Origin of the sequence: Brevundimonas sp. P7753 (assembly GCF_013386595.1) — a bacterium.
Classification (GTDB): domain Bacteria; phylum Pseudomonadota; class Alphaproteobacteria; order Caulobacterales; family Caulobacteraceae; genus Brevundimonas; species Brevundimonas bullata.
Window position 1 is genome coordinate 1 of record NZ_JACARP010000091.1, and the last position, 49,589, is coordinate 49,589.

Sequence of the window (49,589 nt, forward strand, 5' to 3'; positions counted from 1 at the left end):
AAGCGCAGCGCGCGCTGCGCGGCCGGGTCACCGTCGATGCCTATGTCGCTCGCCTCCCACCTGACCCTCCAGGCCTCCCGGTGGGCGGTGATCAGGGCCGACAAGCCTGTGTTGATCGCGCGGCCGGCCCGGCTGCGTGCGGCGACCTCCGGCTTATCCTGTTCCCTTGAGGTGCAGACGGCGACCACCCTGTCGAGTCGGTAGGTCTTCCCGAGTGCGAGCTCCAACACCATCGGCGGCCTGGGCGGGCGCCCAGACGCGGCGCTGCGGTCGCCGATCTCGCCGATCGCGCTTGCGGCGGCCAGCGCAATGACGCCGCCGTCGCCAAGTCGGCGCGTCGCCATCTCATCGAGAGGAACGTCCAGGCTTGCGGTCGCGCTGTAGTTCTCGGGCGCCACCGCAACCGACTGGATCAGGAGGCGCCGGTCGGCCTGGGAGGCAAGACGCAGCCCCCGCAGTCGGGTGATCCGACCGGCGGCGTCCTCGTGTCGCCACTCGCGCCAGAGAATCCCCTGCCGCATGTCGAGCATCCGGCGGTGCCTGAGGGTCCTGCCCGTATCCAGTCGGAGAGGCCGGCCCTCGATGGTCATGGAGAGCTTCGCCCAATCCGGCAGGATGGCAAGGCCGGGCGTCGCTCCCGGCTGCGCATCGAAGGCTCCGGCTACGAAAGTGGCGGGCGAGGACATCCCGCTTCCTTCCGCCAGCGACCCCCTGGAACCGAGATGGCCGCTTCCGATCGCGAAGATGGATTCCAGTTCGTGCTCCCGCGTGAGCGTGAAGCCTTCCTCCACGAGCAACCACTCGGGCGCGGCGCTGGGGGCCGCCGGCAGGCCCATGGGTGCGGCCGGCGCCGCCGGGACGATCCGCAGCTCCCCCAGATCCCGCACGACGAGCGAGGCGCCGTGCTGGCGCAGGACGGCGGCCTGCCCGGCTCGATCGACGCCGACGACGAGGCCGTAGCCCGCGGCCCGGATCGCCTCCACGCCGGCGATCGCATCCTCCACCCCGATGGCGCGCTTGGCGTCGACGCCGAGGAGCCGGGCGGCGTACACGAAGGTGTCCGGCGCGGGCTTGCCGTTCAGCCCCTGGCGCTCCGCTTCGACACCGTCGACACATGCGTCGAACAGGTCCGCGAGCCCCGCCGCCTCGATCACGGCCGCGGCGTTCTTGCTGGATGTGACCGCCGCGGTCTTCAGGCCTGCCTCGCGCAGCCTGCGGATGAGTTCGAGGGAGCTTTCGAACACCTCGACGCCGGATCGGCCCAGGGCCTGGCGGAAGAGCTGGTTCTTGCGTGCGCCGAGACCGAAGACCGTTTCACGGTCGGCGCGATCATCCGGCTTGCCCTCCGGCAAGGTTACCCCGCGCGACGCCAGAAAGCTGCGGATCCCTTCATGGCGCGGCTTGCCGTCGACATAGGTGCGGTAGTCGCGCTCCACGTCGAAGGGCCGGAACGCCTCTCCCTTCGTTTCGGCCCGGCGCCGGAGAAAGGCGTCGAACAGCTTGCGCCAGGTGGCCGCGTGAAGTGTGGCGGTCCGGGTGACGACGCCGTCCAGATCGAACATGGCGGCGTCGAACGCGCGCGTGTCGAGGACAAGGCCCTGGTCGACTGTGATACCGTCCGGCTCACTCATGTCGCTGAGTTATCAACCGCAGGACCCGCCCGCGCCGATGGATCAACGTTACGCCGGTCGTGTCGGTTCCCGGTTTCCCTATGCGGGGACCGGCGCCGTTTTCCAGCGGCCTCGCCACTGGCGTCGCAAGAAAAACCAGTCGGCGGTGAACAGGGGTGCGCCATTGACGCCCCCTTGATGGAAGCCTGAAGCTCGCCCCTCGGACCAGTCCAGAAGGTCGATGACGGCCTCGCCGTCGCGGCGCTAAGGCGCTGGCGCGAGCCGCGATGCGCCCCTCCGCGTCCCATGCCTCGACCCCGGGAATCGACAGATCCCTGGCTCAGTCTCGCGCGAAGGACGAGCCGAGGATCAGCCGGCGCGAACGTGCTGGGCTATGGACGTACCCGCCCGCCGTCTCAGCCGGTCGTCAAGGTATGCGGCGGGGAGTCCTGTGTGCGGTCTCCTCAGCCGCCGCTACGGCCGCTTTCACGGCCACGAAGCTGTCTGGATTGACCGAGATCGAGTCAATGCCCCGCTGGACGAGGAACTGGGCGAACTCGGGGTGGTTGCTGGGCGCTTCTCCACAGAGCCCGACCTTCACGCCCGCATCATGCGCCGAGACGATGACCTGATCGATCATCCATTCGACGGCCGGATCCTGCTCGTTGAAGAGCTCCGCGAGCTCACCCGAGTCACGGTCGACGCCCAGCGTCAGCTGGGTGAGATCGTTGCTGCCGATCGAGAAGCCGTCGAACAGTTCGGCGAACTGACGGGCCAGGATGACGTTCGAAGGGATCTCGCACATCACATAGACCTGGAGCCCTTCCTCTCCCCGGACCAAACCGTTCTCGGCCAGCACCTCCAGAACCCGACGCGCCTCATCGACCGTCCGGCAAAATGGGATCATCACGATGACGTTGCGCAGGCCCAGGTCCTCGCGCAGGCGGCGGATCGCCCGGCATTCCAGGGCGAAGCCTTCGCGGTAGCGCGGCGAGTAATAACGAGAGGCGCCGCGGAACCCGAGCATGGGGTTCTCCTCCTTCGGCTCGAAGCGGGCGCCGCCGATCAGATTGGCGTATTCGTTGGTCTTGAAGTCGCTCATGCGGATGATGACCGGCTTCGGGTGGAAGGCCGCGGCGATGCGGGAAAGGCCCCGTGAGAGCCGTTCCACGAAATATTCCGTCCTATCGACATAGCCGGCCGTCAGCGCCTCGATAGCGGCCCGCGCCTCCGGATCCTCGACCGCCTCGAAGCGGACGAGCGCCATCGGGTGGATTTTCACATGGTTGCTCACCACGAACTCCATGCGCGCGAGACCTACCCCATCAGCCGGCAAGCGCCACCAGCGGAAGGCCGCAGCAGGGTTGGCGAGGTTGAGCATGATCTGGGTCGTGGTCTCGGGCGCCGCGCTTGCGTCGAGTGCCCGCGTCTCGAATTGCGCGCGGCCCTCGTAGACGAAGCCCTCGTCGCCCTCAGCACAGGAGACGGTGACCTCCTGCCCCGCCTGGAGGTCCTGAGTGGCCGTCTCCGTCCCGACGATGGCGGGCAGTCCGAGTTCTCGGCTGACGATGGCGGCGTGGGACGTGCGGCCGCCGTGGTCCGTCACGATGGCCGCCGCCCGCTTCATGATCGGCACCCAGTCGGGGTCGGTGGCGGTGGTCACCAGGATCGCCCCGTCAACGAACCGGTCGATGTCGCGGGGGCTGTCGATCCGGCAGACCTGGCCGGCCACCACGGCGTCTCCGATGGCGAGGCCGGTCACCAGCAGGGCGCCCCTGGAGTTGATCCTGAAGCTGCGCAGCGCGCCAGAGCCGAGGCGGGACTGCACGGTTTCGGGCCGCGCCTGGACGATGAAGATCTCGCCGCTCTCGCCGTCCTTCGCCCACTCCATGTCCATCGGGCAGCCGTAGTGGGCCTCGATGGCGACAGCCCAGCGCGACAGCGCGAGCACTTCCGTGTCCGCGAGGACGAAGGCGGACCGCTCGGCAGGCGTGGTGGGGATATTGCGCGTGGGATGCTCCCCGTCTTGCGCATAGATCATCTTCAGCGCCTTGCCGCCGAGGCGCTTCTCCAGGATCGGAACCGTCCCGGGCTGGTCGAGCAACGGCTTGAAGACCTGGTGTTCGTCGGGGTCGACGGCGCCCTGGACGACGTTCTCGCCCAAGCCCCAGGCGCCGTTGATCAGCACGACCTTGTCGAAGCCAGTCTCCGTGTCGATCGAAAACATCACCCCCGCCCCCGCCAGGTCCGAGCGGACCATCTGCTGAACGCCGATTGAAAGGGCGACCCTCAGATGGTCGAAGCCCTTGGTCTGTCGATAGCTGATGGCGCGATCCGTGAAGAGCGAGGCGTAGCACCGTCGGCACGCCTCCAGCAGCGCGGCCTCGCCGCGGATGTTGAGGAAGCTCTCCTGCTGGCCGGCGAAGCTGGCGTCGGGAAGGTCCTCGGCGGTGGCGCTGGAGCGGACCGCGACATCCGCATCAGGCCTGCCGATGCGAGCGCAAAGATCGCGGTAGGCGGCGCGAATGGCCTCGGCGCTCTCTTCCGGCCACGGCGCCGCCAGGAGGGCCGCGCGGAGCCGCGCGCCAGTGTCGGGAAGCGACGTCTTTCCCATGGTCCAATCGCTGATGGCGGCCGCGATCACGGGGCGCAGGCTGCTCGCGTCGAGGAAGCGCCAATAGGCCTCGGCTGTGGTCGCAAAGCCGGGCGGCACGCGCACGCCCCGGCCACCCAGATTGCGGACCATCTCCCCCAGGGAGGCGTTCTTGCCGCCCACCTGGGCGACCGAGGTTCGATCGACGCTCTCGAACCCCAGGATCAGGGGGGCGGGCTTGCTCATGGTGTCAATCTCGACAAGCGGGGCGGCCGCCGAGCGACGACGACGCCGCCGCCGCCGCGGGCGGGCAAGATGATTCGATTGACGCGGAAGCCTCTCGCTCCTTACGCCAACGCGACGATGGCTGCGGTAATGACGCCGAAGACGACGCGTCTTCGAAGTCAATCGGAGAGATCGGTGCGAACCTCCTGGTCCCGAGGCGTCGTTCGTAGCGGGCTTCCGACGGCGCGACGTTTTACTTTTCTGTCGCACAATTGCTGGACCGCGACTGATCGAGATCTGGCGATGCAGATGTCTATACGCATCGCGGCGCTCCATCCCTCAACAAAAGCGGGGTGGAGGGGAATCTTTTTAAATACTTGATTCAGCGCAAATCTTGGCGTTGCCTACCGAATGATCCTCGCTGACTTCACGCAGGGGAACGATCATGAGCTCACAGCGCCTCCTCGCCGCATCGTGTCCGGGGACACCGGCCTCAGCCCTCCGGCTGGTCGCCGCCGCGCCGCCGGCGGCTGAAACTCGCCGGCTCGTCGAGCGCCGTCTGCGCGACGATCGCCCTGCGCATTTGCGCTACCTCGTCAAACGACTGCGCTCGCCCGACGACGCCGAGGACGTCCTGCAGGAATTCGCACTCAAGGTGACGCTGGCGGCTGGCCGGCTCACCGACCCGGGCAAGGTGGACGCCTGGCTCGGGATCGCGCTTCGCAACGCCCTGTTCGATCGTTACCGCCGCAACGCTGCCCGGGCCCGGTTGACTGACGCCCTGGACGCCGAGCCCCGATACGATGAGGCGGACGGACCGGACGATGACATCCAACGCCCGCTGCACTGTCTCGAGCGGGCCCTCGCCGATCTCCCGCCGCAGACCGCTAGCCTGCTGCGCAAGGCGGAACTGGAAGAGACCCCGTTGGCGATGATCGCCGCCGAGATGCGACTGACCACCAACAACGTCGGCGTGCGCGTGCACCGGGGCCGCGCCGCGCTGCGGCGGCGGATGCTGGCGAACTGTCAGAGCTGCCCGGAGCCCTGCGCCCTGTCAGCAGCGGCCACCGCCCGCTCGGCTCTGGCGGGGCCTCTGGAGCTTCAGGCTTCAATCTCGATCAGGTCGGCGTGCGACGCCGCATAGTCGAGGGCGTAATCCAGTTCACCCGGGGTTTCCGCGTGGACGGTGGCCAGAGCGTCGCCGGCCGCCACCTCCGCGCCGAGCCGGACGTGCATCTCCAGGCCGGCGGCCTTCTGCTGAGGCGCGCCAGCCAGCTTGGCCAGGGTCGAAATCTGGCGGTTGTTGACCAGGATCACACGTCCTGATCGCGTCGCCCGGATCACGGCGCGCCGCTCGGAAGTCGGAGGAATCCGCATCCCGCCCTGGGCTTCGCATATCCGCTGAAACTTCGCCCAGGCGCGACCATCGGCGATCACCGCCTCGGCGGCGCGCGCCCCCTGACCCGCAGCGGCCTGGCCGGCCAGTTCGAGCGCCGCGCCTGCCAGGAGGCACGCACGGACCCGCAGGTCTCCGGGGGCCCCGGGCCGATTTTGCAGCACGGCCAGGATGTCATGCGCCTCCAGCGCCGGCCCGATGCCGACGCCCACGGGCTGCGCGCCGTCCGTCTGCAGGCATCGGGCGCTGAGCCCGAAATGGCTCGCAACGGTCGTCAGTCGCGTCGCCAGCTTGTCGGCCGCCTCTTGCGATCGCACCTTGGCGGTCGGCCCGACAGGAATATCCAGCACCACATGTGTCGCTCCTGCCGCGATCTTCTTGGACAACACCGATGCGATGAGCTGCCCCTCCGTATCAACGTCGAGAACCCGTTCGACGCGGATGAAGATGTCATCCACCGGACTCAGCCTGACCGCCCCGCCCCAGGCGACACAGCCGCCTTCCGCCTCGACCACCCGCCGCATGGCCGGCACATCGAGGTCGACCGGGGCCAGGGTCTCCATGGTGTCGGCGGTTCCGGCCGGCGAGGTGATGGCGCGCGACGAGGTCTTTGGCATGACCAGGCCGCTGGCGGCGAGGATGGCCACCACGATCGGCGTGGTCCGGTTGCCCGGCAGGCCGCCGATGCAGTGTTTGTCCATGACGACGTCCGACGGCCAGCGCAGGCGGTCGCCGACGTCCACCATGGCGCGGGTGAGCGCCACGACCTCGGCGTCGTCGAGCGGAAGCACCGAGGTGGCGGTCAGAAAGGCCGCGAGATGGATGGGCGTGTAACGTCCAGCCGCCACATCTTGGATGATCCCCTGGATCGCGCCCTTGTCCAGCCGCGCTCCATAGATCCGGCGGCGAACGCTGGACATGGACTCGATGGCCGGAGCGTGGCGCACCGCGACGGGATCGCCCGGCGCCACCTCCAGAAGTCGCCAGGCCTCTTCAGAGAGCGCCGCCTCGTCGAGGCCGAGGACGTCACCGTCCATCTGGTACAGGGTGGCGTAGACTTCCCGGCCTCCGGCCGAGAGCAGCACCTGGGAGCGGGACGACAGGCCCTCCGAGCGGCAGACGGGGCAGTCACGCCGCATCAGAACGATCAATTCGTGCTGTGCGTGAAGGCCGAAGCGGCGCGCCTTCAGGGATGGAACAGCGGCGTGGGAAGCGTCGGACACGGTCACAGTTCGTGGCGCTCCATCATTTGAGGAATGACGCAGTCCCATCCGAAGCGATCCCGGATGCGAACCCGCAGCGCGTCTGAAGCATGCGGTTCGCCGTGAACGATGAAGGTCTTGCGCGGCGGACGCTTCAGTCCCGACAGCCAGCGCAGAATTTCCTCGGCGTCGGCGTGGGCGGAGAGCATCGGCAGGTTCGCGACCTCGGCATTTATAGGCACCCACTGGCCGTGAATCTTCACCTCCTGGACCCCCTCGACCATCGAACGCCCGCGGGTTCCCGCCGCCTGGAAACCCGAAAACAGGATGGTGTTGCGCCGGTCCGGGCCGAACGCCTTGATGTGGTGGAGCACCCGCCCCCCGGTGGCCATCCCGCTCGCCGACAGGATCACCTTGGACATGGGGCTGGCGGTGATCTCCTTGGACGCCTCCACATCGCGCACATAGGTGGCGACGGCGCAGATGGCGTCGCACACCTCCGCCGGCATGCGGTGGTCTTCCAGGTGCGCGTGCAGAAGGTCGGTGGCGTTGATCGCCATCGGACTGTCCAGGTAGATGGGCGTCAGGCCGATCCGCCCGGCCTGCTTCAGTCGCCAGATGTGGTAAAGGAGCGACTGGGCCCGGCCGACGGCGAAGGCGGGGATGACCACGGTCCCGCCGCGCGCGGTGGTTCGTTCTATGACCTCGCCCAGGGCTTCCGTGGGGTCCCGGGAATCATGGCGCCGATCACCATAGGTCGATTCCACGACCACATAGTCGGCCTCCTCCCCCGGCTCGGGATCGACCATGGTGGCGTCGCCATAACGGCCGAGATCACCGGAGAAGAGTATCTTCGTTCCGTTCCAGGTCACCTCGGCGGTCGCCGCCCCGAGGATGTGCCCCGCGCGGCGAAGGGTCAGTCTGGCTCCGCCCGGCAGCTCTACGGACGTATGGAACGGGGTCGAGACGAAGCGCTCCATCGCGCGTCCGGCGTCCTGCACGCCATAGAGCGGCAAGGCCGGCTTGTGCTTGCCGTAGCCGTAGCGGTTCGTCTGCTCGGCGTCCTTCTCCTGGATATGGCCGCTGTCGCGCAGGATGATCTCCGCCACATCCCGGGTGGCGGCGCTGGCCAGGATGGGCCCGCGGAATCCATCCTTGACCAGTTTCGGCAGGTAGCCGGAGTGGTCCAGGTGGGCGTGGGTCAGGATCACCGCGTCAATGCTGGAGGGCTTGACCGGGAGCGGGGCCCAGTTCTGCTCGCGCAGGGTCTTGAGGCCCTGGAACAGGCCGCAGTCGATCAGGATGCGGCGACCGTCGGCCTCGAGCAGGTGTTTTGATCCGGTGACGGCGCCGGCGCCGCCGAGACTGGTGAGACTGATCACAATGGAGATCCTTCCGGGGGTGAGACTTGCAGGATGCGGGGGTGGGCCTCGCCGCGGACGGCGGCCATCTCCCCTGGCGTCAGCACGCCGGCGGCGTCGCCGAGCAGATCCGCGCAGGCGACCGCGGCGTGGGCCCAGGTGCACCGGTTGGCGAACAGCATGCCGGGCGTGTCCAGGGTTCCCCCGCGACTGAGATAGCCCAGCGCCCGGGTCCGGCGGGGGCCGCCGTCGAGGCGCCGCAACAGGCCGAGCATCGGCTCGGGCCGCGTATGGGTGAGGATGAGGCGCGGCAGGCGCTCGGGGAAGATCTCCTCGAGTTCGGCGGTCGACGCCGTATGCCGCGCCTCGATTTCATCGCGCGGCGCCCGGAACCGTCCGGGCTCCAGCAGGGCCGTGACGCAGGTTCTGCGCCCGGTTCGCTCCAGTCGCGCGGCGGCGGCGATGGCCTCACGGGCCTGATAGGCGCCGATAGCCACGATCTGAATATCGGCCGCAGCGAGATCGCCGTGGATGACCGCGGCGCCACGCGCCCACAGGGCTTCGGCGGCGACGGGGTCGACAAGGCCAGGCACGATCCGCTTCGGAACGACAAGACAGGCGACCTCCCCTCGGCCGCCGTAGACGCCCCTGAGCGCCGCCACGGCGGTGTTGGCGTCGATCGGAAACAGAACCCGGGCGGTGTCGGACATCTCCCCTAGCAGGGCTTCGGCCAGGGTGGGGTCCTGGTGGGACTGTTCATTCTTGCCATTCTCCCAGGTATGGGAAGTGGCCAGGAGCGGCACGCTGAGCCATTGCGGCGGCGCGTCGATCTCCCGCTGTCGCCGCGCGAAGATGATCTCCTGGCGCAGGAGACCCAGCATCTTCACGGCGAAGGCCTCATAGCTGACGATCAGACTGAGGCCGCCCTTGTTGCCCAGGGCCGCGCCTGCCACCGCCTCCTCGTTCAGGGCCGTGATGACCGCGCCGTCCACCGCCTCCGGCAGTCCCGGCTCGGGGCGGTTCACCCGGTGACGCAGCCGTTCGAGGGTCCGTCCCATTCCGTTGCTGCGCAGTTCGTCCGGATTGCCGAGCCGGACCCGCAGCCCCGGATTGGCGTCGATGAACGGCACGAACCATTCGTCGATCGCCTGCATCGGCGACTGCGGTCCAGCCGACCAGGACGGGACCGGACGGGTCGGATCCGCCGGAGCTCGCCGGGCGGCCGGATGGCCGCTCTCGAGGGGACGGCGCTGCAGGTCGTGGGTCGCCAGAGCGCCGAGCGCGGCCTCGAGTTCCCCCGGGGGCACGAAGAGGGCGGCCGCCGCCGCATTGAAGGTGGCGCGCGCCGCCTCGTCCGTGCGCGGATTCCCCTCCAGCGGCAGATTGTGCGCCCGGTTGGTCCCGGCCCCGGGAAACCCGAAACCCTTCACGGTGCGGGCGATCACATATGGCAGGCGTGCGGGATAGAGGCGCTCCCGATCGGCGGTGAAACGCTTCAGTCGCTCCTCCGATTCCAGAATGGCCCAGGCCACGGCGGCCGGGTCGCGGCCGTCGATCGGGATCGGATCGAATCCGTTCAGACGCAGATGGCCATCAAGCCAGCACTCGCCGCCGTCCTGGGCGATCTCGGTGCGTTCCTCGATGCGGCGGCCATTGAGGATCATGATGGGGGTGACGAGGCCGCTGTCCTCCGCTCGCCACCAGCGCGGCGACCAATCAGAGCCCCGCTGTTCCTCGAAGGCGCCGTCGCTCAGAAAGGCGACGAGGCCCTCCCCGCGCAGCGGCATGTGGACATATTCGAGTTCGGCGAAGCCGAGGTAGCCGCCTTCGGAGACCGCACCCGCCGTTTCCGGGCCGGAGTGACTGCCGAGGGGAACCCCCGGGCGGCCATCCGGGCCGATAGCGTAGCTGTAGAAGTCGGACGCCAGCTGGGACAAGCTGGCCTCGGACCGATCGTATCGACCCTTCTGCCCCGGCGAAACGTCCCCGGTCAGGGCGTTGACCGCCTCCACGGCCGCGACGCAGTGGCCCTGGCCCATGATCCAGGAACGCGTTCCCCCGGACAGCGCATTGGCGAGCAGATAGCCGACGAAGGCGGGCGCCATGTTCAGCGAGCCGCCGGTGTGCCCCTCCGGAGACGCCTTGAAGGCCTCGGCCGGCAAGGCGGCGCCCGACAGGTCGACCCTACGGGCGTAGGTCATGTGGGCCACCATCCACATGGCGGCGCTGGCCAGCCGATCGGCCGCGGCCACCAGGCGATACACCGCCTCCTCGTCGGGCCAAGCGCCGCGCCGCACGAGGCGCTCGGCCGCCGCGGCCAGTCGCTCGACGGTCTCCGGGCTTCGCACAAACGCTCCGTAGCCGCCCCGCCATGTTTCCGCCCAGCGCATCGAATCCTCGCCTTCCGCAAGCGTTCCGGTCCTGATCCGGTCGCGCGTATGACGCCACTCGCCCGGAAAGCTTACGGCCCGGCCGATGATCGCGTCGGCTTGCCTGCGATCTGCCGGAGCGACATAGTGATTACCCCGCCCAACAAAAACGGATGATGAGATGTGCCTGTAGGCGCGAGCGTCACCTTACCTGATCCGGGCGATCTACCGGAAGTCGGCCGCGATGCGGGCGTCCTGCTGAGGCAGAAGCGAGGGCGTTTCATGCGATCCGCAGCTCCGCTCGGCCGCACCATCCGCGATGGTCGTCTTCCAGGGGGCGAATTCCACAAACGAGCAACAACCTTCGAACGACAGGGAAACACGGCATGCGACTGATAATTCCGCTACCCGGCAACGAAGTATTCGCGCGCCAGCTAGCCGAAGCCGGCGGGTGGGAGATGGGCGAGATCGAGACCCGGCGCTTTCCCGACGGCGAGAGCTATGTCCGCATCCTTTCCGACGTCGCGGACAAGATGGTCTGCCTCGTCTGCACGCTCGCGCGGCCCGATGACGGTTTCCTCCGCCTCGTCTTCGCCGCGGACGCCGCCCGCGCGCTCGGCGCGCGCGAAGTGACGCTGATCGCGCCCTACCTTTCCTATATGCGCCAGGACCGACGCTTCCAGGCTGGCGAGGCCATATCCTCCAAGACATTCGCGCGGCTTGTTTCCTCGACCTTCGATCGCCTCGTGACAGTCGATCCGCACCTGCACAGGTATCCAGCGCTGTCCGCGCTCTACACGATCGCCGCTCAGACGCTGCACGCCGCGCCTCTCCTTGCAGACTGGATCGCCGCAGAGGTCGGTGAGCCCTTGATCATCGGGCCAGACGAGGAGAGCGAGCAGTGGGTGTCTGAGATCGCCAGGCGCATCGGTGCCCCTTATGCGGTGCTGCGCAAGGTTCGGCACGGCGACCGCAACGTCGATGTCGAGGTTCCTGACCTCTCGCAATGGAGGGCCCGATATCCGGTCCTCGTCGACGATATCGCCTCGTCAGGGCACACCCTGATTGAAGCCGCTCGAAAACTGCCGCTTCAGGGCTTCCCGCGACCGGTCTGCGCGGTTGTCCACGGCGTGTTCGCTGAGGATTCCCATGAGCAACTGAAGGGGCTCACCGACCGGATCGTCTCAAGCGATTCCATTCCACACGACAGCAACGCCATAGGGCTTGCGCCGCTGATCGCTGCGGCGATCGCCGCTGAAGGCGCTCAGGAGGGCATCATTCGGCGCCGTCGCCCACCCGAACCCCTTGATGAAGTGGAGCGGGCGGGCGTCGACTCATTTCCGGCCAGCGACCCGCCGCCCTGGACGGGCGGCGTCGACTGACGGTCGTTCATCGGAGGCGGCGTCGCGCCGACGACGATCCTGGAGCCGCCGTCGGCTTTTCGGTGCGATCAGAACCAGGCCTTGATCCCGACGACCAGGCGGAAATCTTCGGGATCCTCGCCGCGCGCCTTGGCGTAATCGGCGGTGTCGCCCAGCGACCGGCTCCACTCGACCCCGACGTAGGGCGCGAACTCCTTGCGGATTTCGTAGCGCAGGCGAAGACCCGCCGTGACGGACGTCAGGCCCGAACCGATCTCCAGCTCGGGGATGTCGCTGGCCGAAAGGGCCACTTCGACCGCCGGCTGCAGGATCCACTTCTGGGTGATGCGCTGGTCGTATTCGGCCTCCACGCGGGCGGTCAGATCGCCCTCGGTCGACAGGAAGGCGGCGGCCCCCATCTCGAACCAGTAGGGGGCCACGCCCTGGACGCCGACGGTAAGGTGGGTGGTGTCCTCGCCGTCGGGGCGGAAGTCCTGACGCACGCCCGCCTGAACGTCCCAGAAGGGGGCGACGGCGCGGCTGTAGAGGGCCTGGACCTCGGCCTCGTGCAACCGGCCGCCGAACTCGCCCTCGCCCTCGGTCTTCCACCAGAAGCGGTTGATGTCGCCGCCGGTCCAGCCCTGGGCGTTCCAGCTGTAGGTTTCCTCGCCGTCGCCGAAGCTGGCCTCGATGGAGTCGATCAACACGGCGGTCGAGCGGATGTCGCCGTTCTCGACCAGCAGTTGCTTGCGCGACGCCGCCATGACGACCGGGTCGAACAACAGGTCCGCCGCATGGGCGGGCGCGGCGCGAGCCGCAGCCGGCGGCGGCGTCTCGACCATCCGCCCCCCGACAGCGTCCACGCTGGTCGGGATGTTGGGCGCGCCGCCCGCCATGGCCGACATGTCGTGCCCGGCGTGGGGGTCTGCTGCCGGCGGAACCGCGCTCATGTCGTGGCCCGCATGAGGATCGGAGACGCCGGGCTGAGCCGGAGATGTCTGCATGGCGCTCATGTCGTGACCCGCATGAGGATCGGCAGCGGGCGCCGTGGCCGGAGCCGTCTGCATCCCGCTCATATCATGGCCAGCGTGCGGGTCGGCTGCAGCCGCCGGGGCGGAGCTCATGTCGTGACCCGCATGAGGGTCGGCGGCGGGCGCCTGAGCCGAGGCCGGCGGCGTGGCGCGTCTGGGGGCGGCGGCACGCGGCTTGGGCTTGGACGCAGGAGTCGGGCGAGCTTGCGGCGGACGGGCGGGTGCAGCTTGGGCGCCGTGGCCCGCATGTCCCCCATGGCTCTGGGCGACGGCGGCGCCGGCGGCCAGCATCAGGGGCAGGACCGCGACAGCGGCGAACAGGGCGCGGCTCATCGGGCGGCTCCTTCCAGCGGACGAACCGTGACGACGTTGAACATCCCTGCATGCATGTGCATCAGCAGGTGACAGTGGAAGGCCCAGTCGCCCGGCGCATTGGCGGTCAGGTCGAAGGTGACCTTGCCCCCCGGCGCCACATTGACCGTGTGCTTCAGCGGCTGATAGCCGTCGTGACCGTTGACCAGCTCGAAGAAGTGGCCGTGCAGGTGGATCGGGTGGGCCATCATGGTGTCGTTGACCAGGGTGACGCGGACCCGCTCGTTCAGCTCGAAGCGGATCGGCTCGACCAGCTCCGAGAACTTGCGCCCGTCAAAGCCCCACATGAACCGTTCCATATTGCCGGTCAGATGGATTTCCATCGAACGCGACGGCGCGCGGGTGTCCGTATTCGGCGTCAGCGAGCGCAGGTCGGTATAGACCAGCACCCGGTGATCGACGTCCTGAAGGCCTTGCGGCCGCTCGCCCAGACGGTTGGCGGGCGCGGGCGCGATGGCGTCCACCCCGACGCCGACCGCCATGTCGGCGGGAGCGTTGTTGGGGTCGCGCATGCTCATGGCGCCGTGGTCCATCGGCGCGGCGGCTGCGGCCCCGGCGGCAGCGCCCCCCGCGGCTCCGTGCGCCGAATGATCCATCCCGGCCATCGAGCCGTGATCCATGCCCCCCATGCCCATATCGGCCATGGTCAGGTTCGGCACCTTGCGCAGCGGCGGCACCTCGGCCGTCATGCCCAGACGCGGGGCCAGGGTCGCACGGCCCATGCCCGAACGGTCGATGGCTTCGGACACGATGGTGTAGGCCCGGTCCTCGGTCGGGCGAACGATGACGTCATAGGTCTCGGCGACCGAGATCTGGAATTCGTCCACCTCGACCGGGCGGACGTGCTCGCCGTCGGCCTGCACCACGGTCATGGCCAGACCCGGAATGCGGACGTTGAAGATCGACATGGCCGAGGCGTTGATGACGCGCAGGCGCACCCGCTCGCCGGGCCGGAACAGGCCGGTCCAGTTCTCTTCGGGTCCGTGGCCGTTGACCAGATAGGTATAGGTCGTGCCGTTGACGTCGAGGATGTCGCGCGGGTCCATGCGCATCCCGCCCCACATCCGGCGCTCGGCCAGACTCATGCCGTCCGATCCGTCCAGCAGGCCCGCCAGGGTGGTCTTCTGCATGTTGAAGTAGCCGGGGCTCTTCTTCAGCTTGGCCAGGATTTCGTGCGGATGCATGAAGCTCCAGTCCGACAGGACCAGAACATGCTCGCGGTCATAGCCGACCGGATCGACGCCCGCCGGGTCGATGACGATGGGGCCGTAGTGGCCCATGGCCTCCTGCAGGCCCGAATGGCTGTGATACCAGTATGTGCCCGACTGCTTCAGCGGGAACTCATAGACAAAGGTCTCGCGCGGCTTGATGCCGGGGAAGCTGACGCCCGGCACGCCGTCCATCTGGAAGGGCAGCAACAGGCCGTGCCAGTGGATCGAGGTGTCCTCGTCCAGGGTATTGGTCACCGACAGGCGCACGTTCTGGCCCTCACGCATCCGCAGCAGGGGCGCAGGCAGCAGGCCGTTGATCATGAAGGCGTGGCCCGTGCGCCCGCCGACGGTGAAGCTGGCGTCTCCAACGGTCAGGTCGATGTTGGGTCCCGTCAGCGTCGGCAGATCGGCGCGCAGTCCCGGGGAACCCGTCTGGGCCCAGGCCGGCATCAGGCCGGAGAGGCCCAGTAGTCCGCCGCTAACGGCTGCGCCCCGCAACAGGGACCTGCGATCGAGAGCCATGCTCGACATATGATGGATCATCCTTCCTTGAACGCACTTCACGACCGACGACTTCGGCGTGAGCTTCACAGGGTATTACGCACCCGCACGCTCCATCCCTTGCGACAGGTCGCCACACAAGCGCTTGCGAAGTTCGCTTCAGAAGAATTCAAGGGGGTCATATGACGCCGGAGCACCCAGGCCCCAAACCCTTGCGGCGGCCCGCGTCAGGAGCGTCGCTGTCCCTTCTCGACGACGAACGCAGCCGCCTAGAGGCGCTTCAGGATCGCCTGCATCTGAGCGATCTCATCGTCCTGGGCCCGGATGATCCGATCGCACAGGGCGATAATCTCCGGATCGCGGATCGAGGCCTGCTCGCACATCAGAATCGCGCCGGAATGATGCGGGATCATGGACCGGAGGAACTCCTTGTCGCCCACCCCCGCCTGGGTCCGCATGCCGACAAAGGCGAGGACGAACACCGCCGCGGCGCCGCCGACGATCGCCAGATTCAGCTTTCGCGAGGGGTACATGGACCGCATGAACCAGAGCATGAGGATCGCCATGGGGGTGACCATCATGAGCGTCATGTAGACGTTGTTGAGGTTGAGGTAGAAATGATCCAGCGTGGCGATCATTGTATACATGACTAGATACATGACGATGAAATCGAGAACCAGCTCGATCCCGAACGACCGGTATTGACCCTTGTTCACGTCGCGTCTCCTACGTCCAGATTCGATTTCCCTGCACACGCAGCGCGTCAGGTCCCCCAGCTAACCCATACTAAAAATCATGGTTCCAGCCGTTGACCTTCCCATAAGGGTAAGGATTAGAACCGGCAGGCGTTCATTTTTGAAAGGTTCGCCCATGTCCGCCCATGTTCCCGGGACTTCCGATCTACAGGTGCTCCACATTCCCAAGATACGCTGCGGCGGCTGCGCCGCCGGCGTCGAGAAGGCCATCCACGCCGTGGACGCCTCCGCCGCCGTCAAGGCCGACATCGAGGCCCGCCGCGTCGAGGTGACGACTGCCGCCGACCGTCAAACCCTGCTGACCGCGCTGGACGCCGCCGGCTATCCGGCCGAGGCCGCCTGACCATGAACAAGCTCAAGCTTTCCGCCCTCGCCGCCGGCGTCGCCATCCTCGGCGGCGCGGGCTTCCTGCTGAACGGCCTGCCGACCGTGGCCCATGCCTCGGACATGACCGTCTACAAGAGCGATTCCTGCGGCTGCTGCGGCGGCTGGGTCGAGCATATGCGCAAGGCCGGCTATACGATCCGCGTCGTCCCCACTGACGACCTGGCGCCGGTGAAAGCCCGCCTGGGCGTGCCGGAAGCCCTCTGGAGCTGCCATACGGCCGTCGTCGACGGCAAGGTGATCGAGGGCCACGTCCCCGCCGCCGCCGTCAACGCCTTCCTGAAATCGCCCGGTGCCTCGCGCGGCATCGGCGTCGGCGGCATGCCGACCGGCTCGCCCGGCATGGAAGCCCCCGGCTACGCCCCCGAACGCTATGACGTCATGCGCTTCGACGCGGGCCAGCCCGCCCGCTTCATGACCTTCGAAGGCGCGACGCCCGTCCGCTAGCCCCCCTGCTCCGCTATGACAGATGGCCCCGCCGGCTAGCCGGCGGGGCCTTTTCGTATCTCCCATCGCGGACCAGACCATCGCCTGCGGCGCCCTCTCCAGGGGGAGCCTTTAGGGTTAGATGCAATTGAGCCATCGACCTCGACCAGGTGAAAGACGCGCTTGATCGCCCGCTCAACCGGAATGTCCGGCCTACTCAGGCCGGATCGCAGTCACTTCGGGTTCGCGACCGCGCACAGTCCCATCAAACTGGATGCCCTCGCCGACCTCGCGGATTTCGCCTTCGCCCGGCATCGTTTCGGTTGGTCGCGTGGAGCCAGAACGCGCCATAGGTAGATCTTCGTGGTCGGCGACGACCAGTAGGACGAAGCCCGAGCAGTAACAGCCGTCCAGGTCGTGGCCCCAGTCGCTTCGCGCATATGACCCGTAAAGAAGGACCTTGAGGATTCTACCCTTCTCCAGGGCTCTGCGCGGCATGTTGAAATCGCATCGTCGAACGTCTCCCGGATCACCTCGACCAGCACCTCCAGCAAGCATTCGGGCCGGAAACCGTCACGCGAAAGGGCGCGGCCACTTGCGTTCCAGCACTCGAGGGAACCACGGCTTTCGCACGGGCAGATCTCGCGCGGCCTGTAAAAAAATCGTGTCGGCGCCGAGGGGGGAGCTCGCCGCGCTGCGTAAGTCGAAATAGGGGGCCGCATTTCGGCCAAAAAATTAGCGGGAAAAAGCCTTTGGCCAACATCTCTTTCAGAAGCCAGCTCGTCACGTCTTCAGTCCTTTCGGGCCTGGTGATCGCCGCCGCCACATTGCCGGCCTTGCCTGCCGCCGCCCAGATCCAAACTCCGGCCGCTCCTCAATCGTCAGACGCTGCCGTTGAAATAGACACAATCGTCGTCACCGGCTCTCGTATCGCGCGCCAAGACTACAGCGCCAACAGCCCGATCGTGACCATGACCCAGGAAGACTTTAAGGCGACGGGGTCGGTCAATATCGAAAGTCTGATCAACGATCTTCCGCAGTTCACCGCTCTGGGCAACGCCGCGTCGAACAGTCCGAACCTGGCCGGCCAGGCGAACGTCCAGCTCCGCGGACTGGGCTCGACCCGCACCTTGGTGCTGCTGAATGGCCGCCGCATAGTTCCGTCCAACGCTTCGTCCGTCGTCGATCTCAATCTGCTGCCGACGCCGCTCATCTCCAGTATCGAGACGATTACTGGCGGCGCCTCTTCGACCTATGGATCGGACGCCGTCGGCGGCGTGCTCAACTTCCTGCTCGATGGAAACTTCGAAGGCCTGCAGTTCGACGCCCAGTATGGATCCTCGGACCGGGGCGACGCCTCGACCGAAGCGGTCAGCCTGACCCTGGGCGGCGACATCGCCGATGGCCGCGGACATGCGGTGTTGTCGGCCAGCTATTCAAACCGCGCCTCCGTCCTCAACGCCAGTCGCGCCTTTTCGCTGATCGGGGGCTTTGCCGGCACGTCGCCCTTAGGCTCGACCGTGTTCGACGCCACCAACCTGCCGACGGCCGCCGCTGTCAACGCCGCCGTCCCCGGCGCCGCCCGGGGCGACACTTTCGGCTTCAACAACAATGGGACCCTGTTCACCTATCGGGGCGCGCGCGACTACGTCAGCCCAGGCGGCGTCGATTACGAAGGCTTCCGCACGCCCGGTCCGCTCCAGCAGACGGACTTCGCCTACAGCACCGTCGACCGCAATTACATGATCATCCCGCAGAAGCGGTACAATGTGTATGCGGCGGCGGACTACGAGATCAACTCTGCGGTGGAGCTATACGCCGACTTCCTGTTCTCCCAGTACGAAGCCGGCAATCAGTTGGCCTCCAACCCGGCCACCGGACCGACCACCGGGTTCCGCATTCCATCGACCAACCCGTTCATTCCCGCCGAGCTGCGCAGCGTCCTGGACTCCCGCCCGAACCCGGCCGGAAGCTTCCGCCTCGACAAGCGCTTCAACGAACTCGGCCCGCGACGCCAGTCCGAGGACTACAACGTCTATCAGATCAACACGGGCATACGCGGTGACCTCGTCGGCCTCCGCGACTGGACCTACGACGCCTATGTTTCCTATGGCCGAGTGAACAACGGCACCGTCTACACCGGCTACCTCGCTCGCTCGGCGCTGCAGCGGCTCCTGGACGCCCCCGACGGCGGGGCGTCGATCTGCGCCGGCGGTTTCAATCCCTTCGGCGTCAACCCAATGAGCGCGGCCTGCATCGCCTATGTCGGCCGGGTGGCCAAAAATGTGACCACGAACGACCAGAGCGTCGCTGAACTGAACCTGCAAGGCGGCCTGTTCACCCTGCCCGCCGGCGAGGTCCGCGCGGCCGTCGGCGCAGCCTACCGCGAGCAGAACTACAACTTTTCGCCCGATAACCTGCTGCTCAGCACATTCACCCTCAACGGCGTCACCGGGCCTGAGCTGGCCGGCAACTCCGGCCAGCCGCTATCGGGGTCGGATCAAGTGTCGGAGCTCTACGGCGAGGTCCTGATCCCGTTGCTTAGCAATCTGCCGTTTGTGCGCAGTCTGGAGACAAATCTCGGCTACCGCGTCTCGGACTACGAAACGATCGGAAGGGTCGGATCCTACAAGGCCGATCTCAGCTGGGAAGCGCTCAACGGGCTACGCTTCCGCGGCGGCGTTCAGCGCGCGGTCCGCGCGCCCTCTATCGGCGAGCTGTTCGCAGCGCAGAATCTGAGCTTCCCGTCGATCGGGGTGCCGGTTTCCTCGACCGGCGCGCGCCAGTTCTCCGGGGATCCCTGCGATATTCGCGGCGCGTATCGCACGCCGGGCGCGGCAAACGCCAATGCGGTGCGAACCCTGTGCCTGGCGCAGAATGTCCCGACTCAGGTGATCGATTCCTACACCTTCTCCAACTCTCAGGTCTCTGGGGTCACCGGGGGCAACCCGATGCTGGAGGAGGAGACCGCAGATTCCTTCACCGTGGGCGCCACCTGGCAGTCGCCGTTTGCGGCCCCGTGGCTCAGCCGGGTGTCCGGATCTATCGACTACTACGATATCACGATCGAGAAGGTGGTCGGCACGGTATCGACGACTGAACAACTGCGTCGCTGCTACAATCAGGACGGCGCGTCCAATCCGACCTACGATCCGAACAACATCTTCTGCCGCATGTTCAGCCGAGATCCGAACTCGGGACAGATCACCAATACCTTCGAGACCAACGCCAACCTCGGCACGCTGGAGACCAAGGGCATCGACTTCCAAGTCGATTGGCGAATCGACCTGGTCGATCTCGGCGCGCCGGATTGGGGAAGCCTGGCCCTGAACGTCACCGGCACGAAGCTCCTGAAATGGGAGCGGCAGGACATTCCGGGCGGCGCCTTCACGGATCGCAAAGGCACGATCTCAAACAGCTTCGGCCTGACCCTACCCGAGTGGAAGGTCCTTTCCACGCTGAACTGGAGTCAGGACCCGTGGAACGTCGGCCTGCGGTGGCGCTACCAAGGATCAGTCGAGAATTTCAACAACCGAAGCCAGGTTGTCGACGCCATCCACTACATCGACCTCAATGCCGGTTTCAAAGTGAACGAGGTCGTCTCGCTGCGGGCTGGCGTCAACAATCTGACAGACGAACAACCACCGGTCTATGCACCCGCGATCGCCGCCAACACCGATCCCTCGAGCTACGACCTGATCGGTCGCCGATATTACCTCGGACTGACCGCGCGCTTCTAGGTCCGCTGAAGGCGCCCCCTCGCCGCTGCAAGGCTAAGGGGGCGCCAGGACACTCAAACGATATCGGCCGGCGCAGACACCGGCGAAACAACAGATCAAGAGAAGAATACACGACATGAGAACGAATCTGATGGTGGCTATGGTCTCGGGCCTGAGCCTGTTCGCCGGGGCGGCCGCCGCCCACGACTTCTTCCTGGCGCCGGAGCGTTTCGTCGGGCCGATGGGACACCCGCTCATTGTCCACGCAACCTCGTCGTCGGACTTCCCTGCCCTCAACGTGGGTTCGCCCCGCAGCCGCGTCGCCGAGGTCCGGGCGGTGGTCGATGGTCGTCCGGCGGCCGTAACCGTCGGGGCCCAAGCCAAGTCCCTGCGCCTGGCGGTGTCCAGTGACGCCCAGGGGATGGCGACCGTGACGCTTCTGACGATCTGGGGCGAATCCACCTGGCGGCCTGACCAGGTCGACACCTATCTGGAGGAGCACCCCTTCAAGGCCGAGGATGTAGCGACAGTGCGCCGACTGCTGCCTGAAGGCGCGCCGCTTGAAGTGAGATCGCGCCGGCTGGCCAAGACGCTCGTCTGCTTCCAGACCTGCACCCCGACGGCGGGGGGAGCGACGGGGCTAGAGGTCGAGTTTCTCCCCGAGTTCGTGGCTGGCCAGAATAGTCCTGCGACCTTCCAACTGGTCAGAAATGGGCATCCAATACCGGCGCAACCCGTCACGATCAGGTTTGGACAGGACGAAAGGCGCGCGGTTCAAACCGACGCAGAGGGCCGGCTACGGATTCCGGACGGCGTAACCGGTCCTGTCATGTTGGTCGCCGCGACGCTGGATGCACCGACGGAGAGGGGTGGACGCTTCGTCACCAACAACGCGTCTTTGACCTTCGAGGCTGCAGTGGGTCGTGACGAAAGCGGCCGTTGACCCTGCGCCTTCAAAAGGGCCGAGCGCGAGTCAAAGATGGCGAAAACTGAAACCGTCCCGCGCCAAATATCTCGGCGCGAGCGACCTGCGTGTTTCGAAGCCGAGTGTCCGATACAGTAGGGGAAGGTGAAAACGACGTGCGATCGTGTCGTCACGAGTAGGTCCAGCATCATTGCTCCCTGCCTATGGGCTCGTTTCGTGACGCCGAAACTCAAGCTCCTTTCGCAACTATGTGGTTCCGCGAAAAGGCCGCGCGCCCCCAGAGGGCGCGCGGCGAGTTTTCAGCCTTTTCGGCGCCTGTTCGGCGCCTCGCGCGGCATGGAGGCGCCCGGCTACGCCCCCGAACCTACGGCGTCATGCGCTTCGGCAGCGGCGCCCCCGCCCCTTTCATGACCTTCGAAGGCGCGAACCCGGTTCGTCGCTAACAAGGCAAAGGCCCCGCCGATTGTGCGGCGGAGCCTCTCTTTATGCCTGGTCGGGACGCAGAACGGCCTCGACATCGGCCTGCGCCGATCCCCGCCTCGTCGGGATGATCGGCCTATTCGGGCCGGATCGCGGTCACTTCGGATTCGCGACCGCGCACGGTCACGTCGAACTGGACGCGCTCGCCGACCTTGGCCTTCTCCATCACGGCCGGGGCCGCCTTGAAGCTCATGGTCATGGCGGGCCAGTCGACGCCCGGGATCGGACCGTGATCGATCGTGACCGAGCCCGTCGTCGCATCGACCTTGGTGATCACGCCCGTTCCGACGCCCGACTTGACGGTTTCGGCCGGCGCCATGGGCGTGGCGGCCATGTCGCCGGCGGTCGCCGGAGCGGCGGCCGGCGCCTCGACCGGCGCGGGTTCCGTTTTCTGGTTGCAGGCTGCGAGGCTGACGGCCAGGCCGGCCGAGAGAATGAGGGCGTGTTTCATTTGGGTTCTCCAGGGTTGAACGTGGGGGATGGAAGCTTTCGACGGCGAAGCAGGAGGTATCCGGCCGGGATCACCAGCATGGACAGCAGGGGCGCGGTCAGCATGCCGCCGATGACCGGCGCGGCGATGCGGCTCATGATTTCCGATCCGGCGCCGTGACCGATCAGGATCGGCAACAGGCCGGCGATGATGACGGCGACCGTCATGGCCTTGGGTCTCACCCGAAGCAAGGCTCCCTCCCGGACCGCCGCCTCCACCTGATTGCGATCGGGGCTCGGCCCCCGATCCCTCAGCGCCTGCTTGAGGTAGATCAGCATGACCACGCCGAACTCGGCAGAAAGGCCGGCCAGGGCGATGAAGCCGACGCCGGTCGCCACCGACTGGTGATAGCCCAGCAGGTAGAGCATCCAGATTCCGCCGGTCAGGGCGAAGGGCAAGGAGGCCATGATCAGCAGCGCCTCGTCGAAACGACCGAAGGTCAGATACAGCAGGATGAAGATGATCACGAGCGTGGCAGGGGCCACGATCTTGAGGCGGTTCGCCGCCCGCTCCAGATATTCGTACTGTCCCGAATAGGCGATTGTGACACCCGGGTTCAGACGCACGTCCCGGGCCACAGCTCTTTTCAGATCGGCGACGACGGAGGCCAGGTCGCGCCCCCGCACATCGACATAGACCCAGGTCGAGGGGCGGCCGTTCTCGGACTTCAGCATGGGCGGTCCGTCGGCGATCTCGAGTTTCGCCACTGTGCCCAGGGTGATCTGCTGGCCTGACGGCGTCAGGATCGGCAGCGCTCTCAGTTGCTCGAGATCGTCGCGCAGTTCGCGCGGGTAGCGCACATTGATCGGATAGCGGGCCAGGCCTTCGACCGTCTGGCCGATCGTCTCGCCGCCGATGGCGCCGGACACGATCGACTGAACGTCGGCGATGTTCAGCCCGTATCGGCCCGCCGCCTGCCGATCGATGTCGACATCGACATAGCGCCCGCCGGTCAGACGCTCGGCCAGGGCCGAAGTCACCCCCGGCACGGTCTGGGCGACCTTCGCCACCTCGCCGCCGATATGGTCGATCTCGGCAAGGTCGGCCCCGGAGACCTTGACCCCGATCGGGCTCTTGATCCCGGTCGCCAGCATGTCGATGCGGTTGCGGATCGGAGACACCCAGAGATTGGCCAGGCCCGGCGCCCGCACGACGCGGTCCAGCTCCTCGACCAGTTTCTCCGGCGTCATGCCCGGCCGCCACTGATCGCGCGGCTTGAACTGGATCGTGGTCTCGAACATCTCCAGCGGCGCAGCATCAGTCGCCGTCTCGGCCCGCCCCGCCTTGCCGAACACGGTCGCGACCTCGGGCACGGAACGGATCATCCGGTCCGTCTGCTGCAAAAGTTCGGCGGCCTTGGCGGTCGACAGGCCCGGCAGGGCCGAGGGCATATACAGCAGGTCGCCCTCGTCCATGGGGGGCATGAACTCCCCGCCCAGCTGGCTCAGGGGCCAGGCGGTGGTGGCGAAGGCCAGGGCCGCGATGGCCAGGGTGGTCCTCGGCCGCTTCAGAACCCAGTCCAGCGGATGACGATAGGCGCGCGTCAGTCCGCGATTGATCGGATTGCTCTGCTCGGCGGGTATTCGCCCCCGGATCAGATAGCCCATCAGCACGGGAACCAGGGTGATCGACAGAATGGCGGCCGCCGCCATGGCGTAGCTCTTGGTGAAGGCCAGCGGCGCGAACAGCCGCCCCTCCTGCGCCTGCAGCGTAAAGACCGGCACGAAGGACAGGGTGATGATCACGAGGCTGAGGAACAGCGCCGGGCCGACCTCGGCCGCCGCCTCGGTGATGACGGTCCAGCGCGTCTCTCCGGCCAGCTTCTCGCCAGGATGATCCTGCTCCCATCGTTCGATATGTTTGTGGGCGTTCTCGATCATGACGATCGCCCCATCGACCATGGCCCCGATGGCGATGGCGATCCCGCCCAGCGACATGATGTTGGCGTTCACCCCCTGGGCATGCATCAGCAGAAAGGCCGCCAGCACCCCCAGCGGCAGGGTCAGGATGGCGACGAGCGCTGAACGCGCGTGCCACAGGAACAGGCCGCAGACGAGCGCGACGATGATGAACTCCTCGATCAGCTTGTGGCTGAGGTTGGAAACGGCGCGGTCGATCAGTTGCGACCGGTCGTAGGTCGTGACGACCTCCACGCCCGGAGGCAGGCCGGCCTTCAGGGTGTGGAGCTTGTCGCGCACGGCCTTGATGGTCGCCCGCGCGTTCTCGCCCGAGCGCAGCACCACCACCCCGCCGGCCACCTCGCCCTCGCCGTTCAGTTCGGCGATGCTACGCCGCATCTCCGGGCCGATCTGGATGGTCGCCACGTCGCCCAAGGTCACGGGCGCGCCGCCGGCCGCGGTGCGGATCGGTATGGCGCGGAAGTCGTCCAGATTGGTCAGATAGCCGTTGGCCCGGACCATATATTCGGCCTCGGCCAACTCCAGCACCGAGCCGCCCGTCTCTCCATTGGCGCGCTGGACGGCCTCGACCGCCTGCTGGTGCATGACGCCGTAAGCGGCCAGTTTGATCGGGTCCAGGACGACCTGATACTGCCGCACCATGCCGCCGATGGCCGCGACCTCGGCCACCCCCGGCACGGTCTTGAGCTCATAGCGCAGGAACCAGTCCTGCAGGCTGCGAAGCTGCGCCAGGTCGTGACGCCCGCTCCGGTCGACCAGGGCGTATTCATAGATCCAGCCCACGCCCGTGGCGTCGGGGCCGAGCGCGGGGCGGGCGCTGTCGGGAAGTCTGGACTGGACCTGGCTGAGGTATTCCAGCACCCGCGACCGGGCCCAGTAAAGGTCGGTTCCGTCCTCGAACAAGACATAGACATAGCTGTCGCCGAAGAAGGAATAGCCGCGCACGGTCCTGGCGCCCGGCACCGACAGCATGGTGGTCGCCAGGGGATAGGTGACCTGGTTCTCGACGATCTGCGGAGCCTGGCCGGGGTAGCTGGTGCGGATGATGACCTGGACGTCCGACAGGTCCGGCAAGGCGTCGACCGAGGTGTTCCTGACCGCCCAGAGCCCCGCGACCAGCAGGGCCAGCGCCGCCATCAGGACGAAGACCCGCCCCTTGACCGAGGCTCTGATGACGCCCGCGATCATCGGCCCGGCTCCATCTTCGCCGTCCCATTTGCCGGGAGCGCGGCGCCGTCGATGGGCCGCGCCTCCACGCCCGACAGGCTGGCCTCGGAATCGATCAGGAACTGGCCGGAGGCGATGACCCGCTCTCCGACGCTCAGACCCGCCAGGATTTCCGTCTGGCCGCCGCCCTCTCGCCCGACCCGGACCTGGGCCGGCTGATAGCGCCCCTCGGGCAAGGCCAGCATGACAATGTCGCGCTGACCGGTGCGAATGACCGCCTCGGTCGGCACCAGAAGCGCAGGCGTGGTCGCCCCGCCGAAAACCACCCGGCCGAACATGCCCGGCCGCAGACGCCCGCCCCGGTTCGCCAATTCGATACGGCCCGTAAGGGTGCGGCTGTCGCCCGACACCTCCGGCAGCAGGGCGGTCAGGCGACCGGTGAAGCGTTCGGACGGGAAGGCCGACAGGGTCGCCTCCACGGACTGTCCGACCCGCAGCTGTCCGGCGAGGGCTTCGGGGATGGCGGCGTTGAGCCAGACGGTCGACAGGCCGCTGACCTCGGCCAGGGAGGCGCCTTGCGTCACGCTCATGCCGGGCCGGACCGCCAGGGTGCGGATCGCCCCTGCGACGGGGCTGGCGATGGTGATCGTGTCGCGCGGCCGCCCGCTGCGTTCGACCGAGGCGATCAGGCCGTCGGACATCCCCATCAGGACCAGCCGGCGCCGCGCGGCCTGGATCAGGGCGGCGTCGCCGGTGCGCCGCACCGCCAGATATTCCGTCTGCGCCCCGCCCCAACTGGGGACCAGCAGATCGACCAGGGGCGCGCCCGCAGCGACCACATCGCCGGGCGCGCGATCATAGACCCGCTGTACGAAGCCGTCGGCTCGCGACTGCACGATCGCCACATCCCGCTGATTGTAGTCGATCACGGCCGTGGCGTTCAGGTCGCCGCCCAGGGTTCCCATCCGCGCCGTCGCGAACCGAACCCCCAGGTTCTGGGTCAAGGCCGGATCGATACGCACGCCGCTGGACGCTGCGCCAGCCCCGCCCTCGTCGGCGTACTTGGCGACCAGGGGCATGTCCATGAAGGGCGACGGGCCCGGCTTGTCGAACTTTCGATCCGGATACATCGGGTCATAGTAGTAGAGGACCTTGCGGCCTCCTGCCTCGTCTGCGGCAGGAGCCCCCTCGCCGCCGGGGCCGCTGGATCGCTGACCGATCACCACGCCGGTCCCGACGCCGATCCCCACCAGCACCAGAGCGCCCAGGGCGACGCCGAGACGATTATAGCTGAACCCGCTCATCGGCCGCTCCCATAGGTCAGGGTGATTTCGGCGGCGTGGCGCATCACCGCCGCCTCCTTGTCCAGCGCGTCCAGCCGGGCGTTGGCCACGGCGGTGAAGGCCTGGACGATTTCGGAGATCCCGATCCGACCCGCGGCATAGGCGGCGGTCTCCAGGTCGGACTGTTGCATGACGGCCGGCAGGACGATGTCGCGCGCCCGGGTCCACTGATCGTGGTCCATGGCGTGTTGGGCCAGATCGCGCTGCAGGTCCGCCTCCAGTTGGCGGCGCGTCCCCTCACGTTCGGCGCTGACCCGCCGCGCGTCGGCGGACCGCGCTGCGATCAAAGGCTCCTGACGTTGTCGCTGAAACAGCGGCAGGCGCACGCTGGCGCCCACCGAGACCATGTCGCCGAACGCGGGGTCGCGGCGCTGATAGCTGGCCTCGACCGACCAGTCCGGACGCCGTCCGGCCCGGGCCAGGTCGAGTTCGGCCTTAGCCCGCCGGTCTTCGGCCTCGTAAGCCTTCAGCATGGGCAGGTCCTCGAGGCCCATGCGCAAGGCCGACGGGTCCGGCGCATCTGACGGCGGCGCGCCGTCCGTTGTGGGGGCCGGATCGCCGGTCCAGCGGGTCAATGCGGCGCGCGCGGCCTCCCTCTCGGCGACCAGCCGGCTGCGCCGATCGTCCAACGCCGCCTTCAACTGGATCGGCGCCAGGGCCATGGCCGGACGATCCGCCCCCGACGCCACCCCGGACGGCGCGGCGTCCCAAAGCGGTTGAAGCGTCGCCAGGACCTCGTCCACGGCGGCCAGCTTGCGACCCGAATAATAGAGATCGATCCAGGCCAGGCCCGCCGCGATCCGCACCTCGCGCAGCGCCGTGGCGTTGTCGGCCACCGCCACGCCGATGGCGGCCTCGGCCAGGCCGCGCTCGGCGCGACGGCGCGCCCGGCTGGGCAGCTCCTGCTCGACGCCGACCCGCAGGGCGGTGAAGTCGTCTTCACCGAACCGCCCGGCCATGGGCCCGGTCACGGGAAAGCCGTCCAGTCCGAATTTGAGGCTTGGATCGGGCAGCCGCCCGGCCGCGACCACGGCCGCACGGGCTGCATCGACGCCAAGGGCGCTGGCGCGCAGATCAGGCGCGTCCGACGCCGCGCGGGCCATGGCGGCCTCGAACGTCAGGGGCTCGGCCCGGGCCGCCGCAGCCCCTGACAGGCTGGCGGCGGCGAGCGCAAGCACGGTCGCCCTGGCCGCCGGTTTGAAACGGGGGAGCATGAAATCTTCCTTCGGAACAGCAGGCGTCGGCCGTGAACGGCGCGACGCAGGGGGCATGGCTTTCCATGGGCGTGACAGGACCCGCCGTGGGGCGCGGCCGATCAAACCAAGGGGCGGTTCAGCCCTGCTGTTGCGGAGGAGAAAATAGCGGCGCCGGCCCGGCCCCTTCCCGCGTGATGTTCAAATTCACGAAGGCGATCAATAGCGGCGCGACGGGGGGCGGGATCAGGACCAGTGGCGGCAAGGGCGCGGCTACGGCGGCGCAGCCCATCTTGGCGACGCACTCCGGCGTCATGTCCTTGCAGCAGTCGCCGGGATTTCCGGTCGTGTCGCCGGCCATGTCCATGGTCTCGGCGCAGTCCATCGCCTCCGCCCCGACCCCGGCGTTGTGAAACAGCTGGATCGGCATGGCATGAGCCGTCGACTGGCCGAAAAATCCGGCCAGGGCAAAGACGAGCAGAACTGTGCGGAGAAGGTTCCACATCACACGGTCAGGTTACACGCTTAGAGCATCAACAAGTCAAGATCGCTCTGGAAGCTCCAGTCGGCCGGGCCATGACGGGCCCGAACCGACCGGAGCGAGGGAAGTTTCTAGTGGACCATGAAGCGGGCGACCCCGCTCATAGCGTGGCCGTCGGCGCCCTCGGCCGACCAGGCCAGAACGTGATTGCCCTTTCCAAGCGCAGGCAGGGAGACTGTCGCCTTCGTGCCTGCCGCGGCCTGGACCGGAACGGCCGCCGGACGACCGCCGTCCGTCGCCAGCGTCAGGGACTTCAAGGTCATCGCATGGGGAAAGGTGATGCTGAAGGCCGTGGGCGCGCTCGAGGACATGGAGCCGTCGGCCGGCGAGGTCACCACGCCGGCTGAAGCAGGCGCAGCCATAACCATCGCGCCATGACCCGCGTGGGGATCGGCGGCCTGGGCGGAAGCGGCGCCGGCGGAAACCAGCATGGCGGCGGCGATCGCGAAGGGAATGAAGTTACGCATCTTGGTTGTCTTCCTTAGTTCGGGCTTAATTCGGAGAGTGGTCCATGCCGGACATGTCCGGCATGGACGACATATCGTGGCCCGGCATGTCATGGCCCGGCATGGGCGCAGATTGGGGCTTGGTTTGCGATGGGCTCACGTTCGGGGTCTGGGACGGACGTCCGCGCTCACGCGCAGGCGTAGCCTTGACGGGTTCGGCCGCCTTCTGAACGGCGGGCGTGGCCTGCCCCGTCGGTGCGGTCGCGGAGGCGACCTCCGTGGGGGCGACGGCCGGGACCGTTGGGGTCGCGGCCGGCCCGGCGACCGAAATCGCTTCCTTGGGTTGGGGCTGTTCGGCCGCTGGCTGACAGGCCGCCAATAGGCCTGTAGCCGCCAGCGCCGCGGCGATTTGAATCTTCATCATCTTCTCCAAAAAACTAGAACCAGGCCCTGATGCCGACCACCACTCGGGTGTCTTCGGCGCTTCGCCCTCGCGCTTCGGCGAAATCGCGCGTGTCGCCAAAGCTCCTGGTCCATTCGACCCCGACATAGGGCGCGAATTCGCGATGGATCTCATATCGCAGACGGGCGCCGACCTGCAGGGTGGACAGGCCTGACCCGATCCCCAGCTCCGGGATGTCCTCCGCAGAGAGGCTCACCTCGGCGCGAGGCTGAAGGATCAGCTTCTGGGTGATCCTCTGATCATATTCGGCCTCGGCGCGCGCCGTCAGTTCGCCCTTGTTGGACAGGAAGGCTGCGGCGTCGACCTCAAACCAGTAGGGCGCCAGGCCCTGGACCCCGACGACAAGGTCAGTCCGGTCGCCCTCGGGCCGATAGGTCTGCCGCAGACCGGTCTGGAAGTCGAAATAGGGGGTGAAGGCGCGGCTGTAGAGCGCCTGGAGCTCAGCCTCTTCGAGCTCTCCGCCGAACTCGCCCTCGCCTTCCGACTTCCACCAGAAGCGATGAATGTCCCCGCCGTACCAGCCCTGGGCGTCCCAGGCATAGCCCTCCTCGCCGTCGACGGACGTCGCCTCCAACTGGTCGATCATCACCGCGCCCACGCGAATGTCGCCGTTTTCAGCCAGCAGCACCCTGCGCGCCGCCGCCATGTCCCCGGCGCTGAAGATCTGGTCCGCCACATGGGGAGGGCCGTCCAGCGCGCCGGCTGGAGGCGGCGTCTGAGGCGGGCGTCCCGGATTGTCCGCGCCTGTCGGAACGTCCGGCGGCATGGCCATTCCGGCCATGCCGGCCATGTCATGTCCCGCATGAGGATCCGTCTGCCCCGCTGGAGCCGACGCCATGGGCATGGTCGACATGTCATGTCCCGCGTGAGGGTCCGTCTGCCCCGCTGGAGCAGGCGCCATCGGCATCATGGACATGTCATGTCCCGCCGTCGGCGGCGCAGGGTGGGCCTGCCCCATGGTCGACATGTCATGACCGGCGTGAGGCTCCGCCTGCCCCGCTGGAGCGGGCGCCATGGGCATGGTCGACATGTCATGTCCCGCCGTCGGCGGCGCGGGCTGGGCCTGTCCCATGGTCGACATGTCGTGACTGGCGTGGGGATCCGTCTGCCCCGCTGGAGCGGGCGCCATCGGCATCATGGACATGTCATGTCCCGCCGTCGCCGGCGCGGGCTGGGCCCGCCCCATAGTCGACATGTCGTGACCGGCGTGAGGATCCGCCTGCCCCGCTGGAGCGGGCGCCATTGGCATGGTCGACATGTCGTGGCCGGCGCCTGCGGCGCGGGCGGGTACGGTTCCCGGAGGGCAGGCCGAGACAGGAGACTGGCTCATCCCCGCGCGCCCCGTCGTCGTCGCTGCTGAACCCGTTGCGACGCATCCCTGCGTCGGAGGGGAAGCTTGGCGCGTCGGCGAGGTTGCGCCGTGTCCGGCATGGGTCTGCGCCAGGGCGGGCGTGGCCGCCAGGATCAGAGGAACCAGAGCAACGGAGACCCGGATCATGACGCCGCTCCTTCCATCGGACGAATGGTGACGACGTTGAACATGCCGGCGTGCATGTGCATCAGCAGATGGCAATGGAAGGCCCAGTCTCCCGGGTTGTCGGCCGTGAGGTCGAAACTGAGCTTGCCGCCGGGCGCCACATTGACGGTGTGCTTCAGGGGCTGGTGCCCGTCCGGCCCGCCCGTGACGAGCTCGAAGAAGTGCCCGTGCAGATGGATGGGGTGGGCCATCATGGTGTCGTTCACCAGGGTCACCCGTACACGTTCATTCCGTTCAAAACGGATCGGTTCGACGAGTTCGCTGAATTTTCGGCCGTCGAAGCCCCACATGAACCGCTCCATATTGCCGGTCAGGTGGATCTCCATGGAGCGGCTGGGCGCGCGTCGGTCCTTGTTGGGCGTCAGCGACACGAGGTCGGTATAGACCAGCACCCGGTGGTCGACCTTCTCCAGACCCTGCGGCCTTTCGCCGAGCCGGTTCGCCGGCATCGGCGATATGGTCTGGACTCCCACGCCCACCGCCATGTTGGGCGGCGCATTGGCGGGATCGCGCATGTTCATGGCGCCCATGGATCCGTGATCCATCGCGGCCATGGCCTCGCCAGCCGGGGCGGCGGCGCCGTGGTCCATCCCGGGCATGGCGCCGTGATCCATTCCGGTCATCGGCGCGGCGCCCATCCCCTCCATTCCGCCCATGCCGCCCATATCCATGCCGCCCATGTCCATACCCATGTCCTTCATGGTCAGGGTCGGCACCTCGCGCAGCGGCGGAACCTCGGCCGTCATGCCCAGGCGCGGCGCCAGGGTCGCGCGCCCCATGCCCGAACGGTCAATGGCCTCGGAGACGATGGTGTAGGCGCGGTCCTCAAGCGGGCGGACGATGACGTCATAGGTCTCGGCCACCGAGATCTGGAACTCGTCGGTCTCGACCGGGCGGACATTCTCGCCGTCGGCCTGGACCACGGTCATGGCCAGACCCGGGATACGGACGTTGAAGATCGACATGGCCGAGGCGTTGATGACGCGCAGGCGCACCCGCTCGCCGGGCCGGAACAGGCCGGTCCAATTCTCCTGCGGGCCGTGGCCGTTGATCAGATAGGTATAGGTCGTGCCGTTGACGTCGAGGACGTCGCGGGGGTCCATCCGCATGGCTCCCCACATCCGGCGCTCGGAGAGGCTCATGCCGTCCGATCCGTCCAGCAGACCCGCCAGGGTCGTCCGGTGGCGATTGAAATAGCCCGGGCTCTTCTTCAGCTTGGCCAGGATTTCATGCGGATGCATGAAGCTCCAGTCCGACAGGACCAGGACGTGTTCACGGTCATAGCCGACCGGATCGACGCCCGCCGGATCGATGACGATGGGACCGTAGTGGCCCAAGGCCTCCTGCAAACCCGAATGGCTGTGATACCAGAAGGTCCCTGACTGACGGACCGGAAACTCATAGACGAAGGTTTCGCGCGGCTTGATGCCGGGGAAGCTGACGCCCGGCACGCCATCCATCTGGAACGGCAAGAGGATGCCGTGCCAATGTATCGACGTCTCCTCGTCCAACTGGTTCGACACCGCAAGGCGAACATTCTGTCCCTCGCGCAGGCGAAGCAGCGGCGCCGGGAGCTGACCGTTTATCGTTGTCGCGGCGGCCGTCCGGCCGTTCACGGTGAACGGCGACTGTCCGACCGTAAGATCAATGCTGGCCCCCGTGAGCGTCGGGTAATCCGCGCGCAAGCCGGGAGAGCCCGTCTGGGCCCAGGCCGGTAAAAGGCCCTGCAAGCTCAATACGCCGCCGCCGACAACAGCGCCGCGCAGCAGGCTTCGACGATCCAGCGTCATGGCATAGTCCTCACGGCCGGTCCGTTCGGGAAGCGAACCGGGCTCTCTAAAAGGGATACGCACGCGGGACCTCCCTTCCCTCGGAAGCCTGATGCAGCAAAATCCGTGACGCCTCTTGGGTTCCGAAGGGATAGGCCTATCAGGTTTCGAGGCGCAGCAGCTGCGACAGCTTCTGGCGCGCCCGCGCCACCCGCATCTCGACCGCCTTGACCGACAGCCCGAGGATTTCGGCGGCTTCGCCATGGGACCGCTCCTCAATGGCCGTCAGCAACAGCGGCTCTTTCAGCTTCGGCGGCAATGTGGCGATTGCGGCATGCAGACGCTGCGCCTGCTCGGCGGCTTCATAGCGGTCCTCCGTGCCGGCCACCTCGTCCGCCACGGCCAGGGCCTCCGAGGACTGGAGATCGGCGCCGCCCATGAACAACCGGCGGATGTTGCGGCGACGGCTCCAGTCCCGGCATTTGTTGATGGCGATGGTCCGCAGCCAGGCCTCGAAGGATCGTTCCGGATCATAGCGGCGGATGGCCAGCCAGGCCGCGGCATAGGCTTCCTGCACCAGATCATAGGTTTCATCGGCGTCGCCGACGTAGCGGCGGACGAACCGATAGAGACCCGTCTTGGTTTCTCCCACGAGGGTTTCGAACGCCACGACGTCGCCGTGGGCCGCTTTCGTCTGCAGGGCTTGGCGGTCCGGCACGGATGCTATTGCGTGTCGGCGGTGAGCGCCTTGACAACGCTCCGGTCGAAGCGTTGAGCCTGAGCCTCGTTCATCACCGTCCGCATCTCGAAGATATGGGCGATGGTCGCCTGCTGCAGGGCCCCCATGGCGTCGTGGAAATGATCCACGGCCGGCTGGACCGTCCTGCTGTCGCCGTTGCTGACCCTGATGGCTTCGGCCAACTCGCGATTGGCCGCCTGGACGCGACCTTCCATCTGCACGCGCTGCCCGGCGAACCGGGTTTCGATCCCCTCGATCTTGGCCAGCTGCTGCGGCGACAGATCAAGATCCTCGTGGACGATCGCGTGCAGGGAGGGCGGGGCCTGCTTGTTGAGCACCCAGCTGGCGCCGGCCCATGCGCCCACGCCGCTCGCCGCCGCAGCCAGCGCGACCGTCACGGCGATGGATTTCCAGGCGATCGCCATCAACCCGCTTCCAGCCGCACCAGGGGCGATGTCGCCGCCACCGAGAAGATCGCCATCTCCGAGACGCTCGGCCGCGCGAATGTCGCCCCGAGACCGCCGTTGGCGACCCCGATCACCAGAGCCAGGGCCACTGCGGCCAGGCGAATCCGTTCGGTCGCCCGCTGGGCCTGGATCGCCTTCACGCGGCTCCAGACGTCCTCCTCGAGCCGATCGAGCGACACGCCGTCGCCGGGCGCGGAGCGCGCGAGCCAAATTCCGAGATCATCCATGATCGGTGCCTTTCGACGTTCTTACTGGGGATACGCATGACCCTGCGCTCATCCCTCACCTCGGGATCGAGCCGCTGCCTCACTGTGGCGCATTTTGAGGGGCGCAAGCCAGACCGTGCGTAGGAGAATTATAGCGGGTCTTCGCCGGGAGGGGCGAAAGCATGGTCATTGAAAGACTGGATACGGCCGTCATCGGCGGGTTCATGGCCGCCTCTCTATTCATCTCGTCACGCGCGCTCTGACCGATGGCGGCGCTCATTCCCTCATCTGGAAAGCATCCGTTTCCGGACGCCATCGCCCCGCTGACCAGCGTCCGGTTCTTCCTGGCGCTCGGCGTGGTCCTGTTCCACTACCAGTTGACCTGGACCCTCCCGCCCGAGGCCTCGGGCCTGTTGAATCGCGCGCGCCTGGGCGTCGACGTCTTCTTCATCCTCTCGGGCTTCATCCTGACCCACGTCTATCTGCAGGGCGACGCCGCACCCGATTTCCGGCGTTTCATCGTCGCGCGGTTCGCGCGCATCTACCCGGCCCACCTGTTCATCCTTCTGGCGATGCTGATCCTGGTGGCGGGAGCGGGCCTCGTCGGGGTCGCCCTGGAGGCGGGACGCTTCAACCTCCCCCACTTCCTGATGACGCTCTTTCTTGTCCAGGCCTGGTTTCCCTATCAGGACGCTGAGTGGAACGGCCCCTCCTGGTCCCTCTCGGCCGAATGGTTCGCCTATCTGATCTTTCCAGCCTACGCCTGGATCGCGCTGAGGCTGAGACGCCGTCCCTGGCTCATCATCGGCCTGGCCGTCCTCCTGTTTGTCGTTCTGGACGCGGTCTACCGGGCCGTCTTCGGCCCCGTCCTGCCCCGCGCCGAGGGCAGCATGGGCATCCTGCGCATCCTGCCGGAATTCCTCTACGGGATCGGCCTCTACTATCTCGGCCAGGGGTTTCGGGTTTCGCCGAGAGCCTCCCTCGCCCTGGCGGCGGGCTCCACAGGCCTGCTCCTGTTCGCCATGCAATATCCGCTCGACGATCGCCTCATCGTCCTGCTTGCGGGTCCCTTTCTCCTGGCGCTCGCCCTGCTCGCCAAGTCCGGCGCCCGGACCTTCCTGTCCGCCCCGGCCTGGCTGTTCGCGGGCGAAGCCTCCTTCGCCCTCTACATGGTCCACATCCCGGTTCTGATGGTCTGGCGAAACCTGGCTGAGAAGCTCCTCGGCCTGCCCTCCGACTACCGGATGGGCCTCTGGGAGCTCGCCCTGCTCCTGGCCCTATCGCTCGCCGTCGCGGCCTTCGTCCATGTGGCCGTGGAGCGGCCCGGTCGGCGCATCCTTCGTCGGCTTCTCGCCCGACGTCACCCCACGCCCCGGCCCGAGCCGGGACGTTTCGTTCAAAGCGACCAAGGAGAATCCCTTTGACCTATAGATCCATGATCATCGCCGTCGCCGCCCTCGCCGCTCCGGCGATGATCGCGGCGCCCGCGCTGGCGCAATCGACGCCCGCGCTGGCGCAGTCAACGGCTGAGGCCAAGGCCGTCGCCGTGCTGGACGGATACCGCGGCGCGCTCGAGGCGCTCAGCGCTTCGCGTGCAGAAACCTTCTTCTGGCCGGACGCCCAGGTCTTCGAGCAGGGCGGGGTCGAGGGATCCATCTCCCAGTACCTGTCCCACCACCTCGCTCCGGAACTCGAGGAATTCTCCAGCTTCACCTTTCAGGATCACGTGACGAAGGCGACGGTCGTCGGCGACATCGCCTATGCGACCGAGACCTATCGTTTCCGGATCGCGTTCAAGACGGCCGGCCGGGCTCCGGTTGAACGTCGCGGCGTCGCCACGAGCGTCCTGAGACTGCGTGACGGCGAATGGCGCATCGTCAGCTATCACTCCTCGACCCGGGCCCCGCGACCGGCGTCCTGACGACGTCCAAACCGCGCCCCAGACTGGCGCATCCCTGTTCCCAGCCTCGCCTTCAGAGCGGGGCTGGGAACAGCCTCGGCCAGCCCGACGTTGACCCCGAAGGATCAGATCCGTCGCGCTCTTGAAGGATGGGTTCGGCCGCTGGTCGAGACGCCCGTCAGGGGCCTGCGAAGGATCCATTTCGAGAGGAACTCGAATGCCCTCGCCAGACAAGACGGAATCCCGACCTCCATCGCCGATCCCGACCGTCGGGACTTCATCCACGTCGCCGCAGGCGCCATGGCCGTCGGACCCGTGGGCATGGCCCTCTGGCCCCTGATCAACTCCATGAACCCGGCGGCCGACACCCTGGCCCTCTCGTCGGTCGAGGTCGACTACGGCAAGGTCCAGCTCGGCCAGCAGATCGTGGTCAAATGGCGCGGAAAGCCGGTCTTCATCCGCCACCGCACCCCCAAGGAAATCGCCGAGGCGGTCGCCGACGACGACGCGCCCCTGCGCGACCCGGCCACGGACGCCAGCCGCCACAAACCGGGAAAGGCCGAATGGCTGATCCTGATCGGCGTCTGCACCCATCTGGGGTGTATTCCGACCTTCGGAACGGGCGACTACGGCGGCTGGTTCTGCCCGTGCCACGGCTCCCACTACGACACAGCCGGCCGCATCCGGAAGGGCCCGGCGCCCAAGAACCTCTACCTGCTGGACTACGCCTTCCTGAACGAGACCCGGGTCAGGCTCGGCTAGGAAAGACCCTCCCCCGCGCTGACGACGCAAGGGAGGGCTTCATCGCACCGGGGCGTCCGAAGCGACGCTGGCCGCGTCGAACGCCATGGCCTCACATCATCATCATGGCGGCGGGCGGCGCGAGCGTCCCCATCACCGCCACCAGCCCCAGAAGGAGAACCGCCAGGGCCGTCTCCAGCAAGAGACTGCGTCGCAGGGCCCTGATCGCCGACGGCTTCTGGCTCTCATCCTCCAGAGAACGATGAAGACAGGGCGTCAGGACAAAGCGATTTGACGCGGCCAGGGCCAGCATGCCCACGAAGACCGTCAGTTTCGCGCTCAGCAGAAGGCCATAGGGCGTCGTCAGCAAGGCGCCCAGCCGATCGGGACCGACCAGGAACCAGGTGTTCACCAGACCCGTCGCGACCAGGAGGCCGACCGCTAGCGTGCCCATGCCGGCGAAGCCGTGCAGAGCGTCGTGGGTCAGTCGATCCCGCTCCGGATCTCCATGAGGAATGGCCAGGAACAGGCCCAAGGCGGCGAGCGCGCCCAGCCACATGGCTGCAGCAGCCGCGTGAATGATGTCCGCCCCGAGATGAACGAAGCCCGGGACGCCCTCGGTTGCGGCGCCGTGGCCGGTCCAGGCCAGACTGGCGCAAACCATCAGACCCAGAACCGTGAGGTCGATCCAGGTCGCCCGGCCAGGTCGGAGAACTAGAAGCAGCACGCCGGCCAGGGCTGCGACCAGCGCTCTCGCCACAAAGGCGCGACCGATCTCCATGTCGAACGCCATATAGGCCAGAGACGCCGGTTTCAGCGCCTCCGCCATCGACCCCGCCATGACGGCCGTCTGCAGGACCAGAGCCGCAAGCGAGGCCGCCGCGGTCACCGCCGCTGCAATCAGCAGCGTCTTTCGCGGCCATCTTTCGACGGCCGCGTCCGACGTGGGCATCCTGAAGGCGAAGAACAGGGGCACGCCCAGCAGGAGCATGGCGCCCACATACTGGGCCAGCCTCAGAAGGACGACCGCGAACTCCAGCATGGCTCAGCGCACGATAAAGGTCGTGGAGCCCGTCATGCGGTGACCGTCGGGCGAGGCCACGCGCCAGTTGACCGTATAGGCGCCGGCCGCCAGAGCGGTTCGAGGCGCCCCGCTGAGGGTCTTGCCGTCCTTGGAGACCCGGGCCTGAACCGGAATGACGGTTCCCTGGGCGTTGGCGAGGTCAAATCCCGAGAAGGCCGGAGCCATGCGCTCGCTGAAGGTGAGGCTGATGGTGCGCGGCGCCGACACCGTGGCGCCGGTCGCCGGCGTGGCGCTGACAAGGCGGGCGTGGGCGTCGGCCTGGCCCGCGAACAGGGACAGCGCGGCGGCCGCGCCGGCCAGGGTTGCGATCTTGAAACGGTTCACGTGTTTCTCCTTGAGGAAACGCCCCTCTCTCATAGATACGCAAGCCTGCGGTCTTCCCCTCAAGACCGGCGGCGCCCGGCGCTTTCGCCGGCTGCCCCCTAAAGCCTGACCGCCCGCAGACGCAGCGCATTGGCGATGACGCTGACCGAGGACAGCGCCATGGCGAGGGCCGCCAGCGCCGGCGACAGCATCAGGCCGAAAACCGGATAGAGGACGCCGGCCGCCACAGGGATCCCCAGGGTGTTGTAGCCGAAGGCGAACACCAGATTCTGACGGATGTTGCCCATGACGGCCCGGGACAGATGCCGCGCCCGGACGATGCCCTGGAGATCGCCGCCCAGCAGGGTGACGCCCGCGCTCTCGATGGCCACGTCTGAACCGGCGCCCATGGCGACGCCGACGTCGGCGGCGGCCAGGGCCGGCGCATCATTGACGCCGTCTCCGGCCATGGCGACGACGCGCCCCTCGGCCCTGAGCTGCTGGACGACGGAAGCCTTGTCCTGCGGCAGCACCTCGGCCCGGACATCGTCGATGCCCAACCTCCGCGCCACGGCTTCAGCCGTCGTGCGATTGTCGCCTGTCATCATCACCAGCCTAAGGCCAGCGGCCTTCAGGTCGCGGATGGCGTCGGCGGTCGTGGCCTTCACCGGATCGGCGATGCCGAGAACGCCGGCCACAGCGCCGTCAATGGCCACGAAGATGGCCGTAGCGCCCTCCTCCCGCAAAACCTCTGCCGCCGCCTCGAGGGGGGCGACATCGATCCCGGCCTCCCTCAGGAAGCGGGCATTGCCCAGGAACAGACGACGGCGGTCGACCAGGCCGGTGACACCGCGCCCGACCGGGCTGTCGAACTCCGCAGCCTCGGAAAGCGTCAGGCCGCGATCGGCGGCGGCGCGCACGACGGCGTCGGCCAGGGGGTGTTCGCTGCCCCGCTCCAGGCTGGCGGACAGGCGAAGAAGCTCGACTTCGTCAAAGCCCTCGGCCGGTCGGATCGCCGTGACCGACGGTCGTCCCTCGGTCAGGGTGCCGGTCTTGTCGAGCACCAGGGTGTCCACCTTCTCGAACCGCTCCAGCGCCTCGGCGTTCTTGATGAGGACGCCGGCGCGCGCGCCACGCCCCACCCCCACCATGATCGAGATCGGCGTGGCGAGGCCCAGCGCACAGGGACAGGCGATGATGAGAACCGTCACCGATGCGACCAGGGCGTAGGACAGGCGCGGGTCGGGTCCGATCACGCCCCAGACCGCGGCGGCGACCACGGCGATGCCGATGACGGCCGGCACGAACCAGCTGGACACCAGGTCGGCCAGGCGCTGGATGGGCGCGCGGCTGCGCTGGGCCTGGGCCACCATCTGGACGATCTGGGCCAGAAGGGTGTCGGCGCCGACCTTGTCCGCGCGCATGAGGAAGGAGCCCGTCTTGTTCAACGAACCGGCGATGACCCTGGCCCCGGCCTCCTTGGTCACCGGCATGGATTCCCCGGTCACGAGGGATTCGTCGATGGCCACGCGCCCTTCGAGGATCTCGCCGTCGACCGGGATTTTTTCGCCCGGTCGAACGCGCAGCCGATCCCCGACCGCCACGAGGTCAAGCGTCACATCCTCGTCGGCGCCGTCGTCGCGAACACGACGGGCCGTCTTCGGCGTCAGGTCGAGCAAGGCCCGGATCGCGCCGGAGGTCTGTTCTCGCGCGCGCAACTCCAGGACCTGGCCGACCAGGACGAGCACGGTGATCACCGCCGCCGCTTCGAAATAGACGGGCGCGCTGCCGTCCATGCGCAGCATGGCCGAGGGAAACAGCCCCGGCGCCAGCACGGCGGCGACGCTGTAGATCCAGGCTGCGCCGACGCCGATGGCGATCAGGGTGAACATGTTGAGACGCCGGTTCAGGATAGACTTCCATCCCCGCTCGAAGAATGGCCAGCCGGCCCACAGGACCACAGGCGTCGCCAGCACGAACTGGATCCAGTTCGATGTCTGGCCCGAAACCCGGTCCGCGAGCCCGGTCAGGTGACCGCCCATCTCCAGCGCGACGACCGGCAGGGTCAGGACGGCGCCGACCCAGAGCCTGCGCGTGAAGTCCTTCAGTTCTTGATTGGGCGTAGCCTCGGCGGTGACCGTCTCGGGCTCCAGCGCCATGCCGCAGATCGGACAGGCGCCTGGTCCCACCTGACGCACCTCGGGATGCATGGGGCAGGTGTAGATCGTCCCGGGCGGCGCGGGCTTCGCCTCGGGCTTTTCGCCGAGGTATTGCCCCGGGTTCGCGACGAATTTCGTCCGACAACCCGCTGAACAGAAGACGTAGTCGTGGCCTTCGTGTTCTGCGCGATGCTGAGCGGAAGCTCGATCCACGGCCATGCCGCAGACCGGATCAATCGCCTTTTCGCCTTCATGCGGAGAGCCTTGGTGGGCATGGCTCTGGTGAGGGTCGTGGGCCGTCGGCATGGCGTCACTCCTGTCAGCGCCCGACCGGCCGAGAGTCCTGAATGGTTCAAGACGCGCCGGAAGCGTATGCTGGATGGTCTATCAAGACCGATGATGCAGTCGGAAACAAGCCTTGCTTCTGAACCAATCGGAACGCCGCCGAAGACCAGATGAGCGGCGCAACATGGATGGTGGCGGATGATCGCTGCTGCATCGACAGTCCGGCCAGGATTCAGGCGGCGTGCGCCGCCGTGCAGCAGGCTGGAAAATGAAGTCCCGGGCGATCGCCGCGACCACCAGGTCATGGGCGCCCGGGTCATGACTGCGATGACCGGAGACCTTCCCAACCCGAAGCCAGAACGGGTCTTCCGACCATGAAGTCCCGCGCCACAGGAGTTTCAGCGTGAATATCGGCCAAGCCTCTCGCGCCACGGGCGTGTCCGCCAAGATGATCCGCTACTACGAATCCACAGGACTGATCCGGCCGGCGGAGCGCACCGGAGCAACTATCGCGCCTTCGGCGATCGCGACATCAACGAGCTCCGGTTCATCCGCCGCGCCCGCACGCTCGGTTTTTCAATCGAAGACATCGTCATCCTGCTCTCCCTGTGGCGCGACCGGACGCGGCCCAGCCGGGAGGTCAGGGCCGTCGCCGAGCAGCGCCTCGCCGGCCTTCATGCCCGCATCGCCGAAATGCAGGCCATGGCTGACACCCTGGAGACCCTGGCGCGTTGTTGCGCAGGCGATGAGCGGCCGGATTGCCCCATCCTCGCCGACCTAGCTGCGGCGCGTGAAAACTGACGACCCGAGACGCCTGACATAGGGGCGCAGCACGGAGAACGGCCATGACCTACCGTGACATCATCGTCGATGCGACGCCGAGGGACGATCTCGTCCAGACCCTGGAACAGGCGCGCGATCTGGCCGCGAAGTTCGACGCTCGGCTGACGGCCCTGTGTTTCGCCTGGCCCCGGAGGTCAGCACTGAGGACGGCCGTGGCGAGTTCGCCCCTGTCAGTCCTAGAAGACACGCGAAGAATGGACGCCGCCCTCGCGGGCGCCCACGAGGCCTTTCTACAGGTGTTTGGCTCCGGCTCGAACGCCCCCGCATGGCTTTCCGGCATGGCGGAGCCGGCCCCCCTGCTGCGCCATCACCTGCTCGCCGCAGACCTGCTCGTCACCTCGTCGCCCCCGCCGATCGACTGTGCGCTTCCTCACGCCGGCGAACTCGCCATCCACGGCGGCGGCCCCGTCCTGCGTCTTGGACGCAAGGACGCGGACCTCAGTCTCGCCAATGCGGTCATCGGCTGGAAAGACGCCCCCCAGGCCAGACGCGCCCTTCATGACGCCCTGCCCTTGCTCCGGCGCGCCCGGGCCGTGACCGTGGTCGGCGTCGGCGACGAGGTCGAACAGGATCGACTTGCAGACGTCGCCCGGCATCTCGAGCGGCATGCTGTGGCGGCCGCAGTCAGCCACGTCCCGGCGACAGCAGGAACAGCGGTCGCCGCAGACCTTCTCGCCGAAGCCCGCCGCCTTTGGCGCCGACCTGATCGTCACGGGGGCCTTTGGCCGCGGGCCCTTGGCGCAACGCCTATGGGGCGGAATGACCAGCGGCCTTCAGGACGACGCCCACCTGTCCTGGCTGCTGTCGCACTAGAACAGTCCCGTGTCCGGTGCTCCGCCCTTCAGAATGCGCCGATATTCGCCCATTTTGAGAAGACCGCAGCGCGACCGCACCTCCCCCTCGATGGGAGCCAGGAGGCCCGCCGACATTCTTTCGGACGCGCACTCCAGCGCTAGGCACGGCCCCTCAAGATACTATACAGGGGTATTCTATGGCGCACACATCAACCAACAAGAAGAAGCTCGTCGCCCGCGTGCGGCGGATCGCCGGTCAACTGGGCGCGATCGAACGGGCCATCGAAAGCGACACCGACTGTTCGCAAGTCCTTCAACAGGTCGCCGCGGCACGCGGCGCCATGGGCGGGCTGCTGGAAGAGCTGATCGAGGACCACCTGCGCCATCACGTCGCCCACCCCGAACTGAGCGACGCCGAACGTCAGAACGGCGCTGAAGAACTGATCGCCATCATCCGCCGCTATTCCAGGTAGTCCACGCCCATGACCCTGTTCGATACCGAACACCTGACCCACGACCACCACTTCCTGAGCCGCGCCCATGACGAGAACGCGCGTCGAACCCTGTGGGTCGTCGGCCTGACCGCAGTGATGATGGTCGGCGAAATCATCGCCGGCGTGATCTACGGCTCGATGGCCCTGCTGGCCGACGGCTTCCATATGGCCACCCATGCGGGCGCCCTGGCCGTGGCGGCGGCCGCCTACGCCTACGCCAAACGTCATTCCGCCAACCGGCGGTTCAGTTTCGGGACCGGCAAGGTCGGCGATCTGGCCGGTTTCGCCTCGGCGCTGGTCCTCGGCATCGTGGCGCTGGGCATCGCCGGCGAGTCCGTCGCCCGGCTGCTCGACCCCCGCTCCGTCGCCTTCGGACAGGCCGCCCTGGTCGCCATCCTCGGCCTGGGGGTCAATCTGGCGAGCGCCCTGCTGCTGGCGGGCGGCGGTCATCACCATGGCCATCATGGTCATGGTCATGGCCACCATCACCATGAGGATCACGACCATCATGGCGCCCATGAGGGTCAGCCTCATGAAGGCGGACATCGCGACAACAATCTGCGCTCAGCCTATTTCCATGTCCTGGCTGACGCCCTGACGTCGGTTCTGGCGATCATCGCCCTGGTCGCCGGGCGCTACCTGGGCTGGGTCTGGCTCGACCCCGTGATGGGGATCGTCGGCGCCATTGTCATCGCCCGCTGGTCATGGAGCCTGATGCGCGACACGGCGGCCGTTCTGCTCGATACGACCGACCGCCACATCGAGGCCGAAGTGCGCGAATGCGTCGAGGGACCGGGCGACGTCCGCATCACCGATCTGCACGTCTGGCGCATCGGTCCAGAGGCCCATGCCGCCATCGTCAGCGTGACCGGCGGCGTCGACGGCGACACGGTTCGCGCCCGGCTCAGGCCGGTTCATGAACTCGGGCATCTGACCGTGGAATGCCGCTGAGGCGTCACCGCAGCCTACGGCCGAAGCCATCCCCGCCGAGCCAAACGAAGCGCATGCCTATCGTCATCGGCTGACCGGCAACAAATCGGCGTTCACCGCGCTTATGTGGAGGATGCGGCGACTTCCAGGGAGGTCGCCGCAAGTCCTCAGTGGCCGCGCGCTGCCGGAAAGGCGACCGGCAAAGGAGCCGGGCCATGCATTCGCCCCCGAATTCCAGGAACGACGTGCGGTCATCTGCGACCTCCGCAGAGGCTCTGAGCCCTATCCTCTCGCGCGTCCCGGCCGGCCAGACGTCCATCTGGCGATGCCCGCGTTGCCATGGAGCGCTCGCCTGCAGCAAGGCGACCCTCGATTGCAGGAGGTGCGGCCATGCCTATGGCCAGGTCGACGGCATCCCCGACCTGCGCGTACCGGGGGAAAGCTGGATCGATTTCGAAGAGGACCTGGCGACCGCTCGCGAGGTCGCGGCCCTGGACCTTCCGCTGGAGGATCTGGTTCGCGCGGTCTACGCTCGCCGTTCCGGGTGGGATGAAGACCTGATCGGGATGAGAACGCGTCAGGTCCTGGCGGCGCCCGAACGCCTCCATGGGGATATCTCGGGCTGGCTGGCCGAGGCCACCTCCCAGGATGTCTGGCTCGATCTGGGCTGCGGCCCGGGGATGCTCCTGGCGGCCGCTGCGGACATGAAGCGGCCCGGCTCCGGCATTGGCGTCGACGTCTCGATGACCTGGCTGGTTGTGGCCAGGCGCCTGATTCTGGCGCACGGAGGGAGGCCGATCCTGGCCGCCGGCCTTGGAGAGGCCCTGCCCCTGGCCGACGGAGCCCTATCGGGCGTCGTCTCGCTCGACGTGATCGAGCATGTCGATCGCCCCGACGCCTATCTTCGCGAGATCGACCGCGTGACCCGGCCGGGCGGACGCCTGGCGCTGAGCACGCCCAACCGCTTCAGCCTGGCGCCGGAACCCCATGTGATGGTGTGGGGCGTCGGCCTTCTGCCGCATCGCTACCAGGCTCGCTATGTCGCCTGGCGGAGCGGCAAATCCTATGTCTCCACCTGTCTCATGAGCAGCATCGGGCCTCGCCGGATATTGAAACGCTGCACGAACTTCGCAGCCAGGATCATCATCCCGCCCGTCCCGGAAGATGAGATCAGACGCTTTTCCCCCACCAAGGCCAGACTCGCCCGCCTCTACAACAGCCTTTCGGGCGAAGTGGCGTTGCGCGCGGTCTTCTTGCTGATCGGCCCCTTCTTCAGGATCACCGGCGTCAAGGCGTCAAGCCCGCCCGCCTGAGGCCGCCGGATCAGCCGGATCGACAGAAGGGGTCGAGGCGTTCAGCAGGCGCCGCAAGGCGAGGCGAAACGACGTCGCCAGTTGAGTCCGTGAGCGGCGATCAGGATCAGTCCCCCGAAGACGGTGACGCGCGTCCCCCAGGCGGCCGAGGGCGTTTCCGTTGCGCCCGCAAAAAGCAGGACCACGCCGAGCGTCGCCAGCCCGATCACGATCCTGGAAAGGCCGCGCCGCTCCCGGAGCAGGGTCCAGCCGGACAGGGCTGCGGCGGCGAAGGCCAGGGCCCAGTGCGCCCATGCCGTCTGCACCCAGGCGCCCGCCAGGGACAGGGCGCCGGCGGCGACGGACAGGACCAGGCAATGGACCAGGCACAGGCTGGACAGGAGAATGGACAGGGCGTCGCCCGTCCGTCCTCCGGCGCGCCCGCCGATCCCTGGCCTTGCGGCCCCCTGTTCCACCGTCGCCGTCATCTTCGGCCTAGAACCGGTAGGCCACGCCGAGGCGCAGATTACGGCCCGGCAGGGGCGCGATGTCCTTGAGGAAGGAGACGTGCTCGCGCGCCTCCTCGTTGGTCAGGTTCCGGGCCTCGGCGAAGACCGTCACATTGCGGTCCGCCAACGGCCTCCAGGCCCCCGAGAGATTCAGCAGGGTATAGCCGTCCGTCGGCATTTCCCCCTCGGCCACCTCGTCCTGCAGGCCGACCCGGCGCACCTCGACGGCGGCGTCGAACGGCTTTGACGTCCACGCCAGGCGGGCGGTCGCCGAATAGGGCGGGATCCGCGCCGCCGGTCCCAGGTCGGTGTCGGCCTTGACGTAGTCGGCGGCGCCTTCCAGCGACAGCTTGCGCGCGCCGCTCTCCCACAGGGCGTAGGCGCCTTCGGCCTCGAAACCATAGAAGTCCGCCCCGGTCTGGACGAACTGATAGATCGGGAAGAGCTCGCCCTCGGCGTCGAAACTCTCGCCCGTGGGCCGCTCGTCGATGAAGCCGTCGTATTTGGATCCGTACAGGTGGAGGTCCCCGCTGAAGCGGCCCTTGTCGTAGTGGGCCGTGGCCTCCAGGGTCGTCACCTTCTCGGAGTCCAGGTCGACATCCCCGGCCTCATAGGCGGCCGTGGCGACGTGCAGGCCGTTCGCGAACAGCTCGACCTCGCTGGGCGCCCGCTCGTTACGCGCCAGGCTCAGGCCGAGGAAGAGGCCCGGAGCCGGGCGCAGGAAGACCGCGCCGGACGCCGACCAGTTGTCAAACCGGCGCTCCACCTGATCCGCGGTTCCCAGCGGCGTGGCCGCCAGGGTGCGTCGATCGAACCGCAGACCGCCTTCGAAGCCGAGGCCGCCGCGGTCAAGGCGCTGGACGGTGTAGACGCCCGTCTCCTCGATATCGACCGAGGGGATATAGGCCTCGGCGCCGACCGCTTCGAAGGTGCGTGACAGGCCCTGGACGCCGACCGCACCGTTCCAGCCGTTCCGTTCGCGCTGGACCAGGTCAATCCGCACTTCCTGGCCGTCCGAGTTGAACACCGTGCCCGGCTCGCCCGGTCCTTCGAACTCGGTATGGGTGTATTCGGCATGGCCGTAGGCGCCGCGGATCGCCTTGAAAGGCCCCGCGTCGAACCGGTATTCGCCGCGCACGTCCTCGCGCGTCTGGTCGAGGTCTATGAAGACATCGGGTTCGGCGACGGTGCCGTATTCGCTCTGCGTGTCCTTGTAGGAGACGCCGATGAAGCCCTTGGAGCCGATGTAGGAGCCGCCGACGCCCCAGGTCGTCAGATCGGTATAGCTGTTGGCCTGGGTCCCGCCCGGTCCGCGCTCGACGCCTTCGGCTTCGGCCAGGCGGCGAGAGATCGCAGGCGACGGGATGTCATAGTCGTCGGTCTTGCGCCGCACGCCGTCGATGTTGAAGGCGAAGGGGCCCGCGCCGATGGTGACGCGGCCGAAGAGGCTGCGTCCGTCGTCGACGCTGGAGGCCTGGGTGGAGACCACGCCCGAAAGGCCGCCTTCCGGCAGTTCCGTCGGAACCCGGTCGTCGATGATGTTGACCACCCCGCCGATGGCGGAGCCGCCATAGACCAGGGTCGCCGGCCCGCGGATGATCTCGACCCGGCTGGCCTCGGCCGGATCCGTCGCCACGGCGTGGTCGGGCGAGATGGAACTGGCGTCGATCAGGCCGATGCCATTGCTCAGAACCTGGACCCGCGGACCGGACAGGCCGCGAATGACCGGGCGACTGGCGCCGGGCGCGAAGCTGGTCGACCGCAGGCCGGGCCGCCCGGCCAGAAGATCTCCCAGGGACGAGGCCGGCGCAACGGCCAGGGCCTCTTCGTCCAGCACGTCGGTGGCGATCACGGTGGCGCGGTGGCTGACGCCATAGGGCGCCGCCGTGACGATCACGTCCGCCACCTCGACGACCTCCTCCGGCGCCTTCTGGGCCTGGGCCTGGCTCTGGGCGGCGGCGGCCCCGGCCAGGCCGCTCCAGGCGGCGGCCGTCAGGAGGAGAAGACGCGGCGACCGGACGGGGGAAAGCGATACAGACATGGGGAACCTCGGACGGCGAAGACCGCGCCGCAACCTGTTATGAGATAACATCACGACCCGTCAAGACGCCTCGACCTTCGCCCTCCTTCCGGGCCGCCCGTCGACCATTCCGTTGCGACGGACTTGCGACTGAAAATCAGCCTGCTAAGGACGAAAGCGCCCCATCGTGAGCCCATCATGACCGCATCCCTTTCCAGCCGACTGCGTCGCCTCTGGCTGGACGTCCATCTCTGGATCGGCGTGGGGCTGTTGATCGCCATCATTCCGCTCTCGACCTCCGGCGCCATCCTGGTCTGGAAAGACGGGCTGGAGCGCCTCACTCACCCCGAACGCTATGCGGTCAGCGGTCCGGACGTCAGGCAGGCGCCGTCGATCTATGTCCAGGCCGCCGAGACCGCCTTCAAGGGCCAGGCCGACTTCACCCAGCTTCGCCTGCCGGAGAAGGCGGGAGACCCGGTCGTGGTGGTGGCTCGGCTGAAGGAAGAAGACGCATCCGGCGGCCGACTGCGCAATCTCAACGTCTGGATTGATCCCCCAACCGGCAAGGTTCTCGGTCTGGCCGACGTCTCTCGCGCCTTACCCCAATGGCTGCACCGACTGCACGGGTCTCTCTTCATTCCGAAAGTCGGCCCCAAGTTCGTCGGCGGGCTGGGCTGGGCCATGTTCGTCAGTTGCGCCACCGGCCTGTGGTTATGGTGGCCGCGAAACGGCGCCGTGCTGAAGGCCCTGCGCTGGCGCCGCGGTCCGTCCATGCTGTTCAACCTGCACCACATGATCGGTTTCTGGATCTGCCTGCCGCTGGCCGTCCTGTCCCTGACCCGTGTCTACATCTCCTTCCCCCAGACCAGCCGCGCCCTGTTCGGGGTCCACCAAGCCGAAGCCGGATCCTCCGCGCCGCAGGGCGACCGCTTCGCCCCGCCGATCCCCCATCCCAGTCTTGAGATCGACGCCGTGCTCCGAAGCGCCCAAGCCTCGACGGCGGGGGCCCGGATCATCAGCATCAGCGCGCCGATCATAGGAAATGAGCCCTCCTGGCGCATTCAGATCGCCCCGCCGGGACAACCAGCTCCCACAAGCCTGCAGATCGTCGACGCCTCCGGCCAGATCAAGCCTGGCCAAGGTCCGACGGGCGGTGGTGATCCCCTCTCCCGCTGGATGCGCAACATCCACGACGGCGGCGACACCGGCCTGATCTGGCAGACCATCATCGTCCTGGGCGGCGTCTCCCCGGTGATCCTGTCGATCACGGGCCTGATCATGTGGCTTCGTCGGCGGGCCATGGCCCGCCGACGGGCCGAAGCGTGACGATGGCCGCGCCGCCCTCCGCCCCAGCGACCATCAGTCCGTTGCGCGGGATACGATTTTCCCCTAACGGAATTTGATCTGGGAATTTTCAACTTGCCGCGACTGATCCGCCTCCTTTGCATCTATCTCGGCGTGACCATCATGGTCGCGGTGCAGATGCATGGGGTGCTCAACAACCAGCACCGCGTCCAACACGGCACACAGTTCCCCGGCGTGTCCTATGAGGCCATGGCGGACGTGGCCCACGACCACGATCATCACCCCGATCAGGTCCAGGCCGGTGAAACGCCGGGAAGCGACGCGTCTCTCGACGCCGCCGATAATGGCCAGGACGCCCCCTATAATCATCACCACAACGGCGGCGGCGATATCCACCTCGCCTTGACCAGCCCGGCGCATCCCGCCGGATCCGGCCTCATGGCCGCCGTCGACCTGGGGCCTTCGCGTCACGCCCTGCCGCCCGGCCTCACCGGCGACGGCCCTTCACGCCCTCCAAGACACGCGCGCCTGATCGCCTGATCCTGCGCGGCCGCTCGGCCGCGCGCGCCCCTGTTCTGGAGACTATCCTTGAGACATCCCATGTCCGGCCCCGCCGGATCGTGGGCGCGTCGTGCGGCCGTTTCGGCCCTCGCGCTCACACTCGCGGCGGCCTGGCCGCCCGTCGAGGCGCTCGCCCAGGCGACGCCCGCGACCGCCCCTGCCCGCCCC

The 49,589-nt window shown here is 67.5% G+C and carries 42 protein-coding genes and 1 pseudogene; 16 read left to right on the top strand and 27 right to left on the bottom strand.

Translation table 11 applies throughout. The annotated features are described in order from the left end of the window. Together HX774_RS15890 and ppsA are read right to left on the bottom strand one after the other, a co-directional pair. Window positions 1-1,631 (bottom strand): beta-phosphoglucomutase family hydrolase (locus HX774_RS15890; protein ID WP_178828364.1); only part of this gene is annotated, 1,631 nt, incomplete at its 3' end. A gap of 406 nt (window positions 1,632-2,037) precedes the next feature. After that, window positions 2,038-4,449, bottom strand: coding sequence for a phosphoenolpyruvate synthase (gene ppsA / locus HX774_RS15895; protein WP_178828366.1), 2,412 nt, complete (start codon window positions 4,447-4,449; stop codon window positions 2,038-2,040). A gap of 424 nt (window positions 4,450-4,873) precedes the next feature. Here ppsA and HX774_RS15900 point away from each other — a divergent pair, with 424 nt between their 5' ends. Beyond that, complete coding sequence (locus tag HX774_RS15900) at window positions 4,874-5,572, top strand: RNA polymerase sigma factor (RefSeq protein ID WP_178828368.1); 699 nt, start codon at window positions 4,874-4,876, stop codon at window positions 5,570-5,572. Here HX774_RS15900 and HX774_RS15905 read toward each other — a convergent pair. From HX774_RS15905 to HX774_RS15915, 3 genes are read right to left on the bottom strand one after another with little or no spacing between them, the layout of a single operon-like run. Beyond that, window positions 5,530-7,047, bottom strand: coding sequence for a thymidine phosphorylase family protein (locus tag HX774_RS15905; protein ID WP_370523721.1), 1,518 nt, complete (start codon window positions 7,045-7,047; stop codon window positions 5,530-5,532). The two genes, HX774_RS15900 and HX774_RS15905, sit on opposite strands and share 43 nt — an antisense overlap. A 2-nt stretch (window positions 7,048-7,049) precedes the next feature. Continuing rightward, window positions 7,050-8,408 carry an MBL fold metallo-hydrolase gene (locus tag HX774_RS15910; protein WP_178828372.1) on the bottom strand — a complete coding sequence of 453 codons (1,359 nt, stop codon included), beginning with the start codon at window positions 8,406-8,408 and terminating at the stop codon, window positions 7,050-7,052. Next, window positions 8,405-10,777 carry a xylulose 5-phosphate 3-epimerase gene (locus tag HX774_RS15915; RefSeq protein ID WP_178828374.1) on the bottom strand — a complete coding sequence of 791 codons (2,373 nt, stop codon included), beginning with the start codon at window positions 10,775-10,777 and terminating at the stop codon, window positions 8,405-8,407. Before HX774_RS15915 ends, HX774_RS15910 begins: the two co-directional genes overlap by 4 nt. Before the next feature lie 365 nt (window positions 10,778-11,142). On the opposite strand from HX774_RS15915, the gene HX774_RS15920 reads away from it, so the two are divergent. Next, a complete protein-coding gene (locus HX774_RS15920) occupies window positions 11,143-12,138 on the top strand; it encodes a ribose-phosphate pyrophosphokinase (RefSeq protein ID WP_178828376.1) in 996 nt (331 codons plus the stop codon). Window positions 12,139-12,206: 68 nt separating this feature from the next. Here the strand turns inward: HX774_RS15920 and HX774_RS20140 are convergent, their stop codons facing one another. From HX774_RS20140 to HX774_RS15935, 3 genes are all read right to left on the bottom strand, one after another. Then, window positions 12,207-13,481: a copper resistance protein B gene (locus HX774_RS20140; protein WP_178828378.1), complete on the bottom strand. Its 1,275-nt coding sequence runs from the start codon at window positions 13,479-13,481 to the stop codon at window positions 12,207-12,209. Beyond that, window positions 13,478-15,253 carry a copper resistance system multicopper oxidase gene (locus tag HX774_RS15930; RefSeq protein WP_207827422.1) on the bottom strand — a complete coding sequence of 592 codons (1,776 nt, stop codon included), beginning with the start codon at window positions 15,251-15,253 and terminating at the stop codon, window positions 13,478-13,480. The genes HX774_RS20140 and HX774_RS15930 overlap by 4 nt, the downstream gene beginning before the upstream one ends. A gap of 248 nt (window positions 15,254-15,501) precedes the next feature. Then, the gene (locus tag HX774_RS15935; RefSeq protein WP_003164958.1) at window positions 15,502-15,948 is read right to left on the bottom strand and encodes a DUF305 domain-containing protein; all 447 of its coding nucleotides are present in this window, start codon (window positions 15,946-15,948) and stop codon (window positions 15,502-15,504) included. A gap of 154 nt (window positions 15,949-16,102) precedes the next feature. Here HX774_RS15935 and HX774_RS15940 point away from each other — a divergent pair, with 154 nt between their 5' ends. Together HX774_RS15940 and HX774_RS15945 are read left to right on the top strand one after the other, a co-directional pair. Further along, the gene (locus HX774_RS15940) at window positions 16,103-16,330 is read left to right on the top strand and encodes a heavy-metal-associated domain-containing protein (protein ID WP_178828380.1); all 228 of its coding nucleotides are present in this window, start codon (window positions 16,103-16,105) and stop codon (window positions 16,328-16,330) included. Between the two features lie 2 nt (window positions 16,331-16,332). Then, the gene (locus HX774_RS15945) at window positions 16,333-16,818 is read left to right on the top strand and encodes a DUF411 domain-containing protein (RefSeq protein WP_178828382.1); all 486 of its coding nucleotides are present in this window, start codon (window positions 16,333-16,335) and stop codon (window positions 16,816-16,818) included. 192 nt (window positions 16,819-17,010) lie between these two features. Here the strand turns inward: HX774_RS15945 and HX774_RS15950 are convergent, their stop codons facing one another. Then, window positions 17,011-17,295 (bottom strand): hypothetical protein, encoded by a 285-nt coding sequence (locus HX774_RS15950; protein WP_178828384.1) that lies wholly within the window; start codon window positions 17,293-17,295, stop codon window positions 17,011-17,013. Between the two features lie 254 nt (window positions 17,296-17,549). Between HX774_RS15950 and HX774_RS15955 the strand changes: the two genes are divergently transcribed. Both HX774_RS15955 and HX774_RS15960 read left to right on the top strand, forming a co-directional pair. Further along, window positions 17,550-20,537: a TonB-dependent receptor domain-containing protein gene (locus HX774_RS15955; protein ID WP_178828386.1), complete on the top strand. Its 2,988-nt coding sequence runs from the start codon at window positions 17,550-17,552 to the stop codon at window positions 20,535-20,537. 115 nt (window positions 20,538-20,652) lie between these two features. Beyond that, window positions 20,653-21,459: a DUF4198 domain-containing protein gene (locus tag HX774_RS15960; protein WP_225910415.1), complete on the top strand. Its 807-nt coding sequence runs from the start codon at window positions 20,653-20,655 to the stop codon at window positions 21,457-21,459. 538 nt (window positions 21,460-21,997) lie between these two features. On the opposite strand, the gene HX774_RS15965 is transcribed toward HX774_RS15960, so the two are convergent. The 12 genes from HX774_RS15965 to HX774_RS16020 form a co-directional block, all read right to left on the bottom strand. Then, complete coding sequence (locus tag HX774_RS15965) at window positions 21,998-22,372, bottom strand: copper-binding protein (RefSeq protein WP_178828388.1); 375 nt, start codon at window positions 22,370-22,372, stop codon at window positions 21,998-22,000. Further along, the gene (locus HX774_RS15970) at window positions 22,369-25,518 is read right to left on the bottom strand and encodes an efflux RND transporter permease subunit (RefSeq protein ID WP_178828390.1); all 3,150 of its coding nucleotides are present in this window, start codon (window positions 25,516-25,518) and stop codon (window positions 22,369-22,371) included. The genes HX774_RS15965 and HX774_RS15970 overlap by 4 nt, the downstream gene beginning before the upstream one ends. After that, window positions 25,515-26,801 carry an efflux RND transporter periplasmic adaptor subunit gene (locus HX774_RS15975; RefSeq protein ID WP_178828392.1) on the bottom strand — a complete coding sequence of 429 codons (1,287 nt, stop codon included), beginning with the start codon at window positions 26,799-26,801 and terminating at the stop codon, window positions 25,515-25,517. Before HX774_RS15975 ends, HX774_RS15970 begins: the two co-directional genes overlap by 4 nt. Then, the gene (locus HX774_RS15980; RefSeq protein WP_178828394.1) at window positions 26,798-28,054 is read right to left on the bottom strand and encodes a TolC family protein; all 1,257 of its coding nucleotides are present in this window, start codon (window positions 28,052-28,054) and stop codon (window positions 26,798-26,800) included. Before HX774_RS15980 ends, HX774_RS15975 begins: the two co-directional genes overlap by 4 nt. A 118-nt stretch (window positions 28,055-28,172) precedes the next feature. Beyond that, window positions 28,173-28,538: a hypothetical protein gene (locus HX774_RS15985; protein ID WP_178828396.1), complete on the bottom strand. Its 366-nt coding sequence runs from the start codon at window positions 28,536-28,538 to the stop codon at window positions 28,173-28,175. 107 nt (window positions 28,539-28,645) lie between these two features. Next, the gene (locus HX774_RS15990; RefSeq protein ID WP_178828398.1) at window positions 28,646-29,041 is read right to left on the bottom strand and encodes a copper resistance protein CopC; all 396 of its coding nucleotides are present in this window, start codon (window positions 29,039-29,041) and stop codon (window positions 28,646-28,648) included. A gap of 25 nt (window positions 29,042-29,066) precedes the next feature. Beyond that, entirely contained in the window at window positions 29,067-29,444 is a 378-nt protein-coding gene (locus HX774_RS15995; RefSeq protein ID WP_207826217.1) for a hypothetical protein, read from the bottom strand. 13 nt (window positions 29,445-29,457) lie between these two features. Then, complete coding sequence (locus HX774_RS16000; protein ID WP_178828430.1) at window positions 29,458-30,678, bottom strand: copper resistance protein B; 1,221 nt, start codon at window positions 30,676-30,678, stop codon at window positions 29,458-29,460. A gap of 299 nt (window positions 30,679-30,977) precedes the next feature. Next, on the bottom strand, window positions 30,978-32,810 hold the full coding sequence (locus HX774_RS16005; protein ID WP_178828402.1) for a copper resistance system multicopper oxidase: 1,833 nt from the start codon (window positions 32,808-32,810) through the stop codon (window positions 30,978-30,980). 139 nt (window positions 32,811-32,949) lie between these two features. Then, window positions 32,950-33,507: an RNA polymerase sigma factor gene (locus tag HX774_RS16010; RefSeq protein ID WP_003169544.1), complete on the bottom strand. Its 558-nt coding sequence runs from the start codon at window positions 33,505-33,507 to the stop codon at window positions 32,950-32,952. A gap of 5 nt (window positions 33,508-33,512) precedes the next feature. Beyond that, the gene (locus tag HX774_RS16015) at window positions 33,513-33,953 is read right to left on the bottom strand and encodes a periplasmic heavy metal sensor (RefSeq protein ID WP_178828404.1); all 441 of its coding nucleotides are present in this window, start codon (window positions 33,951-33,953) and stop codon (window positions 33,513-33,515) included. Beyond that, the gene (locus HX774_RS16020) at window positions 33,953-34,222 is read right to left on the bottom strand and encodes a hypothetical protein (protein ID WP_003169542.1); all 270 of its coding nucleotides are present in this window, start codon (window positions 34,220-34,222) and stop codon (window positions 33,953-33,955) included. Before HX774_RS16020 ends, HX774_RS16015 begins: the two co-directional genes overlap by 1 nt. 245 nt (window positions 34,223-34,467) lie before the next feature. Here HX774_RS16020 and HX774_RS16025 point away from each other — a divergent pair, with 245 nt between their 5' ends. The 3 genes from HX774_RS16025 (at window position 34,468) to petA (ending at window position 36,863) form a co-directional block, all read left to right on the top strand. Continuing rightward, window positions 34,468-35,625, top strand: coding sequence for an acyltransferase (locus tag HX774_RS16025; RefSeq protein ID WP_178828406.1), 1,158 nt, complete (start codon window positions 34,468-34,470; stop codon window positions 35,623-35,625). After that, window positions 35,622-36,122, top strand: a complete 501-nt coding sequence (locus HX774_RS16030; RefSeq protein ID WP_207826215.1) for a nuclear transport factor 2 family protein — start codon at window positions 35,622-35,624, stop codon at window positions 36,120-36,122. Before HX774_RS16025 ends, HX774_RS16030 begins: the two co-directional genes overlap by 4 nt. A 279-nt stretch (window positions 36,123-36,401) precedes the next feature. Next, entirely contained in the window at window positions 36,402-36,863 is a 462-nt protein-coding gene (gene petA / locus HX774_RS16035; RefSeq protein WP_255500492.1) for a ubiquinol-cytochrome c reductase iron-sulfur subunit, read from the top strand. 91 nt (window positions 36,864-36,954) lie between these two features. On the opposite strand, the gene copD is transcribed toward petA, so the two are convergent. The 3 genes from copD to HX774_RS16050 form a co-directional block, all read right to left on the bottom strand. Then, entirely contained in the window at window positions 36,955-37,884 is a 930-nt protein-coding gene (gene copD / locus HX774_RS16040; RefSeq protein ID WP_178828408.1) for a copper homeostasis membrane protein CopD, read from the bottom strand. 3 nt (window positions 37,885-37,887) lie between these two features. Further along, the gene (gene copC / locus HX774_RS16045) at window positions 37,888-38,250 is read right to left on the bottom strand and encodes a copper homeostasis periplasmic binding protein CopC (RefSeq protein WP_370523723.1); all 363 of its coding nucleotides are present in this window, start codon (window positions 38,248-38,250) and stop codon (window positions 37,888-37,890) included. Between the two features lie 98 nt (window positions 38,251-38,348). Next, on the bottom strand, window positions 38,349-40,694 hold the full coding sequence (locus HX774_RS16050; RefSeq protein WP_178828412.1) for a heavy metal translocating P-type ATPase: 2,346 nt from the start codon (window positions 40,692-40,694) through the stop codon (window positions 38,349-38,351). Window positions 40,695-41,076: 382 nt separating this feature from the next. Here HX774_RS16050 and cueR point away from each other — a divergent pair. Further along, window positions 41,077-41,474 (top strand): annotated as a pseudogene (gene cueR / locus HX774_RS16055) (Cu(I)-responsive transcriptional regulator). Window positions 41,475-41,746: 272 nt separating this feature from the next. On the opposite strand, the gene HX774_RS19795 reads toward cueR, so the two are convergent. Continuing rightward, on the bottom strand, window positions 41,747-42,124 hold the full coding sequence (locus HX774_RS19795; RefSeq protein ID WP_207826210.1) for a hypothetical protein: 378 nt from the start codon (window positions 42,122-42,124) through the stop codon (window positions 41,747-41,749). On the opposite strand from HX774_RS19795, the gene HX774_RS19800 reads away from it, so the two are divergent. From HX774_RS19800 to HX774_RS16075, 4 genes are all read left to right on the top strand, one after another. Next, window positions 42,123-42,329 (top strand): hypothetical protein, encoded by a 207-nt coding sequence (locus HX774_RS19800; RefSeq protein WP_207826208.1) that lies wholly within the window; start codon window positions 42,123-42,125, stop codon window positions 42,327-42,329. The two genes, HX774_RS19795 and HX774_RS19800, sit on opposite strands and share 2 nt — an antisense overlap. A 178-nt stretch (window positions 42,330-42,507) precedes the next feature. Further along, window positions 42,508-42,783: a metal/formaldehyde-sensitive transcriptional repressor gene (locus HX774_RS16065; RefSeq protein WP_178828414.1), complete on the top strand. Its 276-nt coding sequence runs from the start codon at window positions 42,508-42,510 to the stop codon at window positions 42,781-42,783. A gap of 9 nt (window positions 42,784-42,792) precedes the next feature. After that, window positions 42,793-43,755 carry a CDF family Co(II)/Ni(II) efflux transporter DmeF gene (dmeF, locus tag HX774_RS16070; protein ID WP_178828416.1) on the top strand — a complete coding sequence of 321 codons (963 nt, stop codon included), beginning with the start codon at window positions 42,793-42,795 and terminating at the stop codon, window positions 43,753-43,755. Between the two features lie 149 nt (window positions 43,756-43,904). Then, window positions 43,905-45,047, top strand: a complete 1,143-nt coding sequence (locus tag HX774_RS16075; RefSeq protein ID WP_178828418.1) for a methyltransferase domain-containing protein — start codon at window positions 43,905-43,907, stop codon at window positions 45,045-45,047. Between the two features lie 41 nt (window positions 45,048-45,088). Here HX774_RS16075 and HX774_RS16080 read toward each other — a convergent pair whose 3' ends face one another. Both HX774_RS16080 and HX774_RS16085 read right to left on the bottom strand, forming a co-directional pair. After that, entirely contained in the window at window positions 45,089-45,514 is a 426-nt protein-coding gene (locus HX774_RS16080; RefSeq protein WP_178828420.1) for a MerC family mercury resistance protein, read from the bottom strand. A 7-nt stretch (window positions 45,515-45,521) separates the two neighbouring features. Beyond that, window positions 45,522-47,576, bottom strand: coding sequence for a TonB-dependent receptor (locus tag HX774_RS16085; RefSeq protein WP_178828422.1), 2,055 nt, complete (start codon window positions 47,574-47,576; stop codon window positions 45,522-45,524). 177 nt (window positions 47,577-47,753) lie between these two features. Here HX774_RS16085 and HX774_RS16090 point away from each other — a divergent pair, with 177 nt between their 5' ends. Further along, window positions 47,754-48,881, top strand: coding sequence for a PepSY domain-containing protein (locus HX774_RS16090; RefSeq protein ID WP_178828423.1), 1,128 nt, complete (start codon window positions 47,754-47,756; stop codon window positions 48,879-48,881). Between the two features lie 93 nt (window positions 48,882-48,974). Beyond that, on the top strand, window positions 48,975-49,400 hold the full coding sequence (locus HX774_RS16095) for a hypothetical protein (RefSeq protein WP_178828425.1): 426 nt from the start codon (window positions 48,975-48,977) through the stop codon (window positions 49,398-49,400). The last annotated feature ends 189 nt before the right edge of the window (window positions 49,401-49,589 follow it).

Bases quoted from the DNA above. Each gene is read 5' to 3' on its own strand.
- HX774_RS15900 (WP_178828368.1), top strand. From the start codon at position 4,874: ATGAGCTCACAGCGCCTCCTCGCCGCATCGTGTCCGGGGACACCGGCC.
- HX774_RS19795 (WP_207826210.1), bottom strand. From the start codon at position 42,124: ATGCCGCTCGAGATGCCGGGCGACGTCTGCAAGTCGATCCTGTTCGAC.
- HX774_RS15980 (WP_178828394.1), bottom strand. From the start codon at position 28,054: ATGCTCCCCCGTTTCAAACCGGCGGCCAGGGCGACCGTGCTTGCGCTC.
- HX774_RS15985 (WP_178828396.1), bottom strand. From the start codon at position 28,538: ATGTGGAACCTTCTCCGCACAGTTCTGCTCGTCTTTGCCCTGGCCGGA.
- HX774_RS15915 (WP_178828374.1), bottom strand. From the start codon at position 10,777: ATGCGCTGGGCGGAAACATGGCGGGGCGGCTACGGAGCGTTTGTGCGA.
- petA (WP_255500492.1), top strand. From the start codon at position 36,402: ATGGCCGTCGGACCCGTGGGCATGGCCCTCTGGCCCCTGATCAACTCC.
- HX774_RS16085 (WP_178828422.1), bottom strand. From the start codon at position 47,576: ATGTCTGTATCGCTTTCCCCCGTCCGGTCGCCGCGTCTTCTCCTCCTG.
- HX774_RS15940 (WP_178828380.1), top strand. From the start codon at position 16,103: ATGTCCGCCCATGTTCCCGGGACTTCCGATCTACAGGTGCTCCACATT.
- HX774_RS15995 (WP_207826217.1), bottom strand. From the start codon at position 29,444: ATGATGAAGATTCAAATCGCCGCGGCGCTGGCGGCTACAGGCCTATTG.
- HX774_RS15975 (WP_178828392.1), bottom strand. From the start codon at position 26,801: ATGAGCGGGTTCAGCTATAATCGTCTCGGCGTCGCCCTGGGCGCTCTG.
- HX774_RS16050 (WP_178828412.1), bottom strand. From the start codon at position 40,694: ATGCCGACGGCCCACGACCCTCACCAGAGCCATGCCCACCAAGGCTCT.
- HX774_RS15960 (WP_225910415.1), top strand. From the start codon at position 20,653: ATGAGAACGAATCTGATGGTGGCTATGGTCTCGGGCCTGAGCCTGTTC.
- copD (WP_178828408.1), bottom strand. From the start codon at position 37,884: ATGCTGGAGTTCGCGGTCGTCCTTCTGAGGCTGGCCCAGTATGTGGGC.
- HX774_RS16025 (WP_178828406.1), top strand. From the start codon at position 34,468: ATGGCGGCGCTCATTCCCTCATCTGGAAAGCATCCGTTTCCGGACGCC.
- dmeF (WP_178828416.1), top strand. From the start codon at position 42,793: ATGACCCTGTTCGATACCGAACACCTGACCCACGACCACCACTTCCTG.
- HX774_RS16065 (WP_178828414.1), top strand. From the start codon at position 42,508: ATGGCGCACACATCAACCAACAAGAAGAAGCTCGTCGCCCGCGTGCGG.
- HX774_RS16090 (WP_178828423.1), top strand. From the start codon at position 47,754: ATGACCGCATCCCTTTCCAGCCGACTGCGTCGCCTCTGGCTGGACGTC.
- HX774_RS15965 (WP_178828388.1), bottom strand. From the start codon at position 22,372: ATGAAACACGCCCTCATTCTCTCGGCCGGCCTGGCCGTCAGCCTCGCA.
- HX774_RS16000 (WP_178828430.1), bottom strand. From the start codon at position 30,678: ATGTCGACTATGGGGCGGGCCCAGCCCGCGCCGGCGACGGCGGGACAT.
- HX774_RS16020 (WP_003169542.1), bottom strand. From the start codon at position 34,222: ATGGATGATCTCGGAATTTGGCTCGCGCGCTCCGCGCCCGGCGACGGC.
- HX774_RS15970 (WP_178828390.1), bottom strand. From the start codon at position 25,518: ATGATCGCGGGCGTCATCAGAGCCTCGGTCAAGGGGCGGGTCTTCGTC.
- HX774_RS16005 (WP_178828402.1), bottom strand. From the start codon at position 32,810: ATGACGCTGGATCGTCGAAGCCTGCTGCGCGGCGCTGTTGTCGGCGGC.
- HX774_RS16015 (WP_178828404.1), bottom strand. From the start codon at position 33,953: ATGGCGATCGCCTGGAAATCCATCGCCGTGACGGTCGCGCTGGCTGCG.
- HX774_RS15950 (WP_178828384.1), bottom strand. From the start codon at position 17,295: ATGCCGCGCAGAGCCCTGGAGAAGGGTAGAATCCTCAAGGTCCTTCTT.
- HX774_RS15930 (WP_207827422.1), bottom strand. From the start codon at position 15,253: ATGGCTCTCGATCGCAGGTCCCTGTTGCGGGGCGCAGCCGTTAGCGGC.
- HX774_RS16080 (WP_178828420.1), bottom strand. From the start codon at position 45,514: ATGACGGCGACGGTGGAACAGGGGGCCGCAAGGCCAGGGATCGGCGGG.
- HX774_RS15990 (WP_178828398.1), bottom strand. From the start codon at position 29,041: ATGCGTAACTTCATTCCCTTCGCGATCGCCGCCGCCATGCTGGTTTCC.
- HX774_RS15920 (WP_178828376.1), top strand. From the start codon at position 11,143: ATGCGACTGATAATTCCGCTACCCGGCAACGAAGTATTCGCGCGCCAG.
- ppsA (WP_178828366.1), bottom strand. From the start codon at position 4,449: ATGAGCAAGCCCGCCCCCCTGATCCTGGGGTTCGAGAGCGTCGATCGA.
- HX774_RS19800 (WP_207826208.1), top strand. From the start codon at position 42,123: ATGCTGTGGCGGCCGCAGTCAGCCACGTCCCGGCGACAGCAGGAACAG.
- HX774_RS15945 (WP_178828382.1), top strand. From the start codon at position 16,333: ATGAACAAGCTCAAGCTTTCCGCCCTCGCCGCCGGCGTCGCCATCCTC.
- HX774_RS20140 (WP_178828378.1), bottom strand. From the start codon at position 13,481: ATGAGCCGCGCCCTGTTCGCCGCTGTCGCGGTCCTGCCCCTGATGCTG.